Annotated in this window: 60 protein-coding genes and 1 pseudogene (1 of these 61 cut by a window edge); 9 read left to right on the top strand and 52 right to left on the bottom strand. The window is 44.0% G+C overall.

Annotated features, from left to right (window positions below):
* Both NUW02_02045 and dnaB read right to left on the bottom strand, forming a co-directional pair.
* Window positions 1-255, bottom strand: the beginning of a protein-coding gene (locus NUW02_02045; protein ID MCR4274810.1) for a hypothetical protein. 411 nt of this gene lie to the left of the window's left edge; the window shows 255 of its 666 coding nt (coding positions 1-255); its start codon is at window positions 253-255; its stop codon lies off the left edge, out of view.
* A gap of 23 nt (window positions 256-278) precedes the next feature.
* Window positions 279-1,682: a replicative DNA helicase gene (dnaB, locus tag NUW02_02040; GenBank protein MCR4274809.1), complete on the bottom strand. Its 1,404-nt coding sequence runs from the start codon at window positions 1,680-1,682 to the stop codon at window positions 279-281.
* A gap of 251 nt (window positions 1,683-1,933) precedes the next feature.
* Here dnaB and NUW02_02035 point away from each other — a divergent pair, with 251 nt between their 5' ends.
* Window positions 1,934-2,422: a hypothetical protein gene (locus tag NUW02_02035; GenBank protein MCR4274808.1), complete on the top strand. Its 489-nt coding sequence runs from the start codon at window positions 1,934-1,936 to the stop codon at window positions 2,420-2,422.
* Window positions 2,423-2,796: 374 nt separating this feature from the next.
* On the opposite strand, the gene cysS is transcribed toward NUW02_02035, so the two are convergent.
* Complete coding sequence (cysS, locus tag NUW02_02030; protein ID MCR4274807.1) at window positions 2,797-4,173, bottom strand: cysteine--tRNA ligase; 1,377 nt, start codon at window positions 4,171-4,173, stop codon at window positions 2,797-2,799.
* A 5-nt stretch (window positions 4,174-4,178) separates the two neighbouring features.
* A complete protein-coding gene (locus NUW02_02025) occupies window positions 4,179-5,102 on the bottom strand; it encodes a CorA family divalent cation transporter (protein ID MCR4274806.1) in 924 nt (307 codons plus the stop codon).
* Window positions 5,103-5,143: 41 nt separating this feature from the next.
* On the opposite strand from NUW02_02025, the gene NUW02_02020 reads away from it, so the two are divergent.
* A complete protein-coding gene (locus NUW02_02020) occupies window positions 5,144-6,346 on the top strand; it encodes a S41 family peptidase (protein ID MCR4274805.1) in 1,203 nt (400 codons plus the stop codon).
* Window positions 6,347-6,423: 77 nt separating this feature from the next.
* Here NUW02_02020 and NUW02_02015 read toward each other — a convergent pair whose 3' ends face one another.
* Complete coding sequence (locus NUW02_02015; GenBank protein MCR4274804.1) at window positions 6,424-6,690, bottom strand: hypothetical protein; 267 nt, start codon at window positions 6,688-6,690, stop codon at window positions 6,424-6,426.
* A gap of 122 nt (window positions 6,691-6,812) precedes the next feature.
* Here NUW02_02015 and rplI point away from each other — a divergent pair, with 122 nt between their 5' ends.
* Window positions 6,813-7,262 carry a 50S ribosomal protein L9 gene (gene rplI, locus NUW02_02010; protein ID MCR4274803.1) on the top strand — a complete coding sequence of 150 codons (450 nt, stop codon included), beginning with the start codon at window positions 6,813-6,815 and terminating at the stop codon, window positions 7,260-7,262.
* A 61-nt stretch (window positions 7,263-7,323) separates the two neighbouring features.
* On the opposite strand, the gene rpmA is transcribed toward rplI, so the two are convergent.
* Window positions 7,324-7,602 carry a 50S ribosomal protein L27 gene (gene rpmA, locus NUW02_02005; GenBank protein ID MCR4274802.1) on the bottom strand — a complete coding sequence of 93 codons (279 nt, stop codon included), beginning with the start codon at window positions 7,600-7,602 and terminating at the stop codon, window positions 7,324-7,326.
* Between the two features lie 9 nt (window positions 7,603-7,611).
* Between rpmA and NUW02_02000 the strand changes: the two genes are divergently transcribed.
* On the top strand, window positions 7,612-8,046 hold the full coding sequence (locus NUW02_02000) for a hypothetical protein (GenBank protein MCR4274801.1): 435 nt from the start codon (window positions 7,612-7,614) through the stop codon (window positions 8,044-8,046).
* A 121-nt stretch (window positions 8,047-8,167) separates the two neighbouring features.
* On the opposite strand, the gene NUW02_01995 is transcribed toward NUW02_02000, so the two are convergent.
* From NUW02_01995 to NUW02_01925, 15 genes are all read right to left on the bottom strand, one after another.
* Window positions 8,168-8,476 carry a hypothetical protein gene (locus NUW02_01995; GenBank protein MCR4274800.1) on the bottom strand — a complete coding sequence of 103 codons (309 nt, stop codon included), beginning with the start codon at window positions 8,474-8,476 and terminating at the stop codon, window positions 8,168-8,170.
* 24 nt (window positions 8,477-8,500) lie between these two features.
* Window positions 8,501-9,805 (bottom strand): peptidoglycan DD-metalloendopeptidase family protein, encoded by a 1,305-nt coding sequence (locus tag NUW02_01990; GenBank protein MCR4274799.1) that lies wholly within the window; start codon window positions 9,803-9,805, stop codon window positions 8,501-8,503.
* Window positions 9,802-11,139 carry a glutamate--tRNA ligase gene (gltX, locus tag NUW02_01985; GenBank protein ID MCR4274798.1) on the bottom strand — a complete coding sequence of 446 codons (1,338 nt, stop codon included), beginning with the start codon at window positions 11,137-11,139 and terminating at the stop codon, window positions 9,802-9,804. The genes NUW02_01990 and gltX overlap by 4 nt, the downstream gene beginning before the upstream one ends.
* Window positions 11,129-12,283, bottom strand: a complete 1,155-nt coding sequence (locus NUW02_01980) for a UDP-N-acetylglucosamine--N-acetylmuramyl-(pentapeptide) pyrophosphoryl-undecaprenol N-acetylglucosamine transferase (GenBank protein MCR4274797.1) — start codon at window positions 12,281-12,283, stop codon at window positions 11,129-11,131. The genes gltX and NUW02_01980 overlap by 11 nt, the downstream gene beginning before the upstream one ends.
* Before the next feature lie 70 nt (window positions 12,284-12,353).
* Window positions 12,354-13,466, bottom strand: a complete 1,113-nt coding sequence (locus NUW02_01975) for an FtsW/RodA/SpoVE family cell cycle protein (protein MCR4274796.1) — start codon at window positions 13,464-13,466, stop codon at window positions 12,354-12,356.
* Window positions 13,467-13,492: 26 nt separating this feature from the next.
* Complete coding sequence (locus tag NUW02_01970) at window positions 13,493-14,545, bottom strand: hypothetical protein (GenBank protein MCR4274795.1); 1,053 nt, start codon at window positions 14,543-14,545, stop codon at window positions 13,493-13,495.
* A gap of 30 nt (window positions 14,546-14,575) precedes the next feature.
* Window positions 14,576-15,514 carry a hypothetical protein gene (locus tag NUW02_01965; GenBank protein MCR4274794.1) on the bottom strand — a complete coding sequence of 313 codons (939 nt, stop codon included), beginning with the start codon at window positions 15,512-15,514 and terminating at the stop codon, window positions 14,576-14,578.
* A complete protein-coding gene (gene scpB / locus NUW02_01960; protein MCR4274793.1) occupies window positions 15,507-16,064 on the bottom strand; it encodes an SMC-Scp complex subunit ScpB in 558 nt (185 codons plus the stop codon). The genes NUW02_01965 and scpB overlap by 8 nt, the downstream gene beginning before the upstream one ends.
* Window positions 16,061-16,819 (bottom strand): segregation/condensation protein A, encoded by a 759-nt coding sequence (locus tag NUW02_01955; protein MCR4274792.1) that lies wholly within the window; start codon window positions 16,817-16,819, stop codon window positions 16,061-16,063. Before NUW02_01955 ends, scpB begins: the two co-directional genes overlap by 4 nt.
* A 19-nt stretch (window positions 16,820-16,838) precedes the next feature.
* Window positions 16,839-18,239 carry an OB-fold nucleic acid binding domain-containing protein gene (locus NUW02_01950; protein MCR4274791.1) on the bottom strand — a complete coding sequence of 467 codons (1,401 nt, stop codon included), beginning with the start codon at window positions 18,237-18,239 and terminating at the stop codon, window positions 16,839-16,841.
* Between the two features lie 811 nt (window positions 18,240-19,050).
* Window positions 19,051-20,028 carry a tryptophan--tRNA ligase gene (gene trpS, locus NUW02_01945; GenBank protein MCR4274790.1) on the bottom strand — a complete coding sequence of 326 codons (978 nt, stop codon included), beginning with the start codon at window positions 20,026-20,028 and terminating at the stop codon, window positions 19,051-19,053.
* Between the two features lie 112 nt (window positions 20,029-20,140).
* Entirely contained in the window at window positions 20,141-22,840 is a 2,700-nt protein-coding gene (locus NUW02_01940) for a toprim domain-containing protein (GenBank protein MCR4274789.1), read from the bottom strand.
* A gap of 170 nt (window positions 22,841-23,010) precedes the next feature.
* On the bottom strand, window positions 23,011-23,697 hold the full coding sequence (locus NUW02_01935) for a hypothetical protein (GenBank protein ID MCR4274788.1): 687 nt from the start codon (window positions 23,695-23,697) through the stop codon (window positions 23,011-23,013).
* Between the two features lie 82 nt (window positions 23,698-23,779).
* On the bottom strand, window positions 23,780-25,057 hold the full coding sequence (locus NUW02_01930; protein MCR4274787.1) for a glycine--tRNA ligase: 1,278 nt from the start codon (window positions 25,055-25,057) through the stop codon (window positions 23,780-23,782).
* Between the two features lie 597 nt (window positions 25,058-25,654).
* A complete protein-coding gene (locus NUW02_01925) occupies window positions 25,655-26,191 on the bottom strand; it encodes a hypothetical protein (GenBank protein MCR4274786.1) in 537 nt (178 codons plus the stop codon).
* A gap of 269 nt (window positions 26,192-26,460) precedes the next feature.
* Between NUW02_01925 and NUW02_01920 the strand changes: the two genes are divergently transcribed.
* Complete coding sequence (locus NUW02_01920; GenBank protein ID MCR4274785.1) at window positions 26,461-26,847, top strand: type II toxin-antitoxin system PemK/MazF family toxin; 387 nt, start codon at window positions 26,461-26,463, stop codon at window positions 26,845-26,847.
* A 351-nt stretch (window positions 26,848-27,198) separates the two neighbouring features.
* On the opposite strand, the gene NUW02_01915 is transcribed toward NUW02_01920, so the two are convergent.
* From NUW02_01915 to NUW02_01905, 3 genes are all read right to left on the bottom strand, one after another.
* Complete coding sequence (locus tag NUW02_01915; GenBank protein ID MCR4274784.1) at window positions 27,199-27,702, bottom strand: hypothetical protein; 504 nt, start codon at window positions 27,700-27,702, stop codon at window positions 27,199-27,201.
* A gap of 136 nt (window positions 27,703-27,838) precedes the next feature.
* Complete coding sequence (locus NUW02_01910) at window positions 27,839-28,279, bottom strand: NADAR family protein (GenBank protein MCR4274783.1); 441 nt, start codon at window positions 28,277-28,279, stop codon at window positions 27,839-27,841.
* Between the two features lie 9 nt (window positions 28,280-28,288).
* Window positions 28,289-28,876, bottom strand: a complete 588-nt coding sequence (locus tag NUW02_01905) for an alpha/beta hydrolase (protein MCR4274782.1) — start codon at window positions 28,874-28,876, stop codon at window positions 28,289-28,291.
* 459 nt (window positions 28,877-29,335) lie between these two features.
* On the opposite strand from NUW02_01905, the gene NUW02_01900 reads away from it, so the two are divergent.
* Window positions 29,336-29,638, top strand: coding sequence for a helix-turn-helix domain-containing protein (locus tag NUW02_01900; GenBank protein MCR4274781.1), 303 nt, complete (start codon window positions 29,336-29,338; stop codon window positions 29,636-29,638).
* Between the two features lie 147 nt (window positions 29,639-29,785).
* Here the strand turns inward: NUW02_01900 and NUW02_01895 are convergent, their stop codons facing one another.
* The 3 genes from NUW02_01895 to NUW02_01885 form a co-directional block, all read right to left on the bottom strand.
* On the bottom strand, window positions 29,786-30,160 hold the full coding sequence (locus NUW02_01895) for a hypothetical protein (protein MCR4274780.1): 375 nt from the start codon (window positions 30,158-30,160) through the stop codon (window positions 29,786-29,788).
* A 3-nt stretch (window positions 30,161-30,163) separates the two neighbouring features.
* Window positions 30,164-30,847 (bottom strand): hypothetical protein, encoded by a 684-nt coding sequence (locus NUW02_01890; GenBank protein MCR4274779.1) that lies wholly within the window; start codon window positions 30,845-30,847, stop codon window positions 30,164-30,166.
* 138 nt (window positions 30,848-30,985) lie between these two features.
* Window positions 30,986-33,748, bottom strand: a complete 2,763-nt coding sequence (locus NUW02_01885; GenBank protein ID MCR4274778.1) for a hypothetical protein — start codon at window positions 33,746-33,748, stop codon at window positions 30,986-30,988.
* A gap of 294 nt (window positions 33,749-34,042) precedes the next feature.
* On the opposite strand from NUW02_01885, the gene NUW02_01880 reads away from it, so the two are divergent.
* Window positions 34,043-35,215 (top strand): DNA adenine methylase, encoded by a 1,173-nt coding sequence (locus NUW02_01880; protein ID MCR4274777.1) that lies wholly within the window; start codon window positions 34,043-34,045, stop codon window positions 35,213-35,215.
* Here the strand turns inward: NUW02_01880 and NUW02_01875 are convergent.
* The 3 genes and pseudogenes from NUW02_01875 to NUW02_01865 all read right to left on the bottom strand — a co-directional run bounded on the left by NUW02_01875 (window position 35,212) and on the right by NUW02_01865 (window position 38,038).
* Window positions 35,212-35,898 (bottom strand): hypothetical protein, encoded by a 687-nt coding sequence (locus tag NUW02_01875; protein MCR4274776.1) that lies wholly within the window; start codon window positions 35,896-35,898, stop codon window positions 35,212-35,214. The genes NUW02_01880 and NUW02_01875 overlap by 4 nt on opposite strands.
* Window positions 35,899-36,677: 779 nt before the next feature.
* Window positions 36,678-36,833: pseudogene (locus NUW02_01870) on the bottom strand (YHYH domain-containing protein).
* A gap of 125 nt (window positions 36,834-36,958) precedes the next feature.
* Window positions 36,959-38,038 carry a hypothetical protein gene (locus NUW02_01865; GenBank protein ID MCR4274775.1) on the bottom strand — a complete coding sequence of 360 codons (1,080 nt, stop codon included), beginning with the start codon at window positions 38,036-38,038 and terminating at the stop codon, window positions 36,959-36,961.
* Window positions 38,039-38,462: 424 nt separating this feature from the next.
* Between NUW02_01865 and NUW02_01860 the strand changes: the two genes are divergently transcribed.
* The gene (locus NUW02_01860; GenBank protein MCR4274774.1) at window positions 38,463-38,984 is read left to right on the top strand and encodes an NYN domain-containing protein; all 522 of its coding nucleotides are present in this window, start codon (window positions 38,463-38,465) and stop codon (window positions 38,982-38,984) included.
* Between the two features lie 370 nt (window positions 38,985-39,354).
* On the opposite strand, the gene NUW02_01855 is transcribed toward NUW02_01860, so the two are convergent.
* Window positions 39,355-39,870 carry an NYN domain-containing protein gene (locus NUW02_01855; GenBank protein ID MCR4274773.1) on the bottom strand — a complete coding sequence of 172 codons (516 nt, stop codon included), beginning with the start codon at window positions 39,868-39,870 and terminating at the stop codon, window positions 39,355-39,357.
* A 168-nt stretch (window positions 39,871-40,038) separates the two neighbouring features.
* On the opposite strand from NUW02_01855, the gene NUW02_01850 reads away from it, so the two are divergent.
* Window positions 40,039-40,761, top strand: coding sequence for a hypothetical protein (locus tag NUW02_01850; GenBank protein MCR4274772.1), 723 nt, complete (start codon window positions 40,039-40,041; stop codon window positions 40,759-40,761).
* A gap of 261 nt (window positions 40,762-41,022) precedes the next feature.
* Here NUW02_01850 and NUW02_01845 read toward each other — a convergent pair whose 3' ends face one another.
* From NUW02_01845 to NUW02_01745, 21 genes are all read right to left on the bottom strand, one after another.
* The gene (locus NUW02_01845; GenBank protein ID MCR4274771.1) at window positions 41,023-41,262 is read right to left on the bottom strand and encodes a type II toxin-antitoxin system HicA family toxin; all 240 of its coding nucleotides are present in this window, start codon (window positions 41,260-41,262) and stop codon (window positions 41,023-41,025) included.
* A 6-nt stretch (window positions 41,263-41,268) separates the two neighbouring features.
* The gene (locus tag NUW02_01840) at window positions 41,269-41,553 is read right to left on the bottom strand and encodes a hypothetical protein (GenBank protein ID MCR4274770.1); all 285 of its coding nucleotides are present in this window, start codon (window positions 41,551-41,553) and stop codon (window positions 41,269-41,271) included.
* Between the two features lie 148 nt (window positions 41,554-41,701).
* Window positions 41,702-42,784 carry a molecular chaperone DnaJ gene (gene dnaJ, locus NUW02_01835; GenBank protein ID MCR4274769.1) on the bottom strand — a complete coding sequence of 361 codons (1,083 nt, stop codon included), beginning with the start codon at window positions 42,782-42,784 and terminating at the stop codon, window positions 41,702-41,704.
* A 129-nt stretch (window positions 42,785-42,913) separates the two neighbouring features.
* Window positions 42,914-43,171, bottom strand: a complete 258-nt coding sequence (locus tag NUW02_01830) for a GIY-YIG nuclease family protein (protein MCR4274768.1) — start codon at window positions 43,169-43,171, stop codon at window positions 42,914-42,916.
* 26 nt (window positions 43,172-43,197) lie between these two features.
* Complete coding sequence (locus NUW02_01825) at window positions 43,198-43,341, bottom strand: hypothetical protein (protein MCR4274767.1); 144 nt, start codon at window positions 43,339-43,341, stop codon at window positions 43,198-43,200.
* Between the two features lie 41 nt (window positions 43,342-43,382).
* Complete coding sequence (gene dnaK / locus NUW02_01820) at window positions 43,383-45,272, bottom strand: molecular chaperone DnaK (protein MCR4274766.1); 1,890 nt, start codon at window positions 45,270-45,272, stop codon at window positions 43,383-43,385.
* Window positions 45,273-45,306: 34 nt separating this feature from the next.
* Window positions 45,307-45,885: a nucleotide exchange factor GrpE gene (locus NUW02_01815; GenBank protein MCR4274765.1), complete on the bottom strand. Its 579-nt coding sequence runs from the start codon at window positions 45,883-45,885 to the stop codon at window positions 45,307-45,309.
* Window positions 45,886-45,970: 85 nt separating this feature from the next.
* Window positions 45,971-46,393: a 30S ribosomal protein S9 gene (gene rpsI, locus NUW02_01810; protein MCR4274764.1), complete on the bottom strand. Its 423-nt coding sequence runs from the start codon at window positions 46,391-46,393 to the stop codon at window positions 45,971-45,973.
* Window position 46,394: 1 nt separating this feature from the next.
* Window positions 46,395-46,736 (bottom strand): 50S ribosomal protein L13, encoded by a 342-nt coding sequence (gene rplM, locus NUW02_01805; GenBank protein MCR4274763.1) that lies wholly within the window; start codon window positions 46,734-46,736, stop codon window positions 46,395-46,397.
* A 4-nt stretch (window positions 46,737-46,740) separates the two neighbouring features.
* The gene (gene rplQ, locus NUW02_01800; protein ID MCR4274762.1) at window positions 46,741-47,094 is read right to left on the bottom strand and encodes a 50S ribosomal protein L17; all 354 of its coding nucleotides are present in this window, start codon (window positions 47,092-47,094) and stop codon (window positions 46,741-46,743) included.
* A 6-nt stretch (window positions 47,095-47,100) separates the two neighbouring features.
* A complete protein-coding gene (locus NUW02_01795; GenBank protein MCR4274761.1) occupies window positions 47,101-48,084 on the bottom strand; it encodes a DNA-directed RNA polymerase subunit alpha in 984 nt (327 codons plus the stop codon).
* A 26-nt stretch (window positions 48,085-48,110) separates the two neighbouring features.
* Window positions 48,111-48,728: a 30S ribosomal protein S4 gene (gene rpsD, locus NUW02_01790; protein ID MCR4274760.1), complete on the bottom strand. Its 618-nt coding sequence runs from the start codon at window positions 48,726-48,728 to the stop codon at window positions 48,111-48,113.
* Between the two features lie 12 nt (window positions 48,729-48,740).
* Entirely contained in the window at window positions 48,741-49,172 is a 432-nt protein-coding gene (gene rpsK, locus NUW02_01785; GenBank protein MCR4274759.1) for a 30S ribosomal protein S11, read from the bottom strand.
* An 18-nt stretch (window positions 49,173-49,190) separates the two neighbouring features.
* Window positions 49,191-49,571 carry a 30S ribosomal protein S13 gene (gene rpsM / locus NUW02_01780; GenBank protein ID MCR4274758.1) on the bottom strand — a complete coding sequence of 127 codons (381 nt, stop codon included), beginning with the start codon at window positions 49,569-49,571 and terminating at the stop codon, window positions 49,191-49,193.
* A gap of 107 nt (window positions 49,572-49,678) precedes the next feature.
* Complete coding sequence (gene rpmJ, locus NUW02_01775; GenBank protein MCR4274757.1) at window positions 49,679-49,792, bottom strand: 50S ribosomal protein L36; 114 nt, start codon at window positions 49,790-49,792, stop codon at window positions 49,679-49,681.
* A gap of 149 nt (window positions 49,793-49,941) precedes the next feature.
* Window positions 49,942-50,196, bottom strand: a complete 255-nt coding sequence (gene infA / locus NUW02_01770; protein ID MCR4274756.1) for a translation initiation factor IF-1 — start codon at window positions 50,194-50,196, stop codon at window positions 49,942-49,944.
* 8 nt (window positions 50,197-50,204) lie between these two features.
* On the bottom strand, window positions 50,205-51,503 hold the full coding sequence (locus tag NUW02_01765) for a hypothetical protein (protein ID MCR4274755.1): 1,299 nt from the start codon (window positions 51,501-51,503) through the stop codon (window positions 50,205-50,207).
* Window positions 51,504-51,534: 31 nt separating this feature from the next.
* Window positions 51,535-52,767: a hypothetical protein gene (locus tag NUW02_01760; GenBank protein ID MCR4274754.1), complete on the bottom strand. Its 1,233-nt coding sequence runs from the start codon at window positions 52,765-52,767 to the stop codon at window positions 51,535-51,537.
* A gap of 36 nt (window positions 52,768-52,803) precedes the next feature.
* Window positions 52,804-54,543 carry an alanine--tRNA ligase gene (locus NUW02_01755; GenBank protein ID MCR4274753.1) on the bottom strand — a complete coding sequence of 580 codons (1,740 nt, stop codon included), beginning with the start codon at window positions 54,541-54,543 and terminating at the stop codon, window positions 52,804-52,806.
* A 2-nt stretch (window positions 54,544-54,545) separates the two neighbouring features.
* Window positions 54,546-55,814, bottom strand: coding sequence for an insulinase family protein (locus NUW02_01750; GenBank protein MCR4274752.1), 1,269 nt, complete (start codon window positions 55,812-55,814; stop codon window positions 54,546-54,548).
* A complete protein-coding gene (locus NUW02_01745) occupies window positions 55,811-56,422 on the bottom strand; it encodes a uracil-DNA glycosylase (protein MCR4274751.1) in 612 nt (203 codons plus the stop codon). Before NUW02_01745 ends, NUW02_01750 begins: the two co-directional genes overlap by 4 nt.
* Window positions 56,423-56,554 lie beyond the last annotated feature (132 nt).

Raw genomic sequence — 56,554 nt, 5'->3', positions numbered from 1 at the left:
CTCAAAAAAGGTGCTTTCAAGTTGTTCGTCGGGTCTTTCTCTAAACCAGTCTTCAATAAATGGTGAGCCGGCCATAATGTTTTCAATAAAAATACTCGGAGACATTTGTTTTTCCATTAAACTGGCCATTCTTTTGGTAGAAAAAGCGTAACCTAATGTTATCAATGCTAAAATGACCGTAGACACAGCTTGTATGGCCGCACTATAATCTTGTAAGCCATTCACTAAGATAAAAAAAGTTGAACTAGTTGCCATTTGATAAAACTATTTTTTATAAATTAAAACTCCGCGCTTGCTTCACCGCTCTGTGCGGAAGCGTCAAATTGGTCTACTCCGTGGCGTTCAAGTGAGCGGAAGGTGGCTTTCTTGTCATCAAAGTAGAGCTCGAGCATGCCCGTCGGACCGTTGCGGTGCTTGGAGATAATGAGTTCCATAATATTGGAGCGCTCACTGGCTTCTTTGTAGCGGTCTTCGCTGTGAATAAACATCACCAAGTCGGCGTCCTGCTCAATGGAACCTGAATCACGCAAGTCGGAGAGTTGTGGTCGGCCACGGCGTTGTTCAATGGCGCGTGAAAGTTGTGAAAGGGCAAGCACAGGCACGTCCAATTCGCGGGCGAGTTGCTTCAGTGAGCGGGATATTTCGGTGACTTGTTGCACCATGTTGTCTTGCTGGCGGTTTTTGCCTGCGGGAACCATGAGCTGGAGGTAGTCCACAATGATGAGGTCAAGACCTTTTTCACTCTTGAGTCGGCGTGCGACAGAGCGCATTTTGAGGATGTTGTTGCCTGGCTGGTCGTCAATGTATATTTTTGCTTGGGAGAGTTTGTTGGTGGCCTCACTGATGCGTTCAAATTCGTCATCCGTGGAGAGTTTTCCTGTGCGCAAACGCCACGCGTCCACCTGTGCTTCGGCGGCGAGCATGCGGTCGACGAGTTGCTGGGCACTCATTTCAAGAGAGAAGATGCCGACGGATGTGCCGTGACGAATGGCGGTGTGGCGCGCGATATCAAGTGCGAGCGATGTCTTTCCCATTGAAGGTCGTGCGGCGAGAATGATGAGGTCTGATTGTTGGAGTCCGGCGATTTTATGGTCCAACTCGGGGAAGCCCGTTGGTACACCGCGCAGTGTGCCGGAAGACTTTTGCAATTTATCCAAACGTTCAAACGCTTCACCGAGCACGTCGCCTATTGGGACGAATTTTTTGTTGCTCGGTGCGGAGGTGATTTCGTAAATTCTCTTTTCCGCTTTATCAAGAAGTTCTTCAAGTTCTTCTTCTTCAGCAAAGCCGAGTTCGGTAATGTGGTGTGCGGCTTCAATGAGCTGACGCATCGTGTGTTTTTTCTGCACAATTTCCGCGTAGTGTTTTGCGTTCATTGACGACGGCACGGTATCTACCAGTCCGGTGAGGTAACTCATACCGCCGACGGAATCCATTTCTTTCAATTCTTTGAGGCGAGACGAAAGTGAGACGAGGTCAACAGGCTCGCCCTTTTTGTAGATATCAAACATGGCGGAAAAAATGAGGCCGTGTTTGTGTGCATAGAATGATTCGGCGGAAAGAATATCAACCACTTCGTGAATTGCTTCAGGTCGCAAAAGAATAGAACCAAGAAGTGCTTTCTCTGTTTCAACATCTTGCGGAGGAGTGCGAACTGGTTTTGTGGGTGTTTGTGTTGGCATGTTTTGTATCTGTAGGTGCATAGTAGCACACGAGAGAAATGACCCATTCGAACAAAAAAGGGGAGTACGAGTGCGTATTCTGGGGACAAAGAAGTAGCTTGTAGCTGGTAGAAAGTAGGCGGTAGAATGGGGATTGACAACTATGATATATATGTAGTATAACGTGCCTCAGATGCTCGTGATGCGTTGTTTCAGGGCGTTGAAGAAATTTTCTGAAACAACGCATTACTTACCAGCAAGGGAGGTGTGCCATGTTGCATGTCGGATACAAAAAAATCGAGCAGGGACCCGTCGTCGTCCAAGTGGAAGAAGTGGATTTCGACGGACTGGTTCAGCTGCGCCCTGTCATCGATCGCTTCAACGGCTTCTTTCACAACGTTCCCATCTGGGGTGGGCAGGAGTGGAAGATACTGAGTGTCGACGAGATCGTCACCATCTTTCGCCAGGCCGCCGTGGAAATCGTCAAGGTTTACCAGCAACGGCATGTTGAAGCCGTCCTGGCGCATTCGAACTACAACGCATTTGTTCGCTGGTGGAAGGAGAAGATGGAGAACTGGGTACCGCCAACCATCCCTTCTCGGGAGATGGTCATCAAGGACATGGTGGAACGGTGTTACGAGCTCTCCAGGTGGATGCGGAGGAATCAACACCGCCCCTTCTACTCCGGCTCCAACATGAGCCACCTCATCAACAAACCCACGGAGGTCGCGGCGAAACTTACCGTAACTCCGACAGGGTAGACAGAAGGAGGCGGTGCGCCTCAACACCGCCTAAGAAAGCCGAGCTTTCATTAGGCGGTTTTCTTTTGAAAAACAAAGGGTTTTGGAGGGCTTGACAACTCCAGATGGGGGAGTATAATACTCTTGGACTTGCTGAGGGAATGGACCCGAAGCAAGAACGAGGAGAAGACATGCGCCTGATGTACTCGTCGCTTTATTCGCACGACTATCTGAGCATCGCTTCGGCCTGATCGCCGGCGCGGCGGCACCGGGCGGTTCCACTAGGGAACTGTCACGGTGCGCCGCCAACAACACCTTTGCGCCCTAACGGCGCCAGGTGGGGAGGAGTGGTAACCTACGGGAACCCTTCTCCTTTTTCATTTATTTTCTTTTACCTACACATTCTTTGGAATAATTTTCTGACCGTCAGACGTATCTTTCACATCAAATCCTAATTTTTCAATATCTGCGCGCAAGTCATCTGAGGCCTTCCAATCTTTTGCGATGCGGGCTTGTTCACGCGCGTCAAGAAGTTTTTGTACATCGGCAGAAATAGACACGGATTCAACTGCATCCAACTGCAAACCAAGCACAGTATCAAAAGCAAGTATGGTTGCTTTTTTGTCGGCAGAGGACACACTGTCGTTTTTAAATAAGTCCCACAAAACGGCAATTGCCTGTGGAGTTCCCAAATCATCATTCACCGCATCCATAAAGTGTGTGTAGTATTCGTCGTTCACCGTGCCAACATCTTCACCGAGTTCTCGGACACGTTCAACAAGTTTGAGATACGCATTTTGTCCGGCCAAAAGTGCGTCCATCGTAAAATTCATTTCGCTTCTGTAGTGTCCCGTGAGCAACCAGTAGCGGTAGGCAAGGGGAGTAATACCTTTTTCAACAAGAGCCGAGAGCACAATCGCATTGCCAAGTGACTTGGCAATTTTTTCATTATCAATATTGAGAAATGCGTTGTGCAACCAAAAACGTGCGAAGGGTTTTCCCGTCGCATTCTCCGACTGCGCGATTTCGTTATTGTGGTGGACAGGAATGTGATCAATACCGCCCGTGTGAATATCAAATGTCTCGCCGAGGTACTTCATACTCATTGCAGAACACTCAATGTGCCAGCCTGGAAACCCCTTACCCCACGGACTCTCCCAACCGAGCTCTTGATTGAATTTCCACAATGCAAAATCTCGCGGTCCGTGTTTCTGCGAACTTTCAGCATCTGTGCGAACGTCTCCAAGGGGAGTAAGACCACCAAGTCGTCCATAGTGGGGGTCTTTTTCTGTATCAAAATAAACGCCGTCATCCGCAATAACATAGGTAAATCCTTTTTCTTCGAGGCGCTTGATGATGTCAATTTGTTCGGGAATGTTGTCGGTTGCTCTCGGCAATTCATGTGGGTGCAAAATATTAAGTGACACCAAATCTTCTTCAAATGCTCGTGTATATTTCTCTGCCAATTCGCGCATTCCAACGAGCGTCATTGGAAGACCTTCGCGCTTAAGACCTTTCGTCATTTTGTCTTCACCAGAATCGGCATCTGACGAGAGGTGACCGACGTCGGTGATGTTCATGACTTGCTGTACGTCGTAGCCATTTGCAGAGAGAACACGACGAAGTGTATCTGCAAACACATACGCGCGAAGATTGCCTATATGCACGCGGTCGTACACCGTCGGACCACAGTTGTACATGCCGACATGTGGTTTGGATAATGCTTCAAATGGCTCTTGCTCGCGCGTGAGGGTGTTGTAGAAAGTCAGCATAGAAATTAAACCCATCGTTTGTGTTTAAAGAAAACATACATCAGCACAGCGATGACAAGCATGATGCCGATAATAATCCAAAAATCATATGTACTGCCAAGAAATGGTGCGCCGGAAGTGTTCATACCAAAAACAGCGGCAACCAGAGCGAGTGGAAATGTAATAAACGCCATAACCGTGAGTGTCTTTATGACCTCATTTTGTTTGATAGTGAGAAGGGAATTATTGGTCTGACGCAACTCTTCAAAGAAAGATTCCTCTCCTTCCATTTGGTGACGAATGCGTCGATAGTCACCGATAATGCTGCGTATATGGCGATTGAACGCTTCACCAAGAAGTGTTTGTCCAGATGAAGACACCGCAACTTCCTCAAGTGCTTCTCCATGATAGCCAAGCGCTTTTTTAAAATCGGCAAGCTCACGACCGAGAAGTGAGAGTGAGTGCACCACTTTTTTTTCTTGTCCCGAAAATATTTTTCCCTCAACACTTTCAAGAGCTTTTCCAATACGTTCTAAGTCAAGTTCGAATGATTGGTAGAGTTTTTCTGTCATAGCGTGCATGAGAGAACCTACATCATGTACTTCAGAGAGAGAAACGTGTTGAGTATCGTTTGTGAAGTATGTTGCAAAGGTTTCTAGTGCAGTATCATCCGCGTACCGTGTGGTGATAAGCACATCGGGCATGATAATAAAATCAATTTCATTGAGCATTTTTGCGTTTCCAGCGCGTTCTGTTTTTGGAAAGTGGAGCACAATATACACACACGAGTCATACACATCACTGCGGGATCGTCGCGTGTTAACGAGGAGCTCAGTTGCCACGGGGGAGGGAATACCGTATTTAAAAATAAGGGAGTCTACGTCATCTGTTGTGGGAGATACGACATCTATCCATGTAAGATTTTTGTGTGTATGTGTGGTGAGGGCCATGTGTTGTGTATCTATGGTACTGCGTGTGATATTATCTTACCATGATTCGTGTTCACAAGATTGCCATCTTTTTGTGTGCGCTGGCTCTTTTAGGAGTCGGTTTTTATGTCGGGCGTGATAGTGTTTTACCAAGCACACGGGTGACGGATGTTACAAACACACAAGCACCAGAAGCGTTGGTTGCTGATTTTGACCAATTTTGGTCCGTATGGAATCTCGTCAATGATAAATATTTTTCCGCTTCAACAACAGTCGCACAAGAAAAAGTATGGGGAGCAATTGGTGGTCTCGTTGACTCCCTCGGTGACCCACACAGTATGTTTTTTCCACCAGAGGATGCAAAAATGTTTGAGGATATGATTCTTGGAAGTTTTGGAGGTGTTGGAATGGAGGTGGGGGAGAAGGAGGGTGCCATTACTGTTATTGCACCGCTAAAAGGGTCACCCGCTGAGCGTGCTGGTATTCGTGCAGGAGACAATATTATTGAGGTAGACGGGGCTTCTGCAATGGAGTTATCGGTAGATGCTGTGGTTAGACTCATTCGCGGGGAGATTGGCACGAATGTTGTGTTAACACTCGCCCGTGAAGGAGTTGACGAGTTTTTAATTGTTACCGTTACACGCGAAAATATTTCTATACCAACACTTGATACAGTACTTCGTTCTGATGGTATTTTTGTTATTTCTTTGTATAACTTTGATGCTAAGTCGCCCGAAAAAGTTCGTGAAGCACTTGAAACATTTGTTGCATCAAAAAGTACCAAACTTATTCTTGATATGCGTGGCAACCCTGGAGGATTTCTTGACGCATCAATAGATATTGCAAGTTACTTTTTACCGGAGGGTACTGTCGTTGTTAGAGAACGATTTGATCAAGGAAAGGGAGAGGACGCATATAGAAGTACAGGTCACAGTCTCTTGAAAAATACATTTGATATGGTCGTGCTTGTTGATGGCGGTTCAGCATCAGCGTCTGAAATTCTTGCGGGTGCATTCCAAGAACACGGTATCGCAAAGCTTGTGGGACAGAAAACATTTGGAAAAGGGTCTGTTCAGGAGCTTATTCCAATTGCCGGGGGCGGGTCACTGAAGCTGACCGTCGGAGAATGGACAACACCAAATGGTAAATCTATTTCTCAGGGCGGACTTACACCAGATGTTCTTGTTACTATGACTGCTGAAGATGCTCAGGCAGACAAAGACCCGCAAATGGATTCAGCGGTGCAGATTTTGAATACAAAATAATTGAGAATAAAAAAGCCGGTATCTTCTTGTCTTCCGACAAAAAGGCCGGCTTGAAACCCATAGCGCGCAGTTGGTACTCAGCCTGCCTTCTTTGCCCCACCATACGTTCTCTCCTCGTCCTGAAGTAGTTCTCTTGCGGCCTCTTCAACAGTTCGTCCCTTGAGGTCAAATGGAGCGATCTTTTCCCCCGTGGAAGGGAAGCGAACCTCGCTGACACCGTCACTTTCAATTACCAGAACCTGGCAGAGAAGCTTTTCCTCACCAACCGGGCCGAGTTCCGAAATAAATCGGCGCTCATGCTTTTGGATGAGAAAAAGGCTTGCTATGTTGGGTTTCTGGCTCATACCGGCATCACCCCTTTCAAATGAGTTTGTACGCGCTAGGTACTTCTGCCCGCATTGTTTATCAATAACATGCGCGCGTCAAGATATTCAATGAGCATATTTTATAGTATGCTTGGTGGCATATGGAAGTTATTTTACTCAAAGATGTCGCAAAAGTAGGAAAAAAGTTTGATATTGTGTCTGTTTCTGAAGGATACGCTATTAATTTTCTTATTCCTCAAGGGTGTGCTCGTGCGGCCACCGCGTCGTCACGCAAGTCCATTGAACTTCAAAAAGCAAAACTCGGAGCCCAACATCGTGCACACGATGAGGCCCTTGAGAAAGATATTACGGCGATTGATGGGAAAAAGGTTGTTTTGAAAGAAAAAGTAAATGAGAAAGGACACTTATTTGGTTCACTCCATCCGGACAAAGTTGTTGAGGCACTATACAACCAGCTCGGTGTGTCTATTCCTGTAGAGTGTTTGATGTTGGAAGAACCACTGAAGAAAGCTGGAGATACGGAGGTAGTACTTCAATCAGGAAAAACGAAAGCGACACTCATTGTATCTATTGAAGCTGACAAAAAATAAAAAGAGATACCAATCAAAAACCACCCAAGCGGGTGGTTTTTTAAATGTGAGATTTTATCTTCTATTTAACAAGGACGTCTACAATCTTCTTTCGTTGAGACGCGCCATTAAATCGTACGGCTCGTTTCATACGGAATTTAACCACACCTTCTTTTAGCGCAAAAAGTGTATGATCCTTTCCCATGTCAACATTCTTTCCTGGGAGAATACGTGTACCTCGCTGGCGTACAATAATAGCTCCTGGGCGGGCGCTTTGTCCGTCACCAATCTTTACACCAAGGAATTTTGGGTTTGAATCTCGTAGGTTTTTTGCTGTTCCACCGGCTTTTCTATGTGCCATATATCTCTAATGTTATTTACTGAAGTGCTCAACACTATACCGTACTATGTCCAAAAAAACAAGCGTCCCTTGAGGTTTTTGGTGAGTGCAGGGCTTACATTTGCGGTCGTCGGAAGCGTTGGTATCTCGTCGTTTTACTTGGGTAGGATTATGACCCATACAGGTCTCCAATGTCCTCTAGCGATTGATATAGAGCCTTTTACGAGCCCACAGACAACTTCTCTGTATGTGAGTGAAAAAACTGAAACAAAAATACAACCACAAAAAACAGAGGTGTCTATAGGAGGTGGGGCAGGGGGAGTCGTTGTTTCCAAGAATGGAACAAAATACCATTTTCCGTGGTGTGCTGGGGCTGGGCAAATCAAAGAAGAAAATAAAGTGTGGTATGCGTCAGAGAAAGATGCGCAATCGGCCGGATATACAAAAGCAGGAAACTGTCAATAGTCCCTAGTGGGGTAGCCCTTTAAGGGTCCAGTTTCTGAGAAGATATGTGTCGCACAATATATCTTTTCCGACCTATATACCTAGAACATACGGACAAAGACAAAAACCTCTCCTCATACTTCTAATTTCCAACAGTTATAGGTGTAACTGGTATCTGTCCGCCGTTTGCCTTAAGGTTTCCTATACCTTGTACAAACATATCCCACAATAATTTTATAAGATGATTCCAAAGCCATGTTGCTGGTCCACTCAAGTACGTTGACCAAATATGAGTCAAAAAATTCCAGAACCATGCAAGGTTCTCTTTCACAACCGGTGAAGCCAGAATGTCTGTTATATTGAGTCCGAAATATCCAAGGACGATAAGCGCAATCACTATAATGAGGATAATTTTGATAAATCCCTGGTAGTTTGGTATGTGTGTATACATATATAACCTTTATAACACGTTTAATTACATTTTGGGAAGGTACTCAAGTGGATTAAGATACGCTTCATACGGTGCGAACGGAATCCTTGTGTTCTTACATCCAATACTCCACGAAAATGGAGAAACTTGCACCGCATCACGATCAAAGACGCTAAAGTGTAAATGAGGTCCAGTTGCATATCCACTGGCACCTGCATATCCAATAATTTGACCTGTCTTGACATACTCACCAGCAGAAACGCTCATAACTGACATGTGTGCGTATAGTGTTGAAAGCCCATTGTCATGGTCAATAAGAATCCACCTTCCGTAGGAATAACATCCGGGCACCGCATCCATATTAACCGCGTCGCGGACCGTTCCTGCAGCTGTAGCAAGCAGCGGAGTTCCAACAGAAGCCCTAAAATCAATTCCTCGGTGTGGGTTTGGTTGACCGTTCTTGTATCCATAAGCACCACTTAAAGCAAAACTTGTCAAGCCAAAGCCTTGGGTGATGACGGGGTTTTCAACAGGCCACGAAAGCACCGCACTCCCCTTTTGTGGAAGCTTTGAAGGATCTTGTGCGTACTGCAGTTGTGCTTCATAGTCTTGCAATTCACTTTCAAATTTTTGTGCGGCCAAACGTTTTTCTTCCAAAAGTTTTTGATACTCACCCTCTTTGCTTTTTGTTGTGGTGAGTAATTGGTCTTTTTGTTGTTTGTTAACTTCAATAACCTTTTTTTGGCCATCTAATTTTGATTTGTAGGCGCTCAGGGAATCATGTTCTTTTTGCTCCAAATCTTTTTTATCAGATAAATCAGCCTTCAACAAACGCAGTTCTTGCAATTGATTTCGTAGATTGGTCTGGATTTGTTCTAACTGGTCAAACTCGGTCCATATATCAGTCAAAGAATTTTTACTCAATACGATTTCAACAAAAGATTCATTATCTGATTCATGCATGACTTGAATAGCGTGTCCTATAACAGTATTATTTTGTTCAATTTTTTGTTCCTGTTCTTGTATTGCGGACACGGTTTTTTCAATAGAGTATCCAGTTTGCTCAATCTTTTTTTGAGTGAGTGTTATGTCACTTAGTAATTTTTGTCGTGTCAAATTAAGTTGTGCAATAGCACTCTCAAGTGTTTTTCGTTCGCCCCCTACTGTTTGAAGTTCTTTTTCGTATTTCGCAATATCTTTTTCAATCTGCTCAATTTGTGCGGACTTCTCATTAATTTTATTTTGGAGTTCGTCAAGAGAGACGGCGGCATACAGTGGAGATGAAAAAAAACTTACTCCTATAAGAAGAAATAAACCTAATCCCAGTGCGTTGAGTGAGGTATTTTTCATGAGAGACGTTTGAGTGCGTTGCTCACACGTTTATATGTCTCTTCATAACCCAAAATACCAGCAACCGTAAACGGATCCGGTGATTTTTCTTGTCCTGTGAGTGCAAACCGAAATGGCCAGAGCACGCTTCCCTTCCCCTCGCTTTCTGCATACGGCCACACAGCCTCTTTTATTTCATCATGTGTAAAAGATTCAGGAATAGATTTTAGTTTTTCTGCAATCCACGAAAGGTGCTTCAGTGCCGTTTCTGTAGGGTCAGTTTTCCACAACAATCGTGCACTATCATATTCTGGTAAAGCAAAAAAGTATGCAAGCTCTCCGCTTTCAAACATTGTTGCAACATCTCCAAATGTTTGTATGTGGTCAATAATGATTGGACGCAGTTTTGCAAGCATATCTCCATCTGTCCCTTTGGGTGCATATTCAGAAATACGAGCGAGTTGTTGCTCTGGGGTCATGAGATGAATGTAGTGTCGGTTAATCCAGTTGAGTTTTTCGACATTAAATACCGCTCCACCTTTTTGTACTTTTGAAATATCAAACGCCTCAATCATTTCATCCATAGTAAAGAATTCCTTGTCGGTTCCAGGATTCCATCCCATGAATACCACAAAATTTAAAAGTGCCTCGGGAAGATACCCACGACTTCGATAGTGTGTAAGAGACACCGCTTCGCCGTGCTTGCGCTTTGAGAGTTTTGATTTGTCTGTTGCGAGTACAAGTGGAAGGTGCGCATATGTTGGACGAGATAACCCAAGGGCTTCTTGAATAAGGATTTGCCGTGGTGTGTTTGAAAGGTGTTCTTCGCCTCGAATAACGTGCGTAATATTCATGTCTCCATCATCAACAACGACTGCAAGATGATAGAGAGGTTCATCCATGCTTCGAGCAATAACAAAGTCACCAAGGTCGGTTGTATCAACGGACACTGTGCCACGAATCATGTCATCAAACGTAACAATGGTGTTTGGATTTTTAAAACGAATGACCTCGTCACGTTGTCCAGGCTCTGTTGGCGTTTCTTTTGAGACGTATGCATGTCCCGAATCAATAAGTTTTTGAAGAGCGCTACGATAGAGGTCGGTTCGCTCTGATTGTTTTGCAAACACATCATGATGAAGACCAAGCCACGCAAGATCGTCAATTAAACCCTTTGTCCACTCCTCTTTATTACGTTCTTTGTCAGTATCTTCAATGCGCAGTACATAGGTACCACCGTGTTTACGTGCAAACAAAAAATTAAAAAGTGCACCGCGTACACCACCAATATGAAGAAAACCCGTTGGAGACGGAGCAAATCTGACAACCACATTTTGTGAGGGATTATTTTTCATGTTCAAGAGCGACATCAAGCACTTCGCGGGCAATTTTTTCAGCGGCATCGGGGCGTGCGAATTCCGATGCTTTGCGTGCCATGGAAGCCATTTCGTCAGGTGCGCTCATCAGACGGTCAATTTCAGATACCAAGAGGTTTGGTGTCAGGTTTGCTTGTTCAACAACAAGTCCTGCGCCGGTACGTGCGTATGCGAAGGCATTTTTTTCTTGGTCATGACTGACGCCTGTTGGAATAGGAATGAGAATTGATGGTTTACCCCATGCAGCAATCTCAAAAATAGAACCCGAGCCAGAGCGGGAAATAATAAGATCAGCGGCGCCGGCAGACATGCGCATAGCTACAACATTAAGAAATGGAAATGCGTGGTAGCGTTCTTTGAGCGGATTTCCTTCAAGAATAGTATCTGCGCTGCCAATAGTTATGTCGTAGAGCGCGGATCCTGTCTGATGAAGAATCTGATATTTTTCAATGAGTCGAGGAAGTGCTTCAATAATAGTTTCGTTGATGGCTTGGGCACCTTGAGAACCGCCAAGAACTAAAATAGTTGGCGTGCCTTGTTCTAGTTTTAAAAATTCATGTGCACCAGATACTGCAACGGTCTGTAGTTCGTGACGGACAGGGTTTCCTGTGAGCGCAATTCTCGGTTTTCTTTTTCGTCGTGCGGTGATTTTTTCAAAATAGTCCACTGACTCTGGATATGAAATTGCAATACGCTGTGCATATGTTGCGGCCCATGCGTTTGCACGTCCTGGTTCGGTATCAGATTCGTGAATGACGAGCGGAATACGAAATAGTTTTGTTGCAAACACAACAGGAACACTTGGATATCCGCCCTTACTGAACACAACATCGGGAAATGAGAGAAACACTTTTATAACTGCCTTTACCATCCCCCACCCTATCTTGAACACGTCAATGGCATTTTTAAATGAGAAATAACGTCTTTGTTTTCCGGCGGTTATGTGTTTGAACTCTATATTATTTTCAAGAAGTGCGTCCATGTCGTACGGTTCAGCAGCCATGTACAAAAGCTCAGGTTCAACCAAATGGTCGAGCTTTGCAATCTCATGAATTTGCTGAGCAACAGCAATCATTGGATAAAAGTGCCCTCCGGAACCCCCGCCTGTAAGAATAATGCGCATAAAAGTATTACACTGCTCGTATACAGCGAACAGTACTCCATAAGTATATCAGAAATACCCCCTTTCGTTACTAGGTTTTTGCAGTACCCGGCTCTTTTGTGTGTTTTGATATTGCCAAAATAATACCGATTTCAATGAGGGTAAAAACAAGTGATGTTCCGCCCTTACTCACAAAAACAAGAGGGTCTCCTGTGAGTGGAAATACGCCAAGCATAGACCCCATATTAATGAAAGATTGCGTTACGATTGCGGTAACGAAACCTAATACCACGAGACGAGAAAAGGCCGTTTCAGCGCGCAGAGCAATGCGATAACCGAAGTTTAAAAAGGCAATAAATAAACCGATGAGAACAATGCCACCAACAAATCCCCACTCTTCAGCAAAAACAGCAAATACCGAATCTCCCATTGGTTCAGGAAGAAAATTAAATTTCTGAGTGCTTTGTCCAAACCCACGTCCAGTTATTTGACCAGAGCCAATAGCAATAAGTGATTGTTTAATTTGATACCCAGAGGCAAGTGGATCTTTTCCCGGATGCAAAAAGGTGTCCACTCGGTCTTGTATGTAGGGAACAAAAAGTACGACCAGTAGTGCACACACACCACCAATCAAAGAAAGCGAAATAATATGTTTCCAACGTGCTCCCGCAAATATCAACATGCACATTCCCGTAGCGCCAATAATGGTGATTGAACCGTAGTCGGGCTGTAACCAGAGGACAAACCCAACAGGCACAAGAAGAAGGAGCAGTGCAAGCGGGCCATAGGTAAATGTGTGTATGCGTTTTCGAACGCCGGTACACCAGGCGGCAAAATAAAGTATGAACGCAAATTTCAAAAACTCGGCCGGTTGAAGTGATACGGAGCCAATCTCAATCCAGCGGCGCGCGCCTCCGTGTTCGGGTCCAAAGCCCGGTATGAGTACTAATAGTGTTGCGGCAAGTCCTGCCAACAAAATATAAAATGAGTAGGTGTGCCAAAAAGTAACAGGAAATCGGAACACAAGAAGTGCAAGGGCAAGACCAATTCCTAGAGACAGAAGTTGGTTAATAATCTGTCCAGAAACATTAAGATTCTCTGCTCGAGCAAGAAGTCCAATTGATGCAGAAATAAAAATAAACATTCCCGCAACAACAAGAATGCTTGTGATAAAAAGAAAAGGTTTGTCAATACCGCGCTGCATGTGGTTCAGTATAGCATTCAGTACTCTTACCCCAAGAGTGCTATGAGGACACCAACCGTTGCACAAATGACAGAGAGTACCCAATAGCGCATGACAACTTTGGACGCAGGCCATCCAATGGCTTGAAAGTGGTGATGGAGTGGCGCGACAAGAAATATTTTTTTACCTCGGAACCGTTTTGACAACAGTTGCATACTTGATGATAAAGAGGTGACTACAAGAAGAAACGCAATGATAGGCAGTATGAGCACCTGCTGTGTAAGAAATGCAATAACCGAAAGTGTCATAGTGAGCGCCATAATTCCTGTTTCTGTCATAAAGAAACGCGCGGGTGGAATATTGAACCATAAAAAAGCGAGCAAGGCTCCCACAATTACAAAACACAGAGCTGCGAGGTCAATTTGATTTTGTGCGAATGCAATAACGCCGTATGCGGAAAATATTGATGCAAAGATGCCACCAGAAAGGCCATCAAGGCCATCAATAATACCCCCAGAGTAGGTGCCGAGCATGACAAGAATAAAGAATGGAATGAAGAGCCAGCCGATATCAAATGTTCCAAAGAATGGCACAATGACGCTTGATACGTCCAATTTCTCATAAAACCACCAGGCACCAATTATTCCCACAAGCGTGACGAGACCGACACGCTTGGTGAGTGACAATCCACCTCCAACATAATCAAGTGAGCCTTTGATGCTGAGGTAGTCATCAAACAGACCGACGAGCGCCCCAACGATGAGGGTAAACAACGGGAGCCATGTCTGGTTTCTACTGAGAAATGATATTGTTTGAAACATTCCGTCAGCAAATGAAGATATAATCACAAAAAATACTGTTGTAAGAAGGACACTCGCCCAGATAACAATTCCCCCCATGCGTGGCGTTTTTCGTTCCTCATCATTATGAAGTTTTTGTGAAATCGGCGCCTCTCCCCCATCACTCGCTTTTACCACGCTTGTTTTTTTCCAGCACTGATATTTGTAGAGATAGTGCGTAACAATTGGCGTTATAAGAATACCAATAGTAAATGATACTGTTGTTGGAAAAATTACTTTAATAGTGTCAATGATATCCATAGAATATATAGTGTATCAAATACTCATTTTTTAATCTCGTAGTGCATAGTGTGCATTGGTGGCACCAACAAGCTTTTGCATATCAGTAAAACGTCCATCTTTACTTGACCCAAGCACGACAATAATCACCGGGTGGCCGATGCCAACATCAAATGAGAGCACGAGATTTCCACCAGCGGCATCTGTGAATCCTGTTTTTGAACCAATGGCGTTTGGAATGCTATCAATCATCGTGTTGGTGTTTGAAACACGGTGTATGCGGTCTAAAGAGGAGATACTTCCCTGCCCTATTCGTGTGGCGTCAAGAATATCGGGAATAGTGGTAAGTGCGTGTGCAAATAAAAATGTAACATCGCGTGCGGAGCCAAAATTTGCTGCTTTCCACGTACCTTTTTCATCAAGTCCCGTCGCATTTGTAAATGAAAATGAAGAGAGACCTAAGCTTTGAGAATATTCGTTGAGTTTTGTAACGAACGTGGTTGCCCCCCGTTCATCATAGGTGTGTGCAACCGCACTAGCCCCATCATTTGAAGAAACGGTGAGGGTGTACCGCAGGAGGTCGCGTAATAGCCAACGCTCCCCCACAAAAAGATCTGAATCGCCAACTTCTGAAAGTGCTTCAGGAGAAATAGTAATGATAGTTCCAGAAGGAAATACTGATTGTGCGACAACAACAGATAAGAGTTTTGTAATAGAAGCAAGAGGAAGTGCTTCATACGCGTTTTTCTCAAAGAGTGCCGAGTCCGTTTGTGCGTCATACACATATGCTGAACGAGCCTCAATGTTGATTGAATCAAAAACTGAGGCCACTGGCACTTTGGGAAGCGTTGGTGTGGGTGTGTCTTGCTGTACATTTTTTGGAAGCACAATGGTGCCGAGCAGTATGACAAAACAAGCAATAACAAGTCCCCCCACAAGAAGTGGGGTTACGCGCAAAAACGAATCATAGTTTGAAGTGTCATTACTCATGTGTTTCGTCGCTATCTGGCGATGCACTAAAGTTCTCTAGTTCTTCTTTGGTGTGTGTATATTCGGGTAACTCGGACACATTGGTAACACCGAGATATGAGAGCAGTTCAAATGTCGGTTTGTAGAGGTAGCTTCGTTGGTCGTTTGGATTTTCCTCGCGTTCAATAAGACCGCGTATGGCAAGTTGTCGGACGGTGAATGATGAATTCACGCCACGAATATGGTCAATGCGAGCACGAGTAATTGGGCCGTAGTACAAGACAATAGAGAGTGTTTCAAGGCCAGCTTTTCCAAGGTCACGTTCCAGCTCATCTTTAATGAGTTTCTCAATACGAGGTGCCATTTCAGGCGCTGTGGCCAACATGTATGCGCCATTATTTTCCATGAGACGAATGCCGCGGTTTTCTCGTGCGAGGTGTTCCTTGAGTTCCTGTCCAGCCGTTTGTACGTTATTTTCAGAAATATTCAAAAGGTGTGCAATTTCAGAAAAAGAAAGCGGTTCGCCTTTGAAAAAAAGAATAGCTTCAAGTTGTGTAGCGTGTGTGTTCATGGGCGGGCGTATGAAGGTGTGGTAACGGTTTCGGTTTCCATTTCAATATCGGAAAATGTTTGATGTTGGCGAACAGCAAGTATTCCTTGCTTGACCAACTCCAGCATGGCAAGAAAACTGACGATAGTATTCACGCGCACTTCCCTTTCCGTGGCGTCACTTTGTGCGTGTGTTTTTGCGATATCACTAAAACGAAGTTTGAGTGCGTGTCCGATACGCTCCGACAAATTCTTCATCATATCTTCCAAGCTCATAATTTTTTCAACAATAACTTTTTTTAGAACCTCTTTCTTTGGGAGTCGTGCAATCACGCCGTGGAGGGCATCAATGAGTGCATTTGTAGTGATTGACTCATGTGGTGCAAACACAGCTTCACGATAGAGCGATGTGTGCGCTCGAGGAAAGAGTATGTGTGTGCCAAAACGAAGACCAATTTCTTTTGAGAGTTGTTGCACACGCTGATACACACGAAGTCGTTCCTCCAAATCTTTGATGTCTGCTTCTTCTTCTTGTGTGAGCGTAAATTCAGGCAACAACGATTTTGATTTTATAAGAACAAGCGTGGATGCGATAAGTACAAATTGCGCCGCTTCCTTGAGGGGAAAGTGTTCCAACTGCTTCACGAACGCCATATATTCGTCAGCAACATCAGCGAGTGATATGTCGCTAATAAATACTTTTCTTTTTTCGATGAGCGAGAGGAGAAGTTCTAGTGGTCCTTCAAACACCGGTGTTTTAATATGAAACTCACTCATGACGTGCGTGTTCTTTTTGCTATTCTTTCTTCTTTAAAATGGACAATCCAAGGTCTCGCAATACAATCGGGTCAATTGGTCCTGGTGCGTGCATCACCGCTGTCTTTCCTTTTCCTGTCATAGGAAATGCCTGTACTTCACGCAGGTATGCTTCACCAGTCAAAATCATTGCACCTCGCTCAATTCCCAATCCAATACCTCCATGTGGTGGCGCACCGTGTGCAAATGCTTCAAGCATATGACCAACGCTGTCTTTTATTTCCGTATCCGAATACCCCATAATTTTGTAGGTTGCTTCAAGAATTTCTGGACGATGTGCACGAATACTTCCTCCTCCTGTTTCAAATCCGTTACAGACGAGATCGTACTGCTGTGTGATTATTTCGTCAACGTGCTCGCCTTTCATATGCCACTCCAAATGCTCTTCCTTTGGCATTGAAAATGGGTTGTGAGAGAACGTCCATTTGCCGTCATCTGTTTTTTCAAAGAATGGAAAATCAGTTACCCATGCGTACGCAAGAATTCCCTTCTCTGTATCTTCTGGTGTGCGCATATCAAATTTGTCGGCGCCGTATGTTTTTATAGCTTCCGCATACGTCATTCGTGGAAATGGTTTTTGTTTGATTGTTTTACCCAAACCTTCCATCACAAAAATAATCATGCCTTCAATAGTGTCCATAACTTCGTCACGTGTGACAAAGGCCATTTCAAGGTCCAATTGTGTGTGTTCATATCCACGGTCGGCACGAAGGTCTTCATCACGCACACATCGAGCAAGTTGAAAATATTTTTCAAAGCCAGACGTCATCAAGAGTTGTTTGTATTGCTGAGGTGATTGTGGCAGTGCATAAAATTGTCCAGGTGCGTGTCGTGATGGCACAAGGAAGTCGCGAGAACCTTCCGGTGTTGATTGTGTGAGGAGTGGAGTTTCAATTTCAACAAATCCTTTTGAAAAAAGATATTCACGACACTTCTGTACAAACTCGCTTCGAATACGAATATTTTTCTGCATTCGTGCGCTTCGCAGGTCTACGTATCGGTACTGTAGGCGTGCCTCTTCATTAAGACCCATCGTGTCTTGAGTAATATCAAATGGAGGAGTTGTTGCTTCGGCAAGCACCGTTATTTCTTCAGCCACACATTCAAGCATGCCGTTTAATTCATCTGCATTAATCAAATTATCAGGACGCTTTTTGATGAGTCCAGTGATGGTAATAACCCACTCAGAGCGCAGGTTGTTTGCTACGGCAAGCGCCTCGGCATTTTTAGGTGTTACGACAACCTGCACTTTTCCTGTTTCGTCGCGAACATCAATAAAAATAAGCTTTCCGTGGTCACGCCGTACAGATACCCACCCAGCGATGGTAACGCTAGTGTCAATGTGTTTTTCAAGGTCTTTTATATAAATACGGTTTTTCATCACGTTAGAAATCAGAAACGTTCGTTTCCAATGCTATTTAATAAAACACACCCCATTACCAATGTTTGCTCCCGCGGTCTGATAATGCGTCACGCCTACTGTGTTATTTCTAACGTGATTCATATACATAGTATATAGGTTTTTTCCCCTCTTCCCAAATGTGCACAAGCCGTATGTTAAAGATAAAGGGCGCCCTTGTGGGGCGCCCGGTGGTGGTTGAGAGAAGGATGCTCGGGTCTACGCGGCCCGAAGCCGGAGGATCACCCGCCGATGCATGGGCCAGCCGTTCTTGAGGTTGAACATGCGGCTCAAGCGCTTGCAGTGACGGTTGCGACCCTGCCGGGGCTTACTCATACCGTGCTCCTTTCGTCGCGCTGGATTGCGCGTCCACATATGAGTGTACGAAATGGTAACCAAAAATGCAACTCCAAAAACAAAAGAGCCGCCCGAAGAGCAGCGGCTCCTAGGGCGGAAAGCGAGCGACGAGAACATCAGTCCGTGGCGTCGTCTTGGGCGCACTGGTTGGAACAGTAGACTGCAATGTGGTTTGGGGGGAGGGGCTTCTCGCACGTTCCCAGCCAACAACGTTGCCCCCTTGGATGAGATGCTGGCGTGAACCATCCCCGCTGTTCGCACTCCTTGCACCCACGTCCACGACAACCACCGCACTGCACGGAATCACTTGGGTAACTCTTGTCCTTCGGAATGCTGTTCATCGCCAGTCTCCTCAATTGATTGTGTGTCGGTTGAACCTTTCTATCTGTATTATAAATGAAGAATACGGTATGTCAATATCTTTTTTTTGCACACTTCATACAATCCCCACTTTCTCGCGAACTTTTTTCATCAATTCCTGTGCGTGTGGACGGATTTTGTCTCTACCCTCGGCAATGACACGGTCAACCATTTTTGTATCGCCGGCAATCTTCGCGCGTTTTTCTCGGAGAGGCGCACAAAACGCATCTATTTCTTCAATGAGCATTTTCTTTGATTCTGAATACGCGAGCCCACCTTTTTCGTAGCCAGCGCGAATCTCTGCGAGTTTATCTCCTGCGAATAGTTTGTGGAATTGGAATACAAAATCTTTTTCAGGATCTTTGGGGTCAGCAACTCCAGCAGAATCGGTTGGAATACTCATCACCGCCTTCGTAATTTCATCACGTGTCGCAAACAATGGAATGGTATTGTTGTAACTCTTGCTCATTTTTTGTCCGTCGGTGCCGAGAATAATCGCAACATCTTTCAAAATGAGAGGTTCAGGAACCGTGAAGGTATCGCCAAACGCAAGATTAAATTTTTGTGCAATGTCTCGAGCATACTCCACATGCTGTTTCTGGTCTGCACCAACGGGCACCACATCCGCATTCGGAAGCAAAATATCCGCCGCCATCAACACGGGATAATCAAAAAGTCCCACGGTTGCCTCCTTTCCTTTTGCAATGGCATCTTTATATGCGTGAGCTCGTTGCAAGTATGGAACGGTGACGAGTGTGTTAAAAATCCATGCAAGTTCTGTCACTTCTGGAATATCTGACTGCAAAAAGAGTGTTGTTGTATCTGGGTCAATGCCGATTGCCAAATAATCAATAATCACGTCGCGTGTGTCTTGTGCAAGCGTCTTCGCGTTTTGTACACCAATGAGCGCGTGGTAGTTGGCAACAAAAATATAATTCTCGTGTGTTTCCTGCAGTTCAACAAACTGCTTCATTGCACCAAAATAATTTCCGATGTGTGGTCGGCCTGTTGGCTTCACGCCTGAAAGTGCGATTTTTTTACCGGTGCTTTTCATTACCCCTATACTTTAACAGAAAACGCAGGTTAAAAAAACTGCCCAGCGCATGCCGGGCAATTCACAAATTTCAAAGGAACAGTTCTTCTTACGACCGTTTGAGCGGTGCGCATTAACGGCGGCGGGCAGGGTCGCACCACCATCCGTTGAAATCCCACTTTGTACCATCTCCTTCAGACGGACGTTCCTCAGGAGGAAGCTTCTGAATGAAGGCTTCGGTATAGTCACAAACACGTCCCGGAAATCCCCACTCCCGCAGTTTTTTCTCAATCTTCAAGGTTTTCGTCTGCCCTGTTTTGTAGACGTTTGAATCGCGGTCGAAGGCAGTTGCCAGATCTTTGCCGGAACGCATGATGCTCCCGAACAACGGGACATTGAATACGCCGATGAGCGAGAAGACATTCGTAAACCCCATCGAAATGAGGGTGAGCGCGTCAAAGGCTCCTTCGGTCATAATTACTTCAGAGGAGTTCGGGTCAGCAAGAGCAACCATGTTGAAGCCACCCTGCGTGAGGTGCGTGGAAAGCTTCACATGAGGAAGACCTCTCGGCGATATGCTACGTGCGTAGAAGTTCGAGAGACGACCTTCAAACGTCAGAGGAAACGTAACACGGTCAAAGAGAAGACAGTACGGCAATGCGGGCTTTTTCTTCACGGTCCGCGTCAGTTCCTCAATGTGCATGCCGTGCCGTTTCAAGAGCCGTGGGACGACGCTGTCAGGCTTGACCTCTGAAGAGAAGCGGATGATACCACTTGTCGCAAGCTCCTCAAGCGAGCATTTCGCATCGAGTAAGTCGTTGAGTAACGCCGATGTACCGAAACCGGCGCCATAGGTGAACGCAAGATCAGGGTCGATTCTGCGCTTGTATGCGACGTACCGTTCCGCAGAGCTTCCGTGAAAAGCGCTCGCAAGACTTTCTTGCAGAGTGGTGAACAGGTGATGGTAACGCTCGGGAATCAAGATATCGAGACTGGTCTCCTTTTCCCCCGTCTGCATCGGCATATGGTGCCGACGGAATGTGCTGGGTGATATCTCGAAGTGATCGGGTAGTGAGCTGACAGCGATGATACCGCGCGCTTCGCAGCCGAAGCAAAAGAATCGCGGGGTTCCGTCAAGGTAGATGTGCATGGATGGACCAGAATCATCATGACCTGGCATCATGCACGAAACCTTGCCTCCGTATTCGGCGGAGAAATTCCGAGTTCCGATATCATCTCGCTCGACCGCAGCAACCAACCGATCAAAGTGCATCTCGTAACTGCCGTTCGCCGTCTTGAAGATGATGCCGTGAACGTCGACGGCCGTCTTCCCGTTTTTGTGCTTCTCAATGATGTCCGTCACGGATGCGTATCCAGTGCGTCCGTCGAAGAGTTCTGCCTGTAGAGTTGCGGACGTGCCATTCTTGTTCTGTTTACCTTTGTGTCCGCCCTCAATGAGACCCAGAAGGTGTCCTAGGATTGCGTTATTGGCCAGACGTATTGTCGAGCGGTCACGCGCGTTATCCCAAGGCTGGGCAGTGCTGGTCGTGAAGACTTCTTTGAGCAGTGCAGTATCCGGAGCAACGGTATGCACGATTGGCAGTGTGCCCGGCAGAAAGTACACAACATCGGCGGTAAGCCGATGTCCGTACTGGGCCCATACCTCGTCGTCATACCGAATGCCATGTTGCAGACTGTGGTCAAGAATTGCCAGCGCGAGATACCGCTCAACTTGAAAGCGATGCTTTGGAAACGGTTCGCGCGCGATATCACTTGGTTTGATGATTTCTCCTCGAACCAGTGCGTCTCCGACAGCAAACTTCCAGTCGAGAATTGCAATTTCAAGAACGCCGGGAAATTGTCGTTGGAACCTACCAACGAGTTCACCCGCAGAACGATTTCGGAGAACCTTGAGGGACTCGAGAATGAGACCCTGTTTTCTTGTCAGTCGTTCCCCTTCAATTCTGCGGAGTTCAACCGCGTCAACTCTTCCTCCGGGAAAACCGTGCGTAGAGAGCACGGTATTTATCTCGGAGAAGAGAACCCGACGATAATTCTCTTTCCAGTAGTACAGCGTACTCGCCCAACTCATGAGCGTCAGGAACGTCATCTCGGGATTAGCGGCTGGATGCAGATCGAGTCGCGAGACATAGTGACCGAAAATCGGTTCCATGATTACGCGAAGTCTTGGAACGAGCACGCGCCACTGTGCGCGGTTATCTTCATTGACTGCCAAGCGGTGTTCCTTCCAGAACGTCATCGCTCTTTTCAGAGCTGTTCGTGCAAGAACGGATTTACCGCTTTCCAAGCGTCCGACAGCGTCGTAGGTAGCAGGAACATCAGCGCCGAAACCGAACGTCATTTGTCCAATCTCGGTTTCCTTCGGAGAGAACGACAACAAGCTTTGGCGCATTTCCTCGCGCAGGACACGATGATTTCGTTCCCTGAATAAGCGGCTCGAAAATAGTCGTGGAAGCGCAGCGTGACCAATAATCCCGTGCATAAGCGTGAGATCTTGTTCAGTGGCGGGTTTTGTCTTGCCCAGTGCGATACTCAGACGTGCGTGGAGCTTGTTCCAGGGATTTTTCCCTGCAAAATCGGTGAGTGCTACTTTTTTTGAACCACCGACTTGGTCTAGGTAAATCGCCTGAAGATATGCGAGCGTCCCCGGTACATCATTGGCTACGCCAGTCGTGATAACGGCCTCGACGACGATGTCAAGGTATCCTTTGATCCACGCCTCTCGTGCCCACACCCAGAATGATGGTGAGGAGCTCTGAAGGGCGCGGATGTCCTCACTGTGTACAGTGAGTGCATCAGCGTTATTGAGCATCTCCCATCTCCTTGGTTGTGGTGCGATACGGGTTGTATTCGTGTTGTGAGGTGCATCTGTTTCAGAGTATACGCCCTTTATGCATAAGGAATTATTGACTAGATTGTAACCAGATTGTGAAATAATTATTTCCGAAATACAAAAACGCACCCCCTTACAAGCGGGTGCGGTCACTTCCATACAGCACCCCTGACGGGAATGTCAGGCATGCCGTTATAGCAGAACATAGTAACCCCAAAGGAGATGCGCCTTGTCCGTCCGCGTGGTGGTAGGATGTCTACCGTGCCGTTGCGGACGCTCCAGCTGTTCTGCGCCTCCTGCGTCTCATGCGCAAAGGTCTGGAGCATGCGTCGTTGGATGCGTACGCCGGACCCAGTCGGGAACGCGGACGCCCCGATTCCCACCATCTGGTGTAGCGTCTCAATGAGTTGCACGGGCACAATCCAGAGATGACGAGTTCTCTCGATAAGAAACCTCCGTCCAAAGCCTCTGAGGATTGCGTTGCGTACCATGCACCGACGTCGGTCGCCGTTCTCCACCTTGCGTGGTTCGTACGATGTGTAGCCGAACAGAAAGTACAGGAAACCATCGTACGGATACCGATCGGCGAGAACGTGATGACGGGCGAGTTGTTCGTCCTCGATGCGGAAGGCGTGGTTGGAACTACCGCCTTTGACCTCAAGGCCAAACGTTGCCCCCTTGGGAAGCCAGAGGATGAGGTCACCTTCATCGTAGCTCGGTGCATGTTCTGCACCCGTCAACTTCTGTGTGAGCTGTTCGTAGAACAGACTGACGACGTGGGGAGTATTGGACTCCCGCGTCGCTTGCCACTGGGCGCGCGCAGCGCTTGAGTCCATATACCCTCCCTTCTCATGTAGGGTTCGTCTGGGGCTATTGTGCTCCAGATGTTTTGATTTTACAACAAAAAACCAAACATCCTTATGTTCTGCGCATTGCAATAATAGTTTCAAGTGTGACGCGCTCCTGCTTCATGGTGTCGCGGTCGCGAACGGTCATAGTGCCGTCTTCAAGCGTCTGGTGGTCAATAGTAATACAGAGCAGTGTTCCGATTTCATCTTGTCGTCGGTAGCGCTTCCCTATTGAACCAGATTCGTCATAGAGCACTCGGTGGTTTTTAGAGAGTTCTTTGTATACTTCTTGCGCTTTCTCAGAGAGACCATCTTTCTTCATGAGGGGTAGTACGGCCATGTGGTAGGGCGCAATTGAGGCCGAAAGGCCCAAAACGACCCGAACCTCACCTTCCACGGTTTCCTCTCTGTAGGCGTCGCATAAGACGGCTAGGACGGTCCTATCCACCCCAAGAGACGGCTCAATAACGTGTGGAATAAAGCGCTTTTTAAGGTCTTCATCAAAATAGGTGAGGTCAACGCTTGAGTGCTCGGCGTGAGCTCCGAGGTCATAGTCGGTGCGGTATGCAAGTCCATAGAGTTCCTTCTGACCAAACGGATAATCAAATTCAAAATCAATTGTTCGCTTTGAATAAAATGCTAGGTCTTCTTTTGCAATCTCATGTTCATGCACATGTTCATTTTTCAAACCAATTTCTGCAGTCCACATGAGCATTTGTTTTCTCCATTCCTCAAACGCACCTTCCCAGTTTTCAGGCGCAACAAAATATTCAACTTCCATTTGTTCAAATTCTCGCGAACGAAAAAGAAAATCACGCGGAGCAATCTCGTTTCTAAATGCTTTTCCAATTTGTCCGATACCAAACGGCAACTTCGGATGGAGTGAGTCCAGCACATTCTTGAAGTTCACAAAAATTCCTCCTGCAGTTTCGGGACGTAAGTACGTCAGTGAGTTTTCATCTTCTTGTGTTCCCGCATGCGTTGTGAACATCATATTGAATTGTTTTTCTTCACCAAGTGTTCCACCACAGTCAGGGCATTTCTTTGGGTCTTTAAGCTGGTCTGCGCGAAAACGTCGTTTACACTTTGTGCATTCAATAAGTGGGTCAGAGAATCCAGACACGTGACCTGAGGCCACCCACACTTTCGGATTCATCAAAATAGCAGCATCTACACCGTACATATCGTTTCGGTCGTGAATAAATCGTTTCCACCAGAGTGCTTTGATGTTGTTTTTGAGTTCCACACCCAACGGTCCGTAGTCAAATGTCCCCGCGAGACCGCCGTAGATTTCAGAACCCTGAAATATAAAACCACGTCGTTTACAGAGTGATACAATTTTTTCCATCCCGATAGTGGCTTCATCTACCACGTTGTTTTTTTTATTGGACATACTGTGTGTCTAAAGCAGTTTAAATATTTTTTATATCGCCACCTGATCACTATCGGGATCCATCACCTTAGTTGTGTACAAAAATAATAGCACATCAAATAAAAAACTCGCCATAAGAAAAGGCCCGTACATTTCGCACGGACCCGAAGGTGCTCCTGGAAGAGGAGCGAAAAGAAAACGAAAAGAGCGGGACAAAGGTCGAAGATCGCGAAGTGCCTGCCATTGCACCCGTCTGCTGTCCTAGCAGGTTCGGGCAGGATGAACCTAGGGTAGTTGAGAGGGATTGTCCAAGTTCCTCGTCAACTGGGAGGGTCCCCAAGAGTTCTTCCACACGTACTCTGTGTTCCACCAGCACGCCCATGCATGCGCAGGACACTCCGCGACCTTCAGCTACTACTATACATGAAAATAAAAATAACGCAAGTGATTCTGCGGAATCATGTCACGTACGTGATTCTGCGGAATCATGTCGCGTACCGTCAATTAAAACGCGACTTAAAACGTGACTTGTTACGTGACCTAGAGCGCGACAAAATTTTACATAAAGAAGGTCTATCGGATACCAGTGTCACAGGATACGGTCACGTTTGTGTAGGCGTTTGCTGATACAACAAAAGGTTCTGTGTGGCATGGAAACATCAAACCAGAATCTGCTCCAGTACTAATGGTGTACGTACCTGGTGAGATAGCAATGCTGAACTTCCCTTCTTTGTCTGAACTAAAATTTCGTAGAGGACTAAGACGCTCACTGTTTGGCATATCAATAGTAAGTGATGTCTGAAGTGGCTTATCAGGACACGGAACACCCACCTGCATGACGGGACACTGTGGACCAGATAACACAATACCTCGTACTCCACTCCCTTGACTTATTGGCACAGGACTTGGAGTAGGTTCTGGACACGGAGCAAATTCACAATTAGGGCCTACGCGACCAACACCTGAACCATCAGGACAAATTTTTGCATCTGCAGTACACGCAATACCTCCATCGTCTATTGGTGGTTGTATCTTCGTGTAGGCAGCAAGACCAATTCCTGCTACGGCAAGAAGTACAATGATAAGAATAGATTTATGTAGTGGTGTCATGCGATTTAGCGAAATCGTGCCACGTACCGTCGATTGTTACGTGGCGAAATTCTAAAATTAGCCGGTAATGAACTCTATGTGACTAAGTATAGCACGTGGTTTTTCAAAATCATGTCGCGCAACTGTCGACTAAGGCGCGACAACCGCGAAATCGTGCCACGTAGTTGATTCTGCAGAATCATGTCGCGTACTGTCAATTAAAACGCGACTTAAAACGTGGCTAGTGTGTTTACTTGGATTTTATCTTGCAATGATACTTTAGACGCCTTATGGAAAAGGATTTTGATACGTGGAATGAGGTTAAAAAACAAACTAATGAACGAACCCAGGTTCCGTTCTTTCATGAACGTGAGGTGTGGTGGTGTTCGTTTGGTGTAAATATTGGCACAGAACAAGACGGCGCAAAACATACTTTTCGTCGTCCAGTTGTGGTTCTAAAAAGATTAAGCAGGTATTCTTGTCTCGTAACACCGCTAACAACTTCAGAGAAAAAACATCATTTTCGTATGTATGTGGGAGAACTGCAAAATAGGAGTTCACACGCTATTCTTTCTCAGATACGAGTAGTAGATATACGGCGTTTTGCGCAAAAAATCGGGTACCTTGATGAAAATATCTTTTACCAGTTACGAAAAACCATCAAAGATATACTTTAATGGTTTTTCCTTTTACTCTCCGCTTTCGCGGAGACGGAGGCCGAAGCCAACTGTTTTTGCCCCACCATGGGGGCGAGGCCGAAGCCGATAATTTTATTGTAACCCTCTTTCGAGGGAGAGTTCTTTCGAACCCCATTGTAACCCCTTACGGGGAGGACTGAAGCCGTAGTATTTTTTCTCACATTTTCCCCCTTGCGGGGGCGAGGCCGAAGCCAACTGTATGTCTAGTATAGTCCGAGGGTATTCCCTGTCAAGACACTTTTCTACGAGATTTTAGAAATATTTTAAAAATTGAAAAGGGACGCCCCACACCGAAGTGTTTGGCGCCCCTTGGGTCCTACTGTTCGACCGTCACCAGCGGCGGTTGTCTTCGCTGGCCCACATGAGGCCACCGAAGATGGTGCAAATGAGCATGATGACTCCCCCGAAGATGACGAGACGCTGGCTTGGGAAGATGGCGATATGGGACGGGGATGTCACCGACACCGACTGTCCCTCATCCAGCAGCGTCTCACGCAACTTCATGAGGACGTTGCTCTGCTCGAGCTGGGAGGCGTTCGGGTCGACACGCTTGAGCTCGGCGAGAGACGCTTTCAGGTTTTCGTACCAGAACCCCACGTCCTGGTCCGGCGTACGCCAGAGCACCGACGAGTAGCCGGTCGTCATCTCCTCGGCCTCGATGTACTGCAGGGCCTTCTCGAGATTCTTCTCCGCGAGGCCGATCGTGTTGCTGTCGGCCGCGCGCTTGAGGTAGCCCTCGCAGTTGCGATCGAACATGATGTTGGCCACCAGACCGAAGATGGCGACGGCGATCAGGCAGAGACCACAGAGAATCGTGAAGAAACGAGCGAACATGTTGTTCAGTCCTTTCTCGGGATTATCCCGAAGTTACAGCGGTTGAACTGTGAATCTAATGTCCATTATAGCAAATATAAAATATTTTGTCAAGGTATCCTCTACTGCTTCGCCCAGACTGTGATTTTGAGTCCGTCTATTTTTTCAACTCCTCTCTAATTTCCATCCATAGTCGGCCGATATGATTTAAACCTTGCCCATCTTCTCCATCGTCCCAAAAACCGTCTCCCGGTGGATAGGTGACGATGTGCTTCACAATGTGTAGTTCACCAGAATCAAGTAGTGCTTGTCGTATTTCTTCGTGTTGCTGTGCTTTCAACTTCATCAGCTTTTTCATAACCTCGAGCTTGTACTCCTCACTCTTGAACTCAGGAATTTGAAGATGTTTATATTTTGTTGACGCTTCCCACGCCTTCACAGGACCGTGAGCCATTCGTATTTCCTCAATAATATGTGGGTCTGTATATCGCATACATTGGTATGCATGTTCAAGTGTCGGATAGACCACGCCATCTATTTCAAGGGCATGAGCGGTATATGGAGAAAAGTATATGTAAAATTTTTCTAGAGGGTACATGTATGTGTTTTACTTACTACCCAAAATTTCTTCACTGGCGTTCAGAGCCGAAGGAAGTTCGGTGATGTTATCGTCTGGGGCAAAGTGGCCCATGTTGTGCTCAATGATGATATCTGCATTCAGTTCTTTTTTGAAAAGTTCTTGTTGGTCAAGTGGAACAAATGGGTCGTTATCTGAAAAAATCGCCACACTCTTCCCTACCACTGAACGTATTTTTGCAAAATCAATCGGCGTTTCCATCCATGGTTTTGCAATGGCGACGGATTCCTCACCTTCTTCGCGAATAGTTTCCTCATCAAGCGCCATCCATGGAGCAATCAGCACAATGCCGGCAATGCGTGTACCTGCAGGAAGTGTCGCAATATACCGAAGAACTGCCTGACACCCCACACTGTGTCCTATGTACAGCGAGTCTTCGTTCGGTGTGCTTATCTCGGCAATTGTGGCAACCCACGGTTCAATTTTTGGAGTAGATGGCTCAGGCATTGCGGGCACTACGACAGCCACACCTTTTGCTTCAAGGTTTGTTTTGAGCCACTGCAACAATGGCTCATCTGGATTCCCATCCCACCCATGAATGATATATGCGGATTTCATTAGGTTATTTTATCATTATTTTATACTAAAGTTGCTATAAAGGAGTCTGTGATTCACATTTAGAAACACTTGACAGCGATATAGCAATTTTGCTATATTTACACCAGCTGGTTTTATGAACCTAATAGTACACATACGACATGGGACAACTAATGCGTATACTCTTTCTTGAACCAGCCAAGAAATACCTCAGCGAAATATCTAGCGTGGATCGCGGGGCAATAGCAAAAGACATCAAGTGTCTTACTACAAACACCATTACAAGTGTTTACACAAAACAGTTACAGGGACCGATACGAGAGTTGATCGTGGGACATCATCGCATCACCTATTTTAAACTAAATGGAACCCTCTATGTTGTTCAAGGATTTCGAAAAAAAAGCACAAAAACACCAAAACGGGAAATTGAATACACGGAACAGGTATATAAGCTATTAAAATCGTCGTAACCATATCAACATGTCAGCAAACAAAATTCCTAAAAAGAAATCCGACCTCAAATGGTATACCTTTGACGAAGTTTTTAAAAAACGTGGCAAAGAGTTTGAGCGCGGGTACAGGGCAGAGTCTGCTCGCATAATGCTTGCTGAGACAATCCGAAAGATACGAATCTCAAAAAACCTCACTCAAGCGGACGTCGCGAAGAGAATCAATATGCCCCAGTCGGTTATTGCGCGTCTAGAGGGTGGAAAGCATAGCGTATCAGTGGTCACGTTAGATAAAGTTGCTCATGCACTTGGTAGACGGGTTCAGTTGGTTTAATGATTGGGCAATGGACAAAAAACACACCCGCGCAATAGGCGATTTAGCGAAATCGTGCCACGTACCTGATTCTGCGGAATCATGTCACGTTGACGTCAATTAAAACGTGACTGGTTACGTGGCGATTTTTGTTAGCTTCTAAGTTTTTTAATCCACGTGAATGTGGAGTTTCTTTTCTTGCATTTTTGATGCTTCAGCTAATGCCTCGGAGATTTCTTTTAAGTGTAGACGTATCATTTCATTTGGAATATGCATTGTATTGTACCCACTTTTGTGCGAATAATATCCCCTACCAAGATCAGCTAAAATTTGGTGAGGGTTTGTAAGATGTTGGATTCCATCAACTTCCACGTTTATTTTTGCCTTGGGGATTGCGAGATCGATGTGTTTGTAACCGTCATGGAGTTCAACCAAGACACGAACACCTTGTTTCTCAAGTGCGTCTTTCAAGTCTCCGGCCTCTTTTGTTGGAGCTCGGTACTTTTTTATTATTTTCAGTGTTTTCTCTGCAGTTTCTTGCATAAATTATTTTTTGTTTTGAAATCGAGCAAGTATTGTCATTCTGTGTTCAAAATGTGGCATTTCTAAGTCAATGGTCTTTCTGCCCTTTTTAAGTAACTGTCGTAGATATAAAGATACAGAAAAAATATGTAATTTTTTGAATTGAGATTTTATTGGTAAATGGAGAGATTTTATTGGTAGAACAGATAAAGGATTCAAATCTTTTTTATCGGAAGAAATTGGCATCCAATAAATAAGTAACGGTTCCACTTTGAACTTTTGATATTCCAATAGTTTACGCATGGAGAGCAAAACCTTGGTTACACCATTCGGTTGCTCGTGATTTTTTGAAAAGTTACTACTTAGTTCACGTTTCCAGTGGTATTCCACGATTTTCTTCACTATCTTACTATCTGCATTAGAATTTAATCTTTGTCCACCGATTGCGGTTGCTGCCCAATTTTTGATTTCACATTGATACAGTTTCTTATATTTCTTGTCTACAACCCACCTATCTAACCTATTTCCTTTGTTGGTTCCGGGGAGAACTGAATCATCGAGAATTTCTACTCCATTTTTTCTAAAATGTTTGTAGACAGCAGCGTTCATATCTTCTCCGAGAATAGCCATGAGCGCACTGGCATCTCCTTTTTGAGAGTTTTTCTTATCATCAAAAAAATCCAATAATTCTTTGATACTTAGTTTCATAAGAGTATTGTAACTATAAAATCAATTACAGGCTAATTCGTGCGAATTAGCCTGTATGGTTTTGTGTTTCAGAAAAGGTGTCTGACCCCACTTTCCCCACTTGTATAAAAAGCAAGTTACGTATAAAAGAAAAGAGGCTTATTTTATACGAAGCTTGAGTCTTCTCTTATTGAGCGCATCGTGTCCACCCTCGAGCACGTTGATTACATCTTCTCTTCTGTCGGGATTCTCTATGGAACCCGTAACGTAACTAAAGTCGAATTTGTTGCTACTTATCTTGTGGGCAGTGGAGTTAATTATCTGCTCGCTGTCAGAACAAACCACAAGACTTGCATTGTGGCTAACTACTATAATTTGCCTCCCGACCTTTTCTCCTGTGATGAAATTAACAAGATCATTTGCAACACCGCCGACATCCAAATCATCCTCAGGCTGGTCGATTAATATAGGATATCTCTCGTTAGAAAGACTAAAGATTAGTTCAAGAAATGTTATTGCTTTCTGTCCTCCAGTCATATCCTTAAAGTAAACCTCATCCTCTGAAGTTTTAACCGAATTCGGGTAATCAATTACATAACGGTTCTTAAGATATTGCCCGAGTATTGTTCCCAAATCACCTCCGCCCACCTTTGGTTTGAGTTGTCCACTAAGAAGGAGCGCCAGTATCTTCCTCACAGTCGCCTCAGAAGGCTCAGTAGGATTCTCGCCGAAAAGGTCGGAAACCTCTGACTGCGCCCTAGCTTCTGAGTCCCGAGTATTGATGAAGTGCTCAACAAAGTCTTTCGTTTGTTGAATATCATATTTCGTCGCGATTTGTATGTTCAAAAATTTGAATTCTCCTTCAAATTTGATGGAACTATAGATGACTCCCTGTTTTGTTTTAAAATCACTGTAAGCAACAACCAGTGTATCCTTCGCTGCATCTAAAGTGACCTCGGCTTTATTTCTTTGATCAATCAGCTGAGCAATAGTCACCTTTGTTTTTTCGAATTCGAGAACTTCTTTAGTTAGGTCGGTGACAGCCTTATTTTTTTCCACCTTCTCACGAAGCTTTTCGACTGTTGCATTTGAAACTGCCAGTGTCTTAGTAAGCGTATCGGTTTGGGTTTCAATTTCTTTGAGTTCAACATCAATCAAATCAATCAACACGGTACGTCCTTTTTCACGTAATGCTTTTTGTATCGCGTCTCTCCGTGTCGGAGACAAGGCATTCAACTCCTTGTCCGATACAAGAATGCTTACACTGCTTTCACGAAGAGAAGTGAGAATTTGACGATCCTGTGACAGCACTTCTAGTTGCTTGGTTCTTTGATCCAACTCTTTTTGTGCAAGTGAGTACGCGGATAATTCCTTATCGGATAAGTCAACACCTTTGTACTTCTGAAGCTCGGTATTTCTTTTGTCGATATCGTCCTGAACTTCCTTAAGCGATCCCGTACTTTTTAGCTTATCTTGAGCTTCTCTGTGGTCACTATTTGCTGTAAGTAGATCCTGAATTCCACTCTGAATTTTAAGATCGTTTTCCGCGACAAAAGTATCAAACGTATTGACTGCGCGTGCGAAATGGGAATTGTTCTTAAGTAACTTTGTTAGGAATGAATCCCGCTCCCTTGAAAGGTCACCATCATCATAAGCAAGAGCACTCAAATATCCTTGAGGAATATAGAATGCGCTCTTGTGACTCTCTTCATTGCCTGAATTTTCCTGACCGTCAACCCAAATGACTTTGAAATCTTGCAGTGGGTAGGGTTCTTTTTTACCTTTTTCTGTTTCCTTAAATTGTACGGGGTCAATTGACTTAGTCATATTTCGCAACAACGTTGATTTGCCACTTCCTCGAATACCAATTATGGAGTTTAGATCTTTATTAAATAAAACTGTTCTCTCTTCGTTGGTCGAATTTTTGTAAGTGATGCGATCTATCAAGACTCTCGACGGCTTGGAGTCGCCAGGATTTCTTTCCTGTATTTGGAGACGTCCGGGTTCATATAAAGTTTGCATCAATCCCTCGAAGGTCAGATCAGCCTTAATCCAAGAGAAGCAAGTTCCGATTCGCCGCTCCTGTTCTGCAGATGGGTCGTCTGAGAAACGATGTGCATCGCTGCAATGCAATAGACGATCGTTGACACCCTGCTCTTTTAACTTCTGCTTTGAAGAAATCGCCTGCTCTGCAGTCGCTGAGGCACAGAAAACAAAATGGGCACTGTTGATTATGGTTTTCTTTTCTGCAACACCTGCGTCCCAACGAAAATCCTCCCACTCAGATTTACCAATAGCCTTTAGGTACTTTCCCTGTAGATAAGTATTTGTATCTCCTTTTTCACCAAGAATTTTCTCAATACCAGATAATTCAAAATTAATGTTATTGAAACCCAGTTCAAGATCATTCCCAACGAGCTGGCTTTTTTTATCTTCAGGTGTTGACTCCCTTACTGCCTTGCCTAAACCTTCAAGGGTTTGTGCATTTACAACTCCGCCCCAGGTGATGTCTGTGAGGTCGGGGTCCAAGTGTGCCATTCCTCTCAGACCGCTCAGGAATTGTGTTTTGATAACTTCTACCGACAGTGTCTGTTCGTCAGAGAAGATAATGTGATAATTCAACCTCCTCAGCTTTTCGTGTCCTACAAATTCCTTTAGACGAAACTCTATTACAGGCAGTATCAGAACAATATTGCTCAAACGACCTTGGTTCTTGTACGCCAAAACCTTCTCGTACCCTTCGAGAAAAAGATAGTCATTAATGCCAATCACTTTGATTTCGGGTGGTAATGCTTCTAGATCCGTGATGTATTTCTCCCAAATTTCCTCGGTATCTGTACCATATTCCTGAACAAACGATTTAGGCGTGTGGACGTGTATATCCCACTTGTGCCACTGAGAACCTCTAAGATCGTTTGCCATAATATGAAGTTTACATTAGCGAAGAGGTAATGGCATCAGGGGGCACCTTAACCCCTTGGGGGCCTTCGATACTTTTCTAGACTGCTGTCAGTCTAGTGCTCGAACCAAAACGGCTCCCTATTAACACTTGGATTCTGCTCCTTTATCAAAATTTTATCAAGCCCATGAACCACAACACGTTTTTGGAGTTTTTAAAATAGACTTTATCAAAATTTTATTTGTTGTTTTATATGATGTATCTTTAAACGATGAGTAAATATAAAATCAAAGTTTCAGGTATAATCATAGAAAGTCATGACAAACAGAACAAAAATACCACAAATTAAGAAAACCTTGTTTTCTCAGGATATCGTTGAGAATGTTGATCTCGAAAGTCCTTTTTTTAATTCCCACTTGATTACTTATATAGGAAACAAAAGAAGACTACTTCCGTTTTTATATAAACAATTCTTGGAAATTAGAAAAAAACTTGGAAAAGAAAAACTAATTATCCTTGATGGTTTTGCTGGCAGCGGGTCAGTCTCACGTTTGCTCAAGGTATTTGCTAGTGATTTATATACCAATGATTTTGAAGGCTATACGAAGACCATAAATAAAGCTTATCTAGCAAATAAAACTTCTTTGGACTTAGAAAAATTGGAGACCTATATTAAATGGCTCAATTCTGAAAAATTAAACTTTCCAAAAGGATACACCGGCTTTATTGAGAAAAACTATGCGCCCAAAAATGATCATGTGATAAAACACGGAGAGCGTGTGTTCTATACAAATAAAAACGCAAAAATTATTGATAATATGAGAAGACTTATTGACGAAGTCCCCAAAAAATATCAAGTTTTTTGTTTAGCATCTCTTTTAGTTAAAGCTTCTATACACACAAACACCTCAGGTGTTTTTAAAGGATTTCACAAAAAAAACGATATAGGTCACTTTGGTGGGCGGGGAGAAAATGCCCTTGAAAGGATAAAAAAAGAAATTGTATTAGATACTCCAATATTTTCAGATTTTGAAAGTAATGTATATGTATCTAGAGAAGATATAAATAAGTTTGTAAAAAACCCAAATTTGCCGGAGTTTGATTTGGTCTATTATGATCCACCATACAATCAACATCCATATGGTTCAAATTACTTCATGTTGAATATTATTAATGAGGGAAAGGAAGATTGTGAGATACAACCAGGTGTTAGTGGAATAGTAAAAAACTGGCAGAGGTCTGCGTATAATAAGCGTAAAGAAGCAGAACTTGCGATGGAGGAGTTGTTGACAAACACCAGGGCAAAAATTATTGTCATTTCCTACAACAACGAAGGACTAATACCCATTAAGAAATTTAAAGAAATACTTTCTGAGCATGGTTCATGGACACTTGTAGAACAGGATTACAACGCATATCGTGGTTCAAGAAATCTACGCAATAGGAATATTAAAGTACAAGAATTGCTCTGGATTCTCACGAAGGATTAAGTAATACCAAAGTAGTGTTCAATGGCTGTTTGCGCGACCTGTTCCATCGCCCTGATCATTTCCAATTCACTCCAACTTTTGTAACGGAAAAACATTGATACTGGTTCAAATGGTAAAAAGTTCTTCTTAACAAAAAGTTTGTTTAGAGGAAAATAGTCATTCATTGTTATTACTCGATCCAAAATACTTGAACCAGGACTAAAATCGTCCCCACTACCAAAACAAATGAATGGCAATACCGAGTCTTCTTTAAAAAGTGCCCTGATACCGATAAGATTTTTTCCAAGACGTTCTATTGCATTTCCTTTTGCTTGTTTTTTTAAACCTTCTGAGGCGCGTTTATCATTTGTTCCTTGTCTTTTTACCTCAGCCACTAAAATAAGTTTTCGTTTACCACTAGAATCTGTTGCATAAAGAAAACCACCGTCAGGTTTTATGAAACTTGTACCCATAACTGCCGCTACGGCATCTTTATATTGTGGGTAACGATTTCCCATCTCAGTAATTATATCTCCCAGCATTAGTTTTGAAGTGTGCTCAAATTTGAGATTAGGATACTTTCTTTGAAGTCGGCGAGTAAGCATTCTAACCGCGCGATCAATACTACTGTCCATTTTCTTTGACAGACTATTTTTTACCGCGTGTTGGTTTTTATTTTGTCGTAAAAAATCTGAATTTGCCATAACTCTGTTGTATTTTAGCTACACCTTATCATAGTCCCTTCTTCCCCAACTCCTTTTAGGACTTTATCAAAACTTTATCTCTTGTATGAGTACACTCTAGCACCATTTAAACCCTTTTTGAACCACACATAAAACACACCTTGAAAAGTGCATAATTTATTGGGTAATTTTCTATAAAAGGTGCCCGGTCCCATTTCTGCCGTTTTTAAAGATAACCTTTCCTTATTTGTGACTAATACCCACGAAAAGAATTATTGTAGTCAAAGTCCTTCGCGTTCTCTTCTTGTAACTTAGCTTCATCATTTCCATTACAAAAATCATTATATTTGGCAGTCATCGGATCACTACAGTCCACATTCACTCTATACTTATCATTGTTATCACCCCCTAGTAGGCCGCCAAAAAAATCCACAAAATAAAAAGAATGAAGACAGTAGTAAATATCATTCCGATAGTGCCAGTTCCCTTGTTCAGTTTTTGTTTTTCCATAAAAATAACTAGGGTGAGTAATTTTAGAAAAGGAAGTTAAATAGTCTTATAAACCAATTCCGTTTTGGTTGGACTGTGATTGGACTAACAATGGGAACGACGGGCTGTGTATTCTTTTTTATAATAGGAACTTCTTTTGAAACATCCTTTTTTACAACAGGTGGAATAATTACCGTTGGAGCAACACCTGGTGTTGGTGCTTCGTAATCTGGCCATGGTTCTGTTGTGCCTGTGCCACCCTCTCCATAATGACTACGTATTGGCGCTTCTGGTTGAGGAAGTGCTTTTGCGTTATGACAACGGTACTCACCCGTACTTAATCCCCAGTTTGAGCAGTTAGTTCGGCATGTGTGACAGCCAGACGCATCCGTTCTTCCAGGGTGTGCGTATGTCACCCACGGGAAAAGAAAGATCGCAGCAAATAAAAATAGAAGATTCTTTTTCATAACCTCACCATACACCCAAAAACACACCTTGAAAAGTGCATAATTTATTGGATAATTTTTCTACAAAAGGTGTCTGATCCCCATCTCCCTACCCAATAAGGTCGTCTTCAATACTTTTGTGATAATTATAATGACGTATCTTGAGCATCTCCCCCGGGTTCTTCAAGTTCTCTCTTTATCCATTTTTCTCTATACTTGTTTGGAAAAAATGACCTATCTAATTTTCTAGGATTAGCAAATTTTATTTTCAACTCACCACTTACGTGGGCGCGATGTATTGCTTTCGAATATAAAGTAATTATTTCTGTATCACCTTCAACTACCATAGTTAATCTTCCGTTTTTGATTGAACTAATTAGTAGAATACCTTGTAGATCAACAGTATTTTCTCCCTTGCGTATTTGATAGGCTGGTTTAAGACAATCTGGTAATATGTTAGCATTTCTTATCTCTAACACGTACAGATTTCTATTGTTCCCAGGTTGAGGTAATGTTGAAATCCCAAACAATTCCTTTACAATCTTTTGGTTTAATTCTTCTGAAAACCGAAACAAATTATCAATAACCTCATTAAGATAAGAAAAGTCCACAGATAATCTTTTAGCTGTCGAATTATATTTATGTCTATAGAAATCATCTACCTGCCCTAGCCTATGAACAAGTATATGCCTCCTCTCATGATATTCTTCAAGCCTCGTAATACCAGGATGGAGAGAATGGTAATCAATCCCAAGCTTATTCTTATAAAACTTTGTAATCTCTTGGAAGCCAAGGGAAGAGAGCTGTCTACAGTCTTTTTCAATAAGTGAGTTTTGTAATTCTTCGATGGTTAGAAATGATAAAACTTGTTCTCTGGTGTAAGGGACTAACTCTTTTGATTTAAAATTTTCTGGAGTAATTTTTCCTATTTCTCTTATTGAATCAATTAAAAAAATTTCTAGTGCCGAAATTAATCTTGTAAACAAAAGCTCCTGAAGATATCTAGGTGCCTGAGATTTTAATTTATGAAGAACTGTAAAAACTTTCAGTGAACTATTTTTTATATCTTCATTTAAAATGATATTTGATTCTCTGTTGAAATCAGGTTTTTTGACTTCGTCAGTTAGAACTTTTCTGGTTTGTTCAAAAGAATAACTAGCAGTGATTGCTAACTGCTTTAAGCGATTTATTTCTGCTATAAAAATCCGTTGAGATATTAACTGCATATACAATTATGTACCTCGTGTTAACACGGGGTGGCTGTGTTCCTAGGACTTGAACTAAGACAACTACTCACTAACACCTGGATTCTGCTCTCTTATCAAAATTTTATCAACCCTATACAAAAAACACAGCGTTTACCGCTGTGTTCTACACCCCCTCCTTCTTCAACCCCCACTCTCATTTTTTAAGGACTTTATCAAAACTTCATCTCAAGAATACCATGAAATAAGTAGTAAGTATAAAGTAGTAAGCAAGGATAAGTAGCCCCGACGCTACGGTCGGGGTCCCGACTAAAACGTCGGGAAAAGTAGTAAGTAGGAAGCGGGCAAAATAGCAAATTTCAAATGGCAAATGGCAAAGAAGTAGTAGGCGAAAATAGTATGTGGGGAGTGGTATGTAGAAAGCACGTTGTGGTAAAATGTCCGAATGACTGAAAATACAAACCCCACCGGAAACATTGCTTTTATAGATGGACAGAACCTCCATCTTGGAACAAAAGAAAAAGGATGGATGGTTAATCATGCAAGATTGCGGGTCTATTTGAAAGATAAATACAACATAACTGAGGCGTATTATTTCCTTGGTTTTATATCTGATATTGAGCAGGATCTCTATCAAAATCTTCAAAAAGCAGGTTTTATCCTCGCCTTCAGAGAACATTCGTCTGCATTGAAAGGTAAGAAAAAAGGAAATGTTGATTCTGATATTGTGTTTGAAATTATGAAGAAGGTTGCCGATAATGAAACATTTGGAAAAGTATTCATTGTTTCTGGAGATGGAGATTATAAAAAAGTAGTTGATTTTCTGATAAAAAGAAGCCGATTTGGTAAAATGCTTTTTCCAAATGCGGATTTCGCATCTTCTTTGTACAAAGGTTTGGGTGGTGAATTTTTTGATAATCTTGGAGAAAAAGATGTTCGTGCAAAGATAGAATACAAGCACAAATGAAAAAGGCCCCTTAGGCACTACACCGTTCGGGTCCTTTTTCGTATTGATACTCTCATACTATACATCACTCCCCACACACTTTGCAAGAGGTGTGGATAGCATTGTTTGTACCTCTTTATATAGGGCGATTTACCCACTTTATTGATTTTTTATCAGGCCTCCTGTATGCTGTCTGTAGCGCTTGGATGGGCTTGCCCTCTCACGGTCAATGTTTATCCAAACCGTAGCCAAGCGCTTACAAAAAACCCGCCTTTCGGCGGATTTTTTGTTTTTACCGATAAATTTTTTATAAAAATGTGTCTCCAAGGCACTTGACAACAAGATTGGATAGAATATACTTATATCAAGATCTCGAATGGAAAAGATTACCCTACAAGGTTTCGTCCTTGTGGGGCCTTTTCTTTTTATACTCAAGTTTAATCCTTAAATCATTCGCAAATCTAAGAAAGGGCTTTATTGGCTCAAAATTTAATAATGCTGAAAACTTAAATCTGTCTGGAACAATAATGCATTGTAGTTTTTGTTTTTCTATCAAGTACTTAACGAGGCAGTGAAAATCACCATCTCCTGAAATTATAACGGCTTTGTCATAATTTGGATAATCGATCATCACCTGCAACACAAGTTCAGCATCACAGTTGCCTTTTATAGCACCGCCACTGTTTTTAAGAGTTGGCTTAAATATTAAAACGTAGCCTTTTTCCTGCAGAGACCTGTACAAAGAAGCATTTTCTTCCACATAGCCAATAAACAGGTACGCTTTTTGTACATGGTATTTTTCACGAAGATAGACGCGAAATCTTTTAAAATCCAGTTTCCACCCAAGCCGTGTAATTGAAATGTGGAGATTCTGACTATCTATGAATGCAAAGTTGTTCTCCTGCATCCACTCACTCTACTGTGCGTAGATAAAATCGAGCTAAAATAGCAAAAGAAAACGCTATATCCTTGACTTTTTTAGTGAATCCTGTATAATACCCCTTAGACCGTATCCGTTGCAAAATCACATAAACGTAGTCAAATCTAGGGTGGCCAACGCCACAGGAGAAACGTCATGATCGCATGGATTCTTACCGTCGTCATCGTCGGATTCCTCACCATCAAGTACTTCGAGGACTGGTTCGGAAAGAAGTTCCGCAACAACAAGCTGGTCAAGAAGAATGGTGGGTCGGACGAAGTAGCGGAGACCTTGAGTTTTATTCTCCTCGTCCTGATGATTTTCGTTCCCCCGTTCTTCATCGAGTACCCGCGGATTCCCGCGCTCGTCACGGGAAACTATTGGATGGAGGGAATGCCCGTCTCCTTCGAGAATGGTGTTCTCACTCCGCATCCGTGGGGCGCATGGAGTGTTTCGTGGGCCCCGCGGACCAGGAGTCTGCCGAGCGACAGGATCTATATGGGTCAGCTTGGGTCGGGCGGTGAAGGCGTCTCCAATCGAGTTCGCAACCCAAATATCGGGTGGGTTGTGGAGGCCATGCACGTGAGCGCCTACGTCGACGACCACCAGACGTTCTACTCTACTCCGGGGCGACAAGATTTCAAACCAGAAAACAAGGAGGTCGCCAAGGAAATCGCTTCCGTGTTCCTCGACGCGCTCGAAGCAGAGAGGGATTCGCGGCTTGGAGAAGTTGCAAAGCTCTCCAAGAAAGAGTTCTTGGAGCAGTCTCTCTCCAGTGAAGACCTGCAAACCTCTGCTGAAATCACCCGGCGACTTGCAGGTTCACTCAACGGCGTCAAGATTCAGGTGTGGCGCGAGCTCAAGCTCGCTATCAGGTAACACAACAGCAATGTGGTGCAACGAGCGCTCGGGAATTTCCCCGAGCGTTTTCTTTTTATAAAAATCCCCAGCGAACATGGGGTCAATTGGACCATTCAACTTCCAACTCCTAACGCCCAACCTCCACTACTTTAAAATCTTTCTAAAATGAGTCCTTTTTGGTGCTTGACACAGGGAACGGGTCATCTATTATGGAGATATTCCGAGGAAAAGGTACTTCATATGGGCGCGTCCCTATACGGTGCCTTTTCGTTCATAGCATTATTTTTTCTTCCCCCTTTTTAAAAACGCAAGATACTCTTTTCTAGAAACACTCAATGTTCGGAGATTGTTGAGAATAATAAAAGCAGGTAACGCAGTATCGCGTGGAATAATAACAGGACGCGCTAGACCTTTCTTTGCATAGACCCGATGGTCACCTTTTTCACGCACAAATGTACACCCAATCGCCAGAAGGAATTTTTCAAACTCCTTCCAGTGTGTTGAGCCGATTCCGCCCATATAGTTTTATGCGAACGCAGGAATGCGTACGTTCATTGTTTGGTGAGACACAAGAGGTGGTTGGAGAACATTTCGTACCTTTTTCCAACCGAGATCGGTGAGTACCTGCTCAAAAGTACCCTTCTCTTCAATTTCTTCAAAGAAAATTTCTACAAGTTCCATGAATTTGCTTTGAACATCTCGTTTTGATTTGCCACTCGTTGCAATATCAAGGGCGGGAGAGTATGCAACATAGCGTTTCCCCTGCTTTGAGATATTAATACTTAGTTTTAGAGATTTTGAAATAGGCATATGTGTGGTGTTGAAATCTATACTACGTTTAAACGCCTCCTTCTGTCAAGCTATACTATATATGTATGGCGTGACTTTATCAAAATTTTATCTTTGTTATTTGAAATTCTCTCCCCCCGCATACCAGCTACCAACTACTAGCTACTATTTACAGTCCCTCTTTTTTGAGCTCCTCAATCAACTCGCGGGCTTTTTTTGTCAGCTTCTCAGGCATGAGGAAGTGGACGGTGATAAGCAATGAACCTCGTTTGTTGTCGCCGTGAGGCACACCTTTTCCTTTTACTCGAAGCACTTGATTTGGCTTCACGCCTGGAGGAATGGTGACATCAATACTGCCGTCGAGTGTTTCAATCGTCTGTACCACGCCCATGAGCGCATCTGAGAGCTTGATGTTTAAATCCATGAGTAGGTCACTTCCCTCTTTGGTGAATACTTTGTGCGACTCAACATGAATTTTGACGTATAAATCACCAGCAGAACCGTTTTGGATTGCTTCACCTCGGCCCGTGAGACGAATCATTTCTCCATCTTCAATACCCGCAGGCACGGCAATGCGTACTTCTTCCTGTTCTTTTACAATACCCGCACCCTTGCACTTGTGGCACGCTGTTTTATATTTCTCACCGACTCCCCTGCACGTACTGCATGTGGTAACCGTTTGGAATGTGCCGAAGAGAGACGTTTTTGTTTCTCTGATTTTTCCTTTGCCGTTGCAGGTGGCGCAGATATCTTTTGAACTTCCTGGTTCGCCCCCATTACCAGAGCAGACACTGCACGTGGAGTTTTTGGTGACGAGTACTTTTCTTTCTGTGCCGAAAATAGATTCCTTGAATGAAAGCTCTATATCAATGGATACATCTCGTCCTCGACGGGTTCGATTGCGCATACCTCCGCCGAACATGTCGCCAAAAATATCTCCTAAATCAAATTCAAAACCGCCTGCGTTTTGGCCTTGTGTAAACTGAGAGAAATCAAAACCATCAAACCCAGAAAATCCTTGTGGACCTCCTCCGGCATTGTTGGCAAATGCGCTTCCGTACTGATCATATTGAGAACGTTTTGCATCGTCCCCGAGTACGGAGTATGCCTCGTTTATTTCTTTAAACTTTGCTTCGTTACCTCCCTTTTTGTCGGGGTGGTGTTCGTGGGCAAGTTTGCGAAACGCCTTCTTAATCTCGTCCTGTGACGCGTTTCGTTCGATTCCGAGTACGTTGTAATAGTCCTTAGACATCACATTAGAAATAGAAAATGCAGGGCATTTTCGTCGTTATCGTCTGTAATCTGGTGTGTGTAATCATACTCTTAATTCTATCTGAATGTGAGAAAATATAACTGTGAAATTTCTAACGTGATAAATGGTTTACATTAGAGATAGGAAACGCCCAATGCGCTGTTTGATAAAACGTTCACCACCACCCGTTTTGAGGTATTTTTCTCGTGCTCGTGCATCTTGTTCATTTTGGCAGGCTTCATAGTATATGATTTTCCAGGGTATATATCGCTTTGTCCAGTAACTTTTGCCTTCGTTGTGTTGTTTTAGGCGTTTCCGCAGGTCATTCGTACTCCCAGTATATAATCGATTTGTTTTTGAACTTTGGAGTATGTAGATGTAGTACATAACTGAAAGATCTCTAACGTGATAAATTAGTACGGGTTTTGTCGGCGTTTCTGTTGTACTTTTTGAAATCGTGTGCGGGCTGTTCTGTCTGCACTGCGCGCAATAAATGTGGATGGCGTGCGGTACGTCGGTCGTCCCTTCTTTGAGCCAACCTTGGAATGGACTTTCATATAAAGTGGAAGTTAGAGGTTAGAAGTTAGACGTTGGAAGATTAGTCCTTTTTCTCACCAGTGTCTTCCGATTTGACGTCGGTGGGTGGAGTTTCTTCCGCGTTGGTCTGCGTACTGTCTGCAGTTGTCTGCGTTTTACTCATTGCTTCACCAATCTTTTGCATTTCAGTTGAAAGCTCTGATGTGGATGTCGTGATAGATGCAACGTCAGTTCCTTCAAGTGCCTTCTTGAGTGCGTCTATTTTGGTACGAACACCTGTTACAACATCGCTTTGCAGTTTGTCACCCGCATCAAGAAGCGCCTTATCTGCTGTTGCGATAAAGTGATCGGCATTGTTGCGTGCATCGGCAAGTTCCTTCTTTTTCTTGTCTTCGTCAGCGTGTTTTTCTGCGTCTGCCTGCATGCGCTTAATATCGTCGTCAGAAAGTGCTCCACTTCCTTCAATTTTGATGGATTGCTCTTTGCCCGATGTTTTGTCTTTTGCCTTCACCATAAAGATACCGTTTGCATCAATATCAAAGGACACTTCAATTTGAGGCATACCTCGGCGTGATGGTGGAATACCGTCCAAAATAAATCGTCCAAGTGTGCGGTTGTCTGTTGCCATTGGTCTCTCACCTTGCACCACGTGAATTTCGACGGATGTTTGGTTGTCTGATGCAGTTGAGAATACTTGTGATTTACTTGTTGGAATTGTTGCATTCTTATCAATCAATTTTGTGGCAACACCGCCGAGTGTTTCAATACCAAGTGAGAGTGGTGTGACATCAAGTAAGAGCACATCACGAACGTCCCCTTGGAGAATGCCCGCTTGAATAGCTGCACCAACAGCCACCACTTCGTCAGGGTTAATGCTTCGGTTCGGTTCCTTGCCAAAATACTCTTTCACGGCGTTTTGAATTGCCGGCATACGTGTCTGTCCTCCGACGAGTACCACTTCATCAATTTCAGCAATTTTGAATGGCGAATCACCCATCACTTGCTTGGCAATTGTGAGTGCACGGTCAACAAATTCTTGTGCGATTTCCTCAAGTTTTGCCCGTGTGATTTTGAGAAGTAAGTGACGAGGACCAGAACTGTCCGACGTAATGAAGGGAATGTTGATTTCCGTGTCTGTTGTTGTAGAGAGCTCGTGCTTTGCCTTTTCTGCCGATTCATCCAAGCGCTGAAGTGCGAGCGGGTCTTTTGAAATATCAATACCACTTTCCTTTTTAAACTCATCCACAATGTAGCGAACAATCTTTTGGTCAATATCGCGCCCACCGAGGTGACTGTCTCCTCCTGTTGCCTTTACTTCTACAACCCCGTCACCCACTTCAAGAACGGAAATATCAAATGTTCCTCCTCCGAAGTCAAAGACAACAATTTTTTCGTTTGTTTTTTTATTTAAACCGTATGCGAGAGCTGCGGCGGTTGGTTCGTTGATGATGCGTAGTACTTCAAGACCTGCAATTTTGCCAGCGTCTTTCGTTGCTTTTCGTTGTGAGTCGTTGAAGTATGCAGGTACGGTAATAACGGCTTCGGTGATGCTCTCACCGAGTTTTGCTTCAGCATCGGCTTTGAGTTTTGAGAGAATCATTGCCGACACTTCTTCTGGACGGTAGACGCTGTCGTTCATTTTGACACCCGCTCCCCCATCGTCTGTTTGTACAATTTCAAAGGGCACCGCGGTCTTTTCTTTCTTGACTGTATCCTCATCAAAACGGTGTCCCATGAGGCGTTTGATGCCGTAAATGGTATTGCGAGGATTCGTGACGGCCTGACGACGCGCAATAAGACCTGCGAGTCGCTCGCCCGTCTTTGAGATGGCTACCACAGACGGTGTAGTGCGTCCTCCTTCGTTGTTTTCAACAATACGAGGCTCACCACCTTCCATCACTGCCATTGCGCTGTTTGTTGTTCCTAGATCAATACCAAGTACTTTTCCCATATGTTTGTAATAAGCTTAATTGCTTGATAATGGATTATTCAAAATGACCAACACTGACTTTCGGTGCACGAATGAGCTTTTCGTGTAGTTGGTATCCTTTTTGTGTAACGGCAATGATTTTACCCTCTTGGTCTGCACTGTCAACAGAAACGGTCTCTAGTGAGTCGTGTACGTGTGGATTAAACTGTTCACCTAGTGGCGAGAGCTGTGTGACGCCGTGATTCGCAAGGATTGAGAGGAGTTGGCTGTAAATATATTCAACGCCACGGCGCCAACTTTCTGGTGCAGAATTCCAATGTTCGGTGTTTTGGAATGCCATATCAAAGCTGTCCAATACTGGAATGAGTTCGGTAATGACATCTTCTGTTGCAAGAGACACCACTTTGCGGCGGTTGGTATCGGTCTCTTTTTTGAAATTGATAAGGTCCGCTTTTGCTCTCTGCCATCCTTCAAGGTATTCCTGACGTTCTTTCTGACACGCTTTGAGTTCCTCACGGAGCGTCTTAATATCTTTTGCGTGAAATGACGAAGCACCTTCTGACTCCACCTCTTCAAAAGTGACCTCATTGGTATCAATTTCAGGTTTTGGAGTATCTTTTTTGTGGTGTGTCATAGAAAGATATCAGATAAAAGATCACGGGGGTGACGAAAGGTAATGTGTCGGCACGCGAGAGCGCACCGGAGTAAGCGTTAGTACTCTAACGCTTACTCCATTGTGGTGCACGGCGTGCCTTGCGGAGACCTGGTTTCTTTCGTTCAACTTTACGGGCATCACGTCTGAGATAGCCAGCAGCTTTAAGGGCGGCTCGAAATTCTGGATTGAAACGAAGAAGTGCTCGGGCAACTCCCAATCGGATTGCTTCAGCTTGTGCTCGGATACCACCACCTGCAACCTTTGCAGTGATAGATGCTTCTTTCATTTCAACAACGGTCAACGGATCGGTCACACTGTGGTACAAATCAGGAACTGGAAAAAATTCTTTGTACGGTCGGTCGTTCACCGTAATGGTACCCTTGTGGTTTGGAATGACACGAACACGCGCATGTGCTTCTTTTCGACGACCAATGGTCTCGATGTAGCGTGTGTCTTTCTTTTTTGTTGTTTCGGTTTTTGTAGCCATATTATTCTTCTAACGTTAGGTGCTTTAACATTTGAGCACGAAGTTTGTTATGTGGGAGCATACCGTACACGGCCTTGCGGAGTGCTTCCCCATATCCTTTTTGATTTACCACTGCCTCAAGAGTGCGTCGGCGGAAACCACCCGGATACTGCGTGTGGTGTGTGTAATCTTTTGTGCGCAACTTTGTCGCCGAAATGGCCATCTTAGACACGTTGATGACTTTTAGCTCGTGCTTTGGATACGTGTTTCGTGCGTAATCAGGGGCATCTTTTCCTTGCAAGATACGGGCAATCTCAGAAGCGAGACGACCCAATTTTTTGTCTTGTGCATCAAGTGTTTTCATACAATTATACAAATGAAATTACTCCCTGTGGTGCCGCATCACTCGCACGTGTTTCAACCTTTGTGATGCGTGTGTAGCCACCCGGACGGTCTGCGTACGTCTTTGCTCGTTCAATGAGTTTGTCGGTAATGTTGTGGTCCGTGGTACCAAGGGTCGAAATAAGTATTCGACGATTGGCGAGTGTTGGGTTTTTGGCCTTCGTAAGCAGTTTTTCGACAAACGGTCGTATTTCTTTTGCACGAGGAAGAGTCGTCTGCATTGAGCCGTGCAGAATGAGTGAGGACGCCAAAGAGCGCATCAACGCCAAGCGCTGGTCCTTTTCTCGTCCGAATTTTCGTTGTACGTTACCGTGTCGCATACATTTTTACTGTCGGAGGATAATACCATAATTTGCAAGGGCACGGCGAATTTCCTGCAAACCCTTGTCTCCAAGACCTTCTACTTCCAATAAATCTGCCTCTTTCTTTCGTACCAAACCGCCAACAGTGCGGATGTTTGCGGATGTGAGCGCGTTTTCGGTTCGTGTTGAAAGACTGAGTGATTCAATGCGTGTTTTGAGAAATTCCTTTGTATCGTCTCCGGCATCTCCTGCGTGGTCTGCTGTTTCACCAGCGTCTTCTCCGGCGCGGGATTCTTTGACAATTTCTTCTTCAAAATTTTCTTCCTGGAAACCAACAATGGCACGGAGTTGCTGAATCATAGTGTTGATTGAACGTTCAAGCACGGCTCGTGGAGTAATCGTACCATCGGTCTCAATAAACATTTTGATACGGTTGAAGTCTGTTCGGTCACCAACACGCATGTTTTCAACCTCGTAGGTTGCTCGGCGAATAGGTGTGAATGCTGCATCAAGCACAATCGTTCCAATTTCAATGCGGTCGCGGTGAAGATTTTCTTTTGGAACATATCCCAAACCTTTTTCAACAGTCATTTCAATAGACACACTGTTTTTTCCCGTGACTTCACAGATATATGCGTCTGGATTTAAAATCGTTAATTGTCCAGGAAGTGTAATATCTTTTGCGGTAATTTTTGCAGGACCTTTTGCAGTCAAGGTGACTGTTTGAGGTTCCTCGGTAATCATTTCAAAGCGAATTTGCTTGAGGTTGAGCAAAATATTTACCACATCTTCTTTAACTCCGTCGATTGTTGAAAATTCATGAGGCACACCGTCAATTTTGACCGCAGTAATTGCCGCACCTGGAATAGATGAGAGAATAATACGACGGAGAGAGTTACCAAGTGTGTGACCATACCCCGGATACAATCCGTCAATTTGGTACATACCCGCATGACCTTTCTCAGTAATAACCTTCGGCTGTGATGGCAAGTGTATTGTATAATCCATAACTAAATCGTTACATTACTAAACGTTTATCGAGAATAAAACTCAATAACCGCATTTAAATTAAAACCTGGCTGTAGTAATTCGAGGGATGGAATTCCGACTATTTTCCATTCCTTCTTTTTTTCATCTAATGAAATCCAATTAGGCATTGTTGCTGTTGACGTCTTTTCATCACCCTCTTTTGAAAACAGTTTTGATGTTTGGCTACCTTCGCGAACTGAAAAAACGGTTCCTTCAGATACTTGGTGGGATGGAACACGCATGCGCTTGCCGGCAATAGCAATGTGTCCGTGAGATACCATTTGGCGTGCCGCACGGTGTGTTGGAGCAAGCCCAATGCGGTAGACGACGTTATCGAGGCGTTGCTCAAGGCGAGCAAACAAAAGCGCTACGGGATTGCCCTTCTTTGCCATTGATTCTTTCACGTATCGTGCAAATTGGCGTTCTGAAATACCGTAGTGAAAACGAACACGCTGTTTTTCTTTCAGTGCTACGTTGAACGCAGAGATGTTTTTGCGATGCTTGTCTTTTGGTGCGGCCTTTTTCTTTCGTGCCTCAGACAACGCAAAACGCTCTGTTTGAGCTTGCTCATATACAGCGGGACCAAGACGGCGTGCGATTTTGAATTTTTTCGGTTTCAACATGGTAAAAAAAGATTACACACGACGTGGCTTTTTAGGACGTGGACCATTAAATGGAACGGGCGTCTTGTCTTGAATAAAAGAAATAAGTGCTCCACTTTTTGCAACAAGAGAACGAATGGCTGATTCTCGTCCCGAACCAACACCTTTTACAATGACACCGACTTCACGTACGCCAATTTGTTTTGCGCGTTCTCCGATGAGCTCGCCAACTTTAGCTGCGGCAAATGGTGTGCCTTTTTTTGCTCCTTTAAAACCAAGTGAACCGCTTGATGACCACGTAACAACCTTTCCATCCAATGACGTAAGCGCGAGTTTCGTATTATTGTAGGTAGCCTCAATGTGCACAACGCCTTTATCAAGCTTTTTACGTGCGAGTTTGGATCCAGCACCTTGTGCCGACCCCTCAGTTCCTCCCGCTTTTGTTGCAATGCGTTTTTTACCCATATAAATATAAAAATATGACTATTTGAGTTCAACCTTACGTTTTCCTGAACCCATAGTCTTACGTACGTTTCCACGAACTGTTCGTGAGTTTGTTTTTGTGCGTTGACCACGAACTGGCAAACGACGACTGTGGCGCATACCGCGGTATGAACCGGCATCCTTCAAACGCTTAATGTTTCCGGACACTTCTCGTTTTAAATCACCCTCAAGAACGTATCCTTCGAGTGCTTTTCGGATTGCGTTTTCTTCTTTTTCTGAAAGGTCTACAGCTTTTTTGTCTGCAGGCACTTTGGCTACAGCAAGAATTTTGAGTGCTCGTGCACGACCAATACCGTATACCGCGGTCAAGGCGAACTCCATCTGCTTTTTATCAGGAAGTGTAATTCCAGCGATTCTCATACTAGCTTTTTAGCTTATTTAGCTTCGTTAGCTTATTAGATTTAATATACATTTAATTTTTGTTTGCTTCATAAAGCTACAAGCTAATGAAGCTACGGGCTGTCTGACTATCCTTGGCGCTGTTTGTGGCGAGGGTTTTCGCACACAACACGAAGATGTCCGTTGCGACGGACGAGCTTACATTTGATACAGCGTTTTTTAATAGATGACTTGACTTTCATATAAAACTGTTTTCTGTTGTCTGACTCTGTAAAGATACAAAAAGGCGTCTAGTCCAGACGTCTTCTGAGACACATTCGCCTCAAACGATAAGACCTGAACAGAATAACACAATCATTTTCAGGGCGCAACACCTTCCCTATCCCCATGGCTATAATCTTCGAATTATACGTGGTTTTCCGCCGTAGAGGTCTACAAGAACCTCAACTCGGTCTCCAACGATGATTCTGATGCGGTGAAGACGCATTTTTCCTGCCAAATAGCTGATAACAAGGGGTTTTTCTTCTCCTTCACCGAGGGCAAGGTTTACTGATGGTTTATCAAGCTGAATACGAAAATGAGCGTTTGCAAGTGCTTCAACAACAATTCCCTGCATTATTTCGGAGCCTTCTGGTTGACGTGTCATGAATAGAGCTATTCGGTTGATGTAAGAATTTCAATCTTTTCAGCATTTGCCGGGAATGACATTCGCCAGATTGGGCGCACTACTATCTCAGCACTTTCGATTCCAGGATATGTGGCAATAATCTCTTTTGCAGATGATTTACTTTTCCCTGCGATGTCACCCGCAAGTTGTTCGGCGTCGTATTTCCACACAAGGTCAGTGGCTCCCATAATTTTGAATTCAATTTCAGAAAGAGTTGAGAACTTGGTTGAGGAAGCGGTGGGCTCGATTGAAAGAGCGCTTGGGTCTTTAAAATACACATCACTACCGTCGTACCCAGATACCATAACTCGGGCAACCATCGCGCCTAATTTTGTTTCGTCAACGGCAATCAGTGAGGCACTTCCCTTTACGCGAACTGAAACTGACGAATCGCTCGCCCCGTCTGCGTTCGGTAATGTCTGAAATGCTGTTTGGATTGTTGAAGAAACAGGAAGGAACCCTGCAGGAACTGCCCCAAGTATTTCTTGTTGAAGGGCGGTTTGGAGTTCAGCGGTAAGTTCGTCGTATGCCTTCTTTGTGTCTGCAGAAGATGCTGTTTTTACCGTTCCAGCAAATCCTCCGGTCATTGGAGTTTTTGAACGAGCGTAAAAGCCTGCAAAACGTGGATCATTCTGTTCTTTGAAAGCTGGAATGGTAAAATCGCTCAAACCAATGTTGTATTTTTCACCAGCAGTATCTGCAAATACCTCCGCTTCAATACTTCCCGGAACAATTTCACCTTTTTCATTTTTGTGCTGACCGGGAATGGTGATTGATTCCTTGATTCGGTACACAAGACCTTCCTGTGTTTGAAATCGTGTGTTAGTGATGAGTTTTTGTGTTTTTTCGTCAAAGTTATTGTACACCACAATTGTTCCTGATGCGGGTCGTTCAACGCGTTCTTGCCCCGTTGCAGAGACTTCTTTACTGGATTCTTTGTCAAGAGTAATAACATCAAAACCAACCTCAGTATCAACCGGTGCCAATGATGCTTTAAAAGAGTGATCAAGATTTACGAGAACTGATTTTGGATGAATGGTTACTTGTCCACTGGCAAAGAGTGCACTTGCACCAAAAAATACAAGAAGTACGGCGACAGCGATACCTCCCCAGAGGAGATACAATTTTGGCCCCTTTCCTGAATGTGGCATATTTCGTGGAGGTAGTGTTACACCAAAATTTTCCGGCGATATGTTCACGTCATCTCCCCGTGACGAAAACGTCTGAGGTCGTTCAATAGAAATGTTACGAATTGATTTTTTCTCTGGTGGTACAAAATCCTGCATATAATAAAATACGACTTATAGTAATGTTCTTTTATTGTACTCCCCTTTTGCCTTTCGCCATAGCAATAGTTTTGTGGATATAGAGAGATGAGAATATAAGAAGTGGATGCGAAAGTTGAACGCCTTCTCGAACGAGGCAAAAGGATTTCAACGCATCAGTTGTAAGTGTGGTAACTACAAGCGGAGATCCGGTGCGTGGATTGGTAATTTTATTTGTGGGTATAAAGAGTTTTTGTACCAGCACAAATTCGGAGGATTCTCCGAGAATAAATGCTGATGTGGGAATACCACCACCCTGTTCAAGTTCAAGAAGAGTTTTTTCAAAGAATGTTCTCCATTCACCCTCCGCCTTTTGTGCGGCTTCTGTGTACAACTTTGTGATTTTGGTATCCAACTTGTTTGCTTGAAGAGAGCGTACTGCTCCAAGTGTTTCACTTGAAAGAATGTTGGCGGAATGTGAAAACGAACGAAGAGCAGAATGTGTTCCGTATGGAAATGAGGCGGTTTCTTTAAGGGTTCCATTACGAACAACAGATACATCAGTTACTTCTGCGGATACATCAATAATTAAAAAGGTATTTTCTGTTGCCAACATGTCTCGTATGCCAAAAAATTCCATTGTTGGAGCACAGTGGTGTGTAAATGAAATGTTTGAAAAGAACCGAGAAATACTTTCTTCAACATAGAGGCGAAATTGATTTGAGATTGCTCCTGAAGAAACAGAAAACGAGATGTGTTTTGCCTCTTTTCCAATTGGCGTATCAACAGCGTACCCATTGAGGCGTATACCAACAATGCTTTGTTCTAAAATATACACAGCATCTTTTTCGTCGGTAACCACAGCATGGAGCGAATCGGTTGGGGTGTATTGTTTTACCAGTTCAGGTAGCGTTTTGTCTGTTATGATGATTGGATTTTCTTTTTCAATGTTGACTTCCTGTGTTTGAGAGATGTACCACGGAGAACCATACACACAATAGATGTGATCAATGTGGCCATGCTGTACTTTTTGTGAAGAAACATATGGAACACCTTTGGTAACAACCCCATTACATGCATCCACAAGTGCCTGCAGTGTTGTCGCAGTACATCGTTCGTGGTTGGGTGTTTCTTGAAATGGAATCACTTTTGAAACACTGTGCACAATGAATGGTTTATTTTGTGGGTACACAAGAAGAAGCGCTACGTGTACCGCACCACTTTCAATACAGCACACAAGAAAGCTACGCTCATCTTGTTTTTTTGCTCCCGATAAAAAAGACATAAAGGACATGTTGCGTATAGTGTAGCATCTTCTACGCTACTCAAGCACTGCTTTAATTCGCCGTACGCCAGATGAAACAGCTTCTTCTTTTATTATTTTAAAGTAGCCGAGTTCACTTGTGTTGTGTACATGTGGACCACCGCAGAATTCTTTTGAATACGCACCTTCAAGTGAATCGCCGATGTAATAGATGGAGATAGTGTCCCCATATTTTTCATTGAATGCATGACGTGCGCCTGTTGCTTCCGCCTCGTCACGCGACAGCATCACTTGGTGTACGGGCATACTGTCTTTGATTTTTTCATTCACAATTTCTTCAACGCGTTTCCTTTCTTCGTCGGTCATTTTTTGAGGATGTGAGAAGTCATACCGAAGGCGCTCAGGTGTAATGTTACTTCCCTTTTGAGACACGTGTTCACCCAACACATCATAGAGTGCTTGATTGAGAAGATGTGTTGCTGTGTGGAGTCTGACAACCTCCGGCGAATCGGCGTCGGCGAGCCCGCCTTTGAATTTCTGCTCAGCACCTGCACGGGACACCTCCTGGTGTTTTTTCATCTTCTCCCTGAACTCCATTTCGTTTCTTTCTTCACCTCGCTCGCGCGCAAGTTCTTGCGTAACTTCAAATGGAATGCCGTATGTTGTAAAAAGTACAAATGGGTCTGTCCCCTTTTTCTCTTCCATAAGCCCTTTCTCTATAGTGGCTCTGAACTTACGAATCTCAAGACTGATTACTTCTTTTACGGCCTCTTGTTGAGACTTGTTCATATATACTGGGTATAGATCCATCACTACTTGTGCAAGAACATTAAAATTTTTACTGCCATAATCTGAATCTAAGGAGAATGCCTTTGTTGCAGCTCTTCTTATAAGTCTTCGAACCACATATCCACGATCTGTATTTGAAGGAGTAACGCCGTCAGCAATCATAAAAACAGCAGCCTTAATATGGTCGGCGATTATACGTTGTTTTTGCTCATCGCCTTTTGGAGTAACCTCCATAAGCGGTGCAAACAGGTCAGTTTCAAACACATTTTGTTTTCCTTGTAGGACGGTTGCAAGACGCTCAAGTCCTGCGCCTGTGTCTACGTTTTGTTGTACAAGTTTTTCAATAACTTTTCCATCACGACGCTCATATTCCATAAACACATCATTCCAAATCTCAACAACGCGCCCGGTATTGGTTGCTCTCACAAATGCATCATGTCCAACAATCTCTCCTTGCTCTGGTTTCAGGTCATAAAACATTTCAGTATCAGGGCCAGAAGGACCATTGTCTCCAGGACTCCACCAGTTGTCATCTGCACCTAAGAAAAAGATATGCTCTTCGGAAACGCCGGCATCTTTCCATGTTTCAAACGATTCAGTATCTTGTGGCGCATCATCATTGCCTTCAAAACACGTCACGTACAAACGTTGAGAATCTAATCCGAACCCCTCATCTTTTGACGTAAGTAATTCATAACTCCATGCGATTGCTTCTTTTTTAAAATAGTCGCCAAATGACCAGTTGCCGAGCATTTCAAAAAAAGTAAGGTGTCGGTTATCACCCACATCATCAATATCTCCCGTACGCACACACTTTTGAATATTGACAACCCGTTTTCCTTTTGGATGTAGTGCGCCGAGAAGGTACGGCGCAAGTGGTTGCATGCCCGCAGTCGTAAATAGCGTTGAAGCATCTCCCTCAGGGACAAGGGAGGCAGACGGAATGATGGCGTGACCCCGCTTTGCAAAGAATTCTAGGAATCGTTTTCTAATTTCTTGTGAGGGCATAGTTAAACCTTGAGAATACGTTTCAATCTCGGTGTGTTTTTGACGGGTCCCACGGTGGCAAGATTGAGATTGTTATTTCTAAAAATCTCCCGAGCAACTTTCTGTACATCTTTCGCAGTAACCGCCGAGATTTCTTTGAGCGCTTCTTTTGGTGTTTGAATTTTTTTACGAAGAATTTCTTGTTCACCAAACCAGTTGGCAACATCATCTGATGACTCAAGTCCCATCTGTGTGCGTCCCATGATGATTTCTTTTGCTTTTGCAAGCTCCACCGGACCAACTAACTCATTTTTTATTCGACGAACTTGGTTGAGTATCTCTTGCAACACCTCCTCAAAACGCTTTGTATCAACACCAGAAGCAATTTTGAAGACGCCCGTATCGGTGGATGTTTCATCTCCAGCGCGTACGTAATAGCACACACCCATTTCATCCCGCAACTTTCTAAACAAACGTGAACTCATACCGCGACCCAAAATTGTTGCAAGCACTTCAAGTGTTGGAATTCGTTTATCAAAAAGGTCAAATGAGCGAAACCCGAGAACAAAGTGTGTCTGGTCTGTTTTTTTTGCTTTCAATAATAGTTGGGGTGTTTTCTGGTGCTCTTTTGTCTTAGCACGCGGAACATATTTCGCCTTGGGAAGATGTGAGAAATATGTCGCTATTTTTTTCTCTGTTTCGGCAACTGAAACGTTTCCTGCAACAACAACCGTTGTCTTTGGCGCAATGTAATGTTCATTTCTGTAGGTAATAAAATCTGGACGTCTAAATCGAAGTAAATTTTCTTTTGGACCAATAATCGGACGTCCTGCGGGCTGATCTTTGTACATAAGTTTTCCAAGAACGTCGTGCACAATTCGTTGTGGCAGGTCCTCATACATATTCAATTCTTCAATAATGACACCCCGCTCTGTTGTAATATCGTTTTTCGGTAGAAGTGGGTCTAAATATAAGTCCGAAACGATTTCAAGAATACGGTCAAATTGGTGCGCACGTCCTTTTGCCCAATACCCCGTAACCTCGTCACCAGTAAACGCATTGCTCTCGGCTCCCAATGAGTCAAGCTCGTGTGAAATATCACCCGAATGGGGTCGTTTGGAGGTCCCTTTGAAACATATATGCTCAAGAAAGTGAGAAATACCGTTCATGCGTTTGTTTTCATATCGAGAACCCGCTTCAACGAGCACCATAACGGTTACTGTTGGATTGTCTTTCATGGGCGCAACAACGATACGCATGCCGTTCCTGAGTACTTTTTTGTGGTATTTCATAGATAGTTTTTTAGAATTTCTATATCTGCTTTGTGTGTAGGAAGTAATGCCCGCGAGTACAGCGCCGAAGCGGGATGGTATAGAGGAACAATATCCACAGTCCCGTATGATGCTGTAGCAGTATACCTTTTTCCATGGGCTTTGCTAATTGGTTCAATTTGATTTTGGAGTCCAAGACGCTCCATAACATACGCCATAGAAAAACGCCCGAGTGTCGCTATCACTTTTGGTTGAATAATTGCAATTTGTCTGTCAAGAAAAGGACCGTACAAGGCAATTTCTTCAGGTGTCGGGTCTCGATTTTCTGGAGGACGGTCTTTAACAATGTTGGTGACATATACAGCGTCGCGATTAAGTCCAATGTGTGTGAGTAATTCGTCAAGAATTCGTCCTGCGGCTCCACAAAATGGTTTTCCTTTTTCTGCTTCATTTCTCCCCGGTGCTTCACCAATAAACATAATAGAGGCGAGGTGACTTCCCTCTCCAATAACAGGAAAATACTTATTTCGTGTTCGGTATTCGTACAGAGGTGATTGTGTGAACACAAGAAGTTCATCACGAATCGCTCGCATACGTTCTGTTTTATTAAAATCACCCAATGCTTTCATGAGACGATTTTATCACAAAAATGTTTGGTCTTTTCTACCTCCCCTCCACCACTCCTCTCGTTTTCACACCAAAGTAGCCGAGTGCGGGAGTAATACCGTGTGCAATCTGGAATTCAATAAGTGCAGCTTGTG

This window comes from Candidatus Campbellbacteria bacterium (genome assembly GCA_024653945.1).
Classification (GTDB): Bacteria; Patescibacteriota; Minisyncoccia; order Phycocordibacterales; family EsbW-18; genus EsbW-18.
Note: the sequence above shows the minus strand (reverse complement) of the source record. Positions and strands in the feature narration are given on the sequence as shown.

Bases quoted from the DNA above. Each gene is read 5' to 3' on its own strand.
- NUW02_01955 (MCR4274792.1), bottom strand. From the start codon at position 16,819: ATGAGTGAGTTTCATATTAAAACACCGGTGTTTGAAGGACCACTAGAA.
- gltX (MCR4274798.1), bottom strand. From the start codon at position 11,139: ATGAAAAATAATCCCTCACAAAATGTGGTTGTCAGATTTGCTCCGTCT.
- NUW02_01850 (MCR4274772.1), top strand. From the start codon at position 40,039: ATGATCGCATGGATTCTTACCGTCGTCATCGTCGGATTCCTCACCATC.
- NUW02_01990 (MCR4274799.1), bottom strand. From the start codon at position 9,805: ATGAAAAATACCTCACTCAACGCACTGGGATTAGGTTTATTTCTTCTT.
- rpsK (MCR4274759.1), bottom strand. From the start codon at position 49,172: ATGGGTAAAAAACGCATTGCAACAAAAGCGGGAGGAACTGAGGGGTCG.
- NUW02_01890 (MCR4274779.1), bottom strand. From the start codon at position 30,847: ATGAAACTAAGTATCAAAGAATTATTGGATTTTTTTGATGATAAGAAA.
- NUW02_01855 (MCR4274773.1), bottom strand. From the start codon at position 39,870: ATGCAGGAGAACAACTTTGCATTCATAGATAGTCAGAATCTCCACATT.
- NUW02_01965 (MCR4274794.1), bottom strand. From the start codon at position 15,514: ATGAGTAATGACACTTCAAACTATGATTCGTTTTTGCGCGTAACCCCA.
- rplI (MCR4274803.1), top strand. From the start codon at position 6,813: ATGGAAGTTATTTTACTCAAAGATGTCGCAAAAGTAGGAAAAAAGTTT.
- NUW02_01745 (MCR4274751.1), bottom strand. From the start codon at position 56,422: ATGAAAGCATTGGGTGATTTTAATAAAACAGAACGTATGCGAGCGATT.
- NUW02_01750 (MCR4274752.1), bottom strand. From the start codon at position 55,814: ATGAAATACCACAAAAAAGTACTCAGGAACGGCATGCGTATCGTTGTT.
- trpS (MCR4274790.1), bottom strand. From the start codon at position 20,028: ATGAAAAGCACCGGTAAAAAAATCGCACTTTCAGGCGTGAAGCCAACA.
- NUW02_01825 (MCR4274767.1), bottom strand. From the start codon at position 43,341: ATGAAAGTCCATTCCAAGGTTGGCTCAAAGAAGGGACGACCGACGTAC.
- dnaB (MCR4274809.1), bottom strand. From the start codon at position 1,682: ATGCCAACACAAACACCCACAAAACCAGTTCGCACTCCTCCGCAAGAT.
- NUW02_01795 (MCR4274761.1), bottom strand. From the start codon at position 48,084: ATGGATTATACAATACACTTGCCATCACAGCCGAAGGTTATTACTGAG.
- NUW02_01915 (MCR4274784.1), bottom strand. From the start codon at position 27,702: ATGTTCGCTCGTTTCTTCACGATTCTCTGTGGTCTCTGCCTGATCGCC.
- NUW02_01885 (MCR4274778.1), bottom strand. From the start codon at position 33,748: ATGGCAAACGATCTTAGAGGTTCTCAGTGGCACAAGTGGGATATACAC.
- NUW02_01845 (MCR4274771.1), bottom strand. From the start codon at position 41,262: ATGGGCGGAATCGGCTCAACACACTGGAAGGAGTTTGAAAAATTCCTT.
- infA (MCR4274756.1), bottom strand. From the start codon at position 50,196: ATGACACGTCAACCAGAAGGCTCCGAAATAATGCAGGGAATTGTTGTT.
- rpmA (MCR4274802.1), bottom strand. From the start codon at position 7,602: ATGGCACATAGAAAAGCCGGTGGAACAGCAAAAAACCTACGAGATTCA.
- NUW02_01970 (MCR4274795.1), bottom strand. From the start codon at position 14,545: ATGGATATCATTGACACTATTAAAGTAATTTTTCCAACAACAGTATCA.
- NUW02_01840 (MCR4274770.1), bottom strand. From the start codon at position 41,553: ATGCCTATTTCAAAATCTCTAAAACTAAGTATTAATATCTCAAAGCAG.
- NUW02_01865 (MCR4274775.1), bottom strand. From the start codon at position 38,038: ATGCAGTTAATATCTCAACGGATTTTTATAGCAGAAATAAATCGCTTA.
- NUW02_01875 (MCR4274776.1), bottom strand. From the start codon at position 35,898: ATGGCAAATTCAGATTTTTTACGACAAAATAAAAACCAACACGCGGTA.
- NUW02_01940 (MCR4274789.1), bottom strand. From the start codon at position 22,840: ATGCTCAATAACGCTGATGCACTCACTGTACACAGTGAGGACATCCGC.
- NUW02_01815 (MCR4274765.1), bottom strand. From the start codon at position 45,885: ATGACACACCACAAAAAAGATACTCCAAAACCTGAAATTGATACCAAT.
- NUW02_02035 (MCR4274808.1), top strand. From the start codon at position 1,934: ATGTTGCATGTCGGATACAAAAAAATCGAGCAGGGACCCGTCGTCGTC.
- NUW02_01765 (MCR4274755.1), bottom strand. From the start codon at position 51,503: ATGCAGGATTTTGTACCACCAGAGAAAAAATCAATTCGTAACATTTCT.
- NUW02_02025 (MCR4274806.1), bottom strand. From the start codon at position 5,102: ATGGCCCTCACCACACATACACACAAAAATCTTACATGGATAGATGTC.
- dnaJ (MCR4274769.1), bottom strand. From the start codon at position 42,784: ATGTCTAAGGACTATTACAACGTACTCGGAATCGAACGAAACGCGTCA.
- NUW02_01755 (MCR4274753.1), bottom strand. From the start codon at position 54,543: ATGCCCTCACAAGAAATTAGAAAACGATTCCTAGAATTCTTTGCAAAG.
- NUW02_01760 (MCR4274754.1), bottom strand. From the start codon at position 52,767: ATGTCTTTTTTATCGGGAGCAAAAAAACAAGATGAGCGTAGCTTTCTT.
- NUW02_02000 (MCR4274801.1), top strand. From the start codon at position 7,612: ATGTTATTTACTGAAGTGCTCAACACTATACCGTACTATGTCCAAAAA.
- NUW02_02020 (MCR4274805.1), top strand. From the start codon at position 5,144: ATGATTCGTGTTCACAAGATTGCCATCTTTTTGTGTGCGCTGGCTCTT.
- NUW02_01880 (MCR4274777.1), top strand. From the start codon at position 34,043: ATGACAAACAGAACAAAAATACCACAAATTAAGAAAACCTTGTTTTCT.
- NUW02_01980 (MCR4274797.1), bottom strand. From the start codon at position 12,283: ATGCGCATTATTCTTACAGGCGGGGGTTCCGGAGGGCACTTTTATCCA.
- NUW02_01930 (MCR4274787.1), bottom strand. From the start codon at position 25,057: ATGGAAAAAATTGTATCACTCTGTAAACGACGTGGTTTTATATTTCAG.
- NUW02_01935 (MCR4274788.1), bottom strand. From the start codon at position 23,697: ATGGACTCAAGCGCTGCGCGCGCCCAGTGGCAAGCGACGCGGGAGTCC.
- NUW02_01920 (MCR4274785.1), top strand. From the start codon at position 26,461: ATGGAAAAGGATTTTGATACGTGGAATGAGGTTAAAAAACAAACTAAT.
- rpsI (MCR4274764.1), bottom strand. From the start codon at position 46,393: ATGGCTACAAAAACCGAAACAACAAAAAAGAAAGACACACGCTACATC.
- rplM (MCR4274763.1), bottom strand. From the start codon at position 46,736: ATGAAAACACTTGATGCACAAGACAAAAAATTGGGTCGTCTCGCTTCT.
- rpsD (MCR4274760.1), bottom strand. From the start codon at position 48,728: ATGTTGAAACCGAAAAAATTCAAAATCGCACGCCGTCTTGGTCCCGCT.
- NUW02_01905 (MCR4274782.1), bottom strand. From the start codon at position 28,876: ATGAAATCCGCATATATCATTCATGGGTGGGATGGGAATCCAGATGAG.
- NUW02_01950 (MCR4274791.1), bottom strand. From the start codon at position 18,239: ATGAAAAACCGTATTTATATAAAAGACCTTGAAAAACACATTGACACT.
- NUW02_01910 (MCR4274783.1), bottom strand. From the start codon at position 28,279: ATGTACCCTCTAGAAAAATTTTACATATACTTTTCTCCATATACCGCT.
- dnaK (MCR4274766.1), bottom strand. From the start codon at position 45,272: ATGGGAAAAGTACTTGGTATTGATCTAGGAACAACAAACAGCGCAATG.
- cysS (MCR4274807.1), bottom strand. From the start codon at position 4,173: ATGCTGACTTTCTACAACACCCTCACGCGCGAGCAAGAGCCATTTGAA.
- scpB (MCR4274793.1), bottom strand. From the start codon at position 16,064: ATGAACACACACGCTACACAACTTGAAGCTATTCTTTTTTTCAAAGGC.
- NUW02_01925 (MCR4274786.1), bottom strand. From the start codon at position 26,191: ATGACACCACTACATAAATCTATTCTTATCATTGTACTTCTTGCCGTA.
- NUW02_01895 (MCR4274780.1), bottom strand. From the start codon at position 30,160: ATGCAAGAAACTGCAGAGAAAACACTGAAAATAATAAAAAAGTACCGA.
- NUW02_01900 (MCR4274781.1), top strand. From the start codon at position 29,336: ATGTCAGCAAACAAAATTCCTAAAAAGAAATCCGACCTCAAATGGTAT.
- NUW02_01860 (MCR4274774.1), top strand. From the start codon at position 38,463: ATGACTGAAAATACAAACCCCACCGGAAACATTGCTTTTATAGATGGA.
- NUW02_01830 (MCR4274768.1), bottom strand. From the start codon at position 43,171: ATGTACTACATCTACATACTCCAAAGTTCAAAAACAAATCGATTATAT.
- NUW02_01975 (MCR4274796.1), bottom strand. From the start codon at position 13,466: ATGCAGCGCGGTATTGACAAACCTTTTCTTTTTATCACAAGCATTCTT.
- NUW02_01995 (MCR4274800.1), bottom strand. From the start codon at position 8,476: ATGTATACACACATACCAAACTACCAGGGATTTATCAAAATTATCCTC.
- rpmJ (MCR4274757.1), bottom strand. From the start codon at position 49,792: ATGAAAGTCAAGTCATCTATTAAAAAACGCTGTATCAAATGTAAGCTC.
- rplQ (MCR4274762.1), bottom strand. From the start codon at position 47,094: ATGCGACACGGTAACGTACAACGAAAATTCGGACGAGAAAAGGACCAG.
- NUW02_02015 (MCR4274804.1), bottom strand. From the start codon at position 6,690: ATGAGCCAGAAACCCAACATAGCAAGCCTTTTTCTCATCCAAAAGCAT.
- rpsM (MCR4274758.1), bottom strand. From the start codon at position 49,571: ATGAGAATCGCTGGAATTACACTTCCTGATAAAAAGCAGATGGAGTTC.